Source organism: Candidatus Dojkabacteria bacterium, assembly GCA_030583845.1.
In the GTDB taxonomy this organism is placed as follows: Bacteria; Patescibacteriota; Dojkabacteria; order SC72; family JAHDCA01.
In genome coordinates this window covers 346,028-403,698 of sequence record CP129478.1, presented here as the reverse complement: position 1 = coordinate 403,698, position 57,671 = coordinate 346,028, and the positions used below count along the sequence as shown (strand labels likewise).

The window sequence follows — 57,671 nt, the reverse complement described above, 5'->3', positions numbered from 1 at the left end:
AGCAGTTTCCCGAGGCACAATTTACCGGCATGGATATTAATAGGGCGTTGATATTCTGGAGCAACTGCTCCTCCAAAATTAACCGTCTGCGCAACATTAAATTCATGAAAAAAGATGTACGTGAGGCCGACTTTTCACAATACAATAAAGTGTATCTCTACATGACCACAGGCTTTGTAGCGGACATGATGGAACGTCTGGTGAATGAATTGCCTTCGGGTGCAATAGTCGTATCGGTGGCATTTGGATTTGGCAAGAAATTTGAAGCGGAAAACTCCGTAGAGGTATATGAGGTAGGCACGAAGAGGAATGATAAGGTATCGGTGTGGCGCAAAAAATAATTTAAGCAGGGTTGTAAATTGGTGCTTCTGGATGGCAAGAAAACTTCAGAGAAGATATTGGCCGATATCGAGCTGAAACTGTCTCGTCACGAGAATATGCGCATGCCCCGCTTGGATATATTCTTGATTGGTGATGATTTCGGCAGCCGCAAATATGTCGAGATGAAGAAGAAGGTCGCCGAGCGCTTGGGCTACACAATGACACTTCACGAGTACGCCACCGACGCCAGCAAGGGCGAGGTACTGGTCGATCTTGAGACGGTTAACAGCAGTGACAGCGTCGATGGATGCATGATCCAGCTTCCATTGCCAGGTGGCTGGGATAGTGCGGAGCTAATTAATGAAATTAATGTGAAAAAAGATGTGGATGGCTTAACTGCAGCAAGTCTTGGTGGGCTGGCTGTCGGCAGTAGTGAAGTGTTCGCCCCAGCAACTCCTGCTGGAATTATGCTGCTGCTTGATGAATATGGTATTGAAGTTGAAGGGAAGAGTGTAGTGATAATCGGAAAATCTCAGGTAGTAGGGATCCCGCTCTCTTTAATGATGATGGCTCGCGATGCAACCGTGACAGTGTGCCATATTAAGACAGTTGGGCTGGAAGAGATATGTCGAACAGCAGATATTTTAATCTCTGCTACAGGACAGGCTGGTTTGGTTAATGAAAAATTCATTAAAGAAGAGGCTGTAGTAGTGGATGTGGGAATCTCAATGGGGGCGGATGGGAAATTGGCCGGCGATGTGGATTTTAAAGCTGTAGAGGATCTTGTATCGTATATTACTCCTGTGCCGGGTGGTGTTGGACCGATGACGATAGCGGCGTTGATGATGAATGTTTATTCTGGATGGAAGAATAGTCAGGCAGCGACGAATATGCAATTATCAAACTAGAATTTTGAGGAGTGTAAGCCTCTAGCGAGGTAGTATATCTCTCAGTAAATTCTGGAATAAGATATCATGCAAGATTTATAACGTGCCTGCGATTGTGTCATACAACCTTGTGGCTTCGAGAATCACGTCTCTTACACGTGGATCGTCTGTTGGCATATCTTGATACCCACCCTTTTGATCTGCCTTAATAAGGTCGTGAACGGTTTTTGCTTCAAGATATACTCCCTTCTCGCCGATGAAACTTGTAACTCCTTTCTCTTTAAAATCAAGTGGAATAGTAGATGCAATAGCTGCTACCGCTGCCTCTCTAAAGAACTCTTCACCTCTGTTGCGACTCTCTCTTCTCTTTATAAGCATACCTGCAACTACGAATAGAGCCTCAGAGATATTGATCCCAGAGTATACATTCGGTTGGTAATCTTGAAGAGCAGCAGTTATTCGTGGTAAATACTCAGTCCAGATCAGAGGCAGCTCCGCTCTACGTGCCTTTGCAAACGCACCCGGCAATTGGAACTCATTCAGTGGTGCCTGCTGGGAGATCATATCGATGGATAACAGCAATGCCCTTTTCGCAATGTCAGATCCATCATGCATGACTGATTCATACAAGATAGTCATAGCTCTCTTAGACTCAGGGTAACTCTCAAATCCAGTGAGGGCGAGGTCTATCTGCTGGTCCAATGTAAGTTGTGGCTGTTGTTCAGCTACAACTGTTGGCTGCTGAGTAGTGCTGTTTGTAGGTTCGGTGGTTCCTGCTGTTTGATTCGGATTCATAGATCTTGTTGGTTATAGGTTATCATTTAAATCTACCACCTGTGTATATCCCTGTCTATGCAGTGTTAATGGTTCTTGGAGTCATCAGGTGATTTGAATTCGTAATCTTCCTCTTCATATCGAGCGATATCTTGTCGCCCGCCGCATTGGAGCATCTGATAGAATTGAGCCTTTTGCCCCAGAATAGTGAAGATTTTGCGAGTAGTTGCTACCTCGGAGACGTTAGCATAGTGTAACAGTATCCATAATGTATAAGAATAGGGCGAGTCCGCCAAATCGTCCAGATCAATCATCTGCAGTAACGACTGTCCTGGTGTTACTGCTACTCTACGTTTGTTGCAATGGTCATTTCGACGAGTAACTCTTGCCGAAACGTCGATTAATGCTTGGACTACTGGAGCCTCTTCTGCCGGGTTTAAAAATACAGCTGTTAACTTCTGTAAAAGATATTGTGCCGCAGGCGTTTCATCAAACGTAGCTGCTTCCTCTGTGGTTAGGCATCCCAACAAATAGTCTGAGAAGGTTTCGGGTAGTGGTGCGCTCTCCGTTCTATACGGTTTCATGCAATGCTTGGTAAATCTTACATTGCCGCGGATTATACCCTTTATATACAACAAAATCCATGATATCATCGCAAAACATGAAGCAACTCCAACAAACCGACCCACAAATCGCCCAATACATCACCGACGAGCAGCAGCGTCTTAAAGAGCAGCTCGAGATGATCCCATCCGAAAACCTCGTCAGCCAGGCAGTTCAAGAGGCTGTTGGCTCAATTGTCATGAATAAATACTCCGAGGGGCAGGTAGGCAAGCGATATTATCAGGGAAATAAGCATATCGACTCAATCGAGGCGCTCGCAAAAGAGCGAGCACTGCAGCTATACAAGTTAGACCCAGAGAAGTGGAATGTATGCGTGCAGGCAGTAACCGGAAGTGTTGCAAATCTTGCTGTTTACAACGCACTGTTGCAGCCAGGAGCTAAGATGTTGGCGATGATGCTATATGATGGTGGTCACCTCTCGCACGGCTGGAAATTGCCAGATACAGGCAAGCCTATCAGCTTTACATCCAAGGTGTACGACTCATATTTCTACCATGTGGATGAGGAGTCAGGCTATTTCGACTATGAAAAAATCCGTGCTAAAGCCAAGGAAGTGATGCCACAGATAGTTATCTCGGGTGGTACTGCATATCCACGAGATATTGATTACAAGGCCCTTAGTGAGATTGCCAAAGAGGTTGGAGCTATCTATATGGCCGATGTCGCCCATGAGGCGGGGTTGATTGCTGCAGGTGTGCTAAGCTCACCATTTGAATATGCAGATGTTGTAACGATGACGACTAGAAAAACATTGAGAGGGCCAGTTGGGGCCATGATCTTCTCCAATCCTGAGCGCATGGCCGAAATCGAGAGGGCAGTAATGCCTGGATTGCAGGGTGGTCCGATGAACCATAGCATTGCAGGTATTGCAGTTGCACTACAAGAAGCGATGCAACCTGATTTCATTGATTATTCAAAGCAAGTTATCGCAAATGCGCAGGCGTTGGCGGAAGAATTAGTAAAGCAGGGATACAAAGTGCTCTCAGGTGGGACTGATAAGCATCTGGTTCTGCTAGACCTGAGCGCGAACGGTCTGGGCGGCCACGAGGTAGCGATCGCACTTGAGCAAGCAAATATTATTGTAAATAAGAATACTGTACCAGGCGAGAAATCTACACCTTGGAAGCCGTCCGGGATTCGCATAGGTACTCCAACACTCACAAGTCGTGGGATGAAAGAGGCCGATATGGTCAAGATTGCCGGCTGGATGCATCAAGTGATGGGCAATCTAGCGGATGAGACAGCGATAAGCAAGGTAGCCGAAGAGGTTAAGAGCTTCGCAAGCGGGTTTCCGGTGCGTGGGGTATAATCGGGGATGAATGAGAGTCTAAGAAAACAGTTTCCAATACTATCTCGGGATATAAATGGGCATCAGCTTGTCTATCTCGACAATGCAGCTACCACCCAGAAGCCGAAGAAGGTGCTCGAAGCCATGAATGATTTCTACAAAGAGCATAACGCCAACATTCATCGTGGCATTCATACTCTTGCAGCCGAGGCCACCAATCTGTGGCTAGACGCACATAAGAGAGCCGCTACGTTCATAAATGCGCAATCAGAGGAAGAGATAATCTTCACACGCAATGCGACTGAAGGAATCAACCTGATAGCCAATACCGTAGGGAAGCAGATCGTCGAAGAGGGAGGGGTGATAGCAATCTCCGAAATGGAGCACCATAGCAATATTGTCCCTTGGCAGCTAATTGGCGCACGCATTGAGTGGATCCCGATGCTTCCGGATTTTACCATCGATCTTGAATATCTCAACTTCTTGACCAAGAAATATAAAGAGCAGCTAAAGCTTATCTCCATAGTGCATATCTCAAATGTGCTGGGCTGCAAGAATGATGTAGCGAAAGTCACCGAGATGGCCAAGAAATATTGTACAGCAGTGCTTGTGGATGCGGCGCAGAGTGTTCAGCATGTCAAAGTAGATGTGCAGCAGATAGGGTGCGACTTCCTGGTGTTTTCTGGCCACAAACTGTACGGGCCAACCGGCACAGGCGTGCTCTATATGAAGAAAGAGTGGGGTGAGAAGCTTGAGCCGTGGATGGGAGGCGGCGAGATGATTAGCAGCGTGAAGAAGACTGGTGCCACATGGAATGATCTGCCTTGGAAATTCGAGGCGGGTACGCCGAATATCGCTGGCGGGGTAGGCCTAGATGCTGCAATAAGTTGGTTCTCCGACCAGTTCGAGTATGATTCGTTGCACAATCATGAGAGCAAGCTAGTCAAAACAGCAATGCTTGGGATGAAAGGGATAAAGAGCCTCAAGATTTTTGGCAGTGAAGATCCCGAGCAGCATTACGGTGTAGTTGCCTTTAGTATCGATGGCATACATCCACATGATATTGCAGGGGCGTTGGATGAGCGAGGTATCGCTATCCGTGCCGGCTACCATTGCGCCGAGCCGCTGCATGAGCGGTACGGATTTGGACCAACAGCTCGAATAAGTGTAGCCCCATACAACAGCTTGGATGAGATCCGCTATTTTATTGATAGCCTAAAAGAGGTAGTTGGACAGTTTTCATGAAAATTTAATGAAATCTCACAGTAGAAGCTGATGAAGAAAGAAACATTGTACAAGCAGCAGATAATCGACCATTACAAGTACCCACATAACCATGGGGTATTGGATGATTGCACTCATAAGGCTGAGGAAACCAACTCATCATGTGGAGATGAGGTGAAAGTCACATTAAAGGTGGAAAATGGGGTGGTGAATGATGTAAAATTCGAGGCTCGTGGGTGTGCAATAAGCATCGCTGCAGCATCTATGCTGTCAGACCAAATTAAAGGATTGAAAGTAGAAGAGCTACACGATCTAGAGAAGCTTTCGCTCAAGCTGATCAACATGGATGAGAGTAGTGGACGCATAAAATGCGGCACGCTAGCAGCTAAGGCAGTTGAGAAGGCTATAAGACCACGCGCTGTTTAACGATAATTTAATCAACCTCAAATATAATTAATCATATGATTTTTCTTGATATTGAAACACAAAATGACTGGACAAGCGGCGATGCCTTTCAGATCAAAGACATGAAGATCTCCTACACAGGGGTAATCGATTCTGCGACGGGCAAGAGTTACGACTTCTGGGAATCGGACATGGAAAAGCTGGGGGAGATGCTGAAAGGTGCAGATAAGATAGTCCACTACAACGGATTTACATTCGACATGCCGGTTATCGCCAACTACCTTGGCGAGGATGTCATGAATTTGCCGCAGATAGATCTGATGGTGGCAATTCAGAAGAAGATTGGCTTCCGGCCTAAATTAGACGACGTCGCCAATGCAACACTTGGCCACGGCAAGAACGGGAGTGGGGCTGATGCAGTGCGCTACTGGGTATCCGGCGACCTTGAGAGCCTCAAGAAATACTGCCTGCAAGATGTGAAAGTCACCATGGAGCTTTATGACTATGGCGTAGAGCATGGGGTAATCAAATATTATGATAGAAGCGGGTTCCTGAAAGAGGCCGAGATCGATTGGTCGCTCGGAGAAAAGCAGGGAGTTGTCGTAGATGATCAGAACCTTAGCCTGTTCTAGGCCTGCCACAATTACTACCACGCAGCCAAAGTGCTATATTAGAGGATGAAAAGGCTCCTGAAATACTCAAAATACTTCTTTGTGATGCTCGTAATGATGCTGGTACTCATTGGATATGTACCCTCGTCAGCACCAGTGAAGGCTCAAGGGGGGTATAAAACGTGGAATCTGTGGTGGGCTCCGCTTTCGTCCCCGTGGGTCTTCAAACCCGAGACACAGATGGGCGGCTATAAATTCATGAAGTATGATCACGCGACAGACTATGCTCAGCTACAGGGTGAATTCAATGCCATGCTCGCATACCACAAACCACATGTGCTTCAGATTCTCTTGGATACAAAGGATGTATATCCACCAAGATGGAGCCAAGATAATAGTTTGCCATCCAACCATCCTGGCGGCACCAACAAGATCAACGATTTCGTTGATTTTAACAATCCTGACTATGATTACTATGATGACCTGGTGGATCTAGCAAGGATAAATGGGATCGAAGTTTTTTTCTTAATTAATACCTCAGCTTATGGAGGTCAGGCGCCATACCCATACTCGTACTACTCGCTGATGGGGTGGTATTGGTGCAGGCCAGATTGGGGGCCAGGTATGACAATCGCACAGAAAATTGCACAAGGCTACTGCATGTCTGATCCCGCGACTGATGCTATGCGACATCCATCCAGCAACGTAAATGGATCCAACTATAACTGGATCGAGCATATCATGATCTACCAGGATAGCCACGCCCATCCAAATGGGAGACACCTACCACTCACAACAAATGGTGTGGAGATGGAGCATCTTGGCGCACCGATTCAGGTGTACGAGTCAGCTGATATGGTGTTCAATGGTCTAGATACAGATCTTGGTGTACACACACCTGTCCCAAGCTATTCATCTGATGCTTTTCTTAATTTCACTAAGAAGGTTGTCGGTGAAGGAGCAGAGCGATACAAGGATCATGTGAATGTGCGTGGATATCTGCTCTGGCAGGAGCCAAGCTACTCCCATATCCGTGAGAATATGGTGTTTACAACTGGTTACGCTGGCGATCGAGACTACGAGATCGGGGATCAGAACGATTACCAGGTCGATTATTCCACGGTTGAGTTGGCAAAATATAATGCGTGGCGTGCAACACGCAACGAGTCACCTGTTTCACAGGTGCCGTTTCCACAAAATGCTAACTACGAGCTTTTCAAGAAGTACAATATGGCTCGCTTCATGAATGAGATCGCCAATGAGATTCGGGCGAAAGATAGCAACGCGGAGACAATAGCAACCTACTACTATGATAATAATCTGCATATGCCCGAGGTCGATTTCTCAATTCTCAATAGTGTAGTGCAAGCATCAGGTCTGCATATCGAGCCACCTTCTCATTACCCAAGGCACTACAACAACCAGGTCGCTTGGCAAACTTTCGCAAATGGCGCGAAAGGGGGAAATCCTTCGCTAAACACCCACCTTTCTGGTTTCTTGGGGACCGAGAACTACCATCCTTTCCTGAGTACTATTTTAACCGATTACTACGCTGCTGGCTTCGTGATGGTTGATAATCTTAATGGTGCAAACTCAGTTGGAAACTATGCAATCTGGTCTGGATGTACACCGGATAGGGTAGAGTGCCAACATCTTCAGCCCTCAACAAATGTGCGAGCATGTATTCCTGATTGTGTCACACGGAGCTGTAGCGAGGGTGATGGTTGTGGAGGGACATGTACTCAATGCCAGGGTGGTGGGAACGTTACGCCACAGCAGGTGATTGATGCATATGGCGACGATGGTGGCCCTGCTGATACGAACTCCGATGGGAGAGTAAACGGTATCGATTTTGTGAATGCTTTGTAGGTAAGCGCAAGATTCCTCCGAGATTAAGAGCTCAGACCCGATCGGGTCTGAGCTCTTAATCTCGGAGCAGCTCGGATAGATTGAGCACCTCGGCTTGATCACGGATCTCCTCAGGTATCTCCTCAAGATGGATTGTTGTAATTATCAGCTGCGCACCTCGCGATATGGCATCCTGCAATATCTTTACAGTATTGCCCTGGTCTAGCTCGGATGAGATATCGTCGAGAAGTAGAGTGGGGGCAAAGCCAAGCTTCTCCTGGAGTAGAGTGTGACTAGTCAGTATCAGACGGCCTACAGCCATCCGTTTCTCTCCACGTGAGCCGAATTTCCGCACATCTTTGGCCTGGCTATGATCAACACCATTTTTCTCATTGCTGATGGCCATGATTTTCCAATCATCGCGATGTGCGCCAACCGTGGAGTGTCCCACTGCTATATCTCTTTTTGTGCTGGTCTGAAGCTGCTCTAGGTGCAATTCCACAAGCTCAGTATACTTAACCATGTCGCTCAATATATTTATGCTTACTGATGGTAGATAGATTAGCTTTTGCAGGTCGTTGCATAGAAGGTCGATTGTTTCTGCTCGCTTCTGCATCACTTGAGATGAGATATGTGCGAACTGCTTGGTCCAGTAGGCGAGCTGTTGGTCATTTTCTCGCACGATGCCACTTTCGTAAAAGATCTTTGAGAGCTTCTTTAATTGAGAATTGCGCTGCTTAAGTGTGCGGCGAAGGATTTTAAGATTGTCCTGGTAGTCTGGGTCAAGCCTGGCTATTACCTCGTCGATGAAATCACGGCGTCGGTCTGGTGAGAGCATGAGGATCTCAATCTGCTCGGGGCTGAAGATTACAGATGCGACATTCTCAGTGAGCTTTTTGCGTGTGGTCTTTGCACGATTTCTGAAGTACTGACGGCTCTTTCTATCCTGGAAATGGGCAAGCTGCTCCTCATCATCGTCAAGCTTATTGCGAACCTCGATCCTGAAGTGGGAGTCTGGCTCCTCCTGCCAGATATTGTAGATTTCGTTGTTGTCGGAGGAGAAGGGGGAGAACTGATTGGTAATGATGTGGATAGCTTCTAAAATTGTGCTCTTGCCAACCGCGTTGTCGGAGTAGATTATCGTGACCCTTTCATTAAAAATTAATGAAAGTTTTTCGAATTTTCTGAAGTTGGTGAGTTTTAATTCTTTTATCATGAAATCGTAATGAAATTGTGCGTCGGCCTGTAGTTCGTTAGCGAAAATTTACTGAATCAAGCGTCGATAATCGAGCCCTTTATGTCTTCAGTATAGCAAGAAAGGCCTCTTGCGGGATATTCACCTGGCCTATCTGCTTCAATCGCTTCTTACCCTTCTTCTGTTTCTCAAGTAGCTTCTTCTTACGCGAGTAGTCGCCACCATACAGTTTCCCGGTCACATCTTTGCGGAATGCACGAATATCCTCACGCGCTATGATCTTAGCGCCGATTGCGGCCTGGATTGGCACCTGGAACTGCTGGCGGGGGATCACCTCCTTCATTATCTCAAGCAGCTTCACTGCACGTCCACGAGCTCTATCACGGGTCTCTAGGAAGCTTAATGCCGGCACCTCCTCGTGGTGGACTAGCACGGCTACTTTTACAAGATCAACAGGGAAGAAATCGATCAATTCGTACTCCATCGACGCATATCCGCTTGAGAGATTCTTCATCTGGTCGAAGAAATTTGAAATCAATGAGGCAAGCGGGATATCAAATTCCAACGTGATGTACTGGTTATCAAGGCTTTTCATTGAACTGCTTTCGGTCAGATACTTGGTGTTGATGTAATTTCCGCGGTACCTAGAGCACAGTTCCATCAGTACGCCGATATATTTATAAGGTGTGAAGATCTTTAATTGCACCCACGGCTCGCGAATCTCTCGTATCTCCGATGGATCAGGCAATTCTTGTGGAGTCTGTATTACGATATCCTCGCCGCTGTTCTTAGTGATCTGGTACTCAACGGTAGGAGCTGTAATGATCAGATTCACATCGTACTCGCGCTCAAGCCGTTCCTGGACTATCTCCATATGTAGGAGACCCAGGAATCCGCACCTGAAGCCGGATCCAAGCAGATTTGAGCGCTGGTCGGCGAATGTGAGAGCTGCATCGTTTAGTGCCAACTTGTTCAGTGCTACTTTGAGTACCTCGTACTCATCAGACTCAACAGGGAAGAATGTGGCGAACACATTCGGCTTTGGTGTCTTGTAGCCCGGAAGCGCCTCAACATCAGAGGTTGTCGAGATCGTATCACCCACGGCAAAATATTTAATATCTTTCATACCCGTGGCTATATATCCAACCTCACCAGCTTCCAGCATGCTAATCTCCTCGAGATTTGGTGCGAACACACCGATCTCTGTTGGGATAAATGTTTCCTGCTTCTGTAAAATATGTAGCTTTGGTAAGGCATTTAGGCTTCCATAAGCCTCGCCCTCATGGCCAATCTTTCCATCTACCATACGGATAGCTACTACGACACCTTTATGCTCGTCGTAGAAAGAATCGAAGATCAAAGCCTTCATCGGTGCATCTGAATCGCCTTTTGGTGGGGGACATACCTCGATAATGTGGTCCAGTAGCTCTTCAACACCTTGTCCGGTTTTTCCTGATACCTTTAATATTTCATCTTCATTAAATCCCAAAAGTTCATGAAGCTCCTGCACTCGCGCCTCTATATCAGCCCCAGGGATGTCGATTTTGTTGATTACCGGGATGAGAGTTAACCCTAGATCAAGAGCCTTTCGAGTGTTTGAGATGGTCTGTGCCTGGATTCCTTGGCCAGCATCGACCAGAAGTAGTGCCCCCTCGCATGCTGCCAATGATCGAGAGACTTCATATGAGAAGTCGACATGGCCCGGTGTGTCGATTAGGTTTAGCTCGTGACCTTTCCAGGACATACGTGCGGCCTGTAATTTGATGGTGATGCCTTTCTCTTGCTCCAGATCGAGCGTATCTAAGACCCTTTCGACCTTCTTCTCTTTGATCTTCATGTGCAGTGTGTGCTCAAGGATTCGGTCGGCAAGCGTAGACTTACCATGGTCAATGTGGGCTATTATTGAGAAATTTCTTATCAGTTCCTGTTTCATAACGGAATGATTATATCATCAAAAGGTTTTACCGCTAAGGTATATTGATAGTGGCTGATTGTGTGTGGGATGAGCTTACTCTTCGGAAGAATCTGAAGCAAAATTTTGCGAGACATTCACCTCAAGCTTAACCCTCTCTGAGAAATTCGCCCTCGATTCATTTCTGACTCTGAGGTAGGCGACCTTCTCTTCGCCTGGTTTTAGGGTGAACTGCCTTGAAAATGTCTCTCCATCGGCTTCAGCGACGACGTAGCTTACATCGTCAAAGATAACTGCAAGCTCGGTGGACGAGCTGCTCTCTTTCATCGGAAGAAATTCAACTGTTTGCTCTACTAATGTAGGATTGCTGACTTTGAGAAATGGCTTTGAATAGCTTCCCTCATCGCGGACCGCGAGTCGGGCTGAATACTCATACCGATTTGCTAGTATCTGGTCAAATTCCTCGTTGGTTATGACTGTGTGCACCCCTGTAATGTTTGTTACTGCAACTGCGGTGTTATCTTGGCTTCCTAGGACCGATTTCCCCTCGGTAAGCGATTGGCGGATGCGTGGGGTTAGGTTGATGACTGCTAGGATAGGGATCGAGTAAAGGATTATGAGCAGAACGATTGCGAATGGGTCTAAAAGCGAACCATATTTCAATTGTAAGCGTTTGAGCTCGCGAGATTTCATAAAAATATTGTAACCTGAAATGTCGCTATACGCTACCATTTGAGTGCTCAGAAGGGAAGACCTTTCCGAATTCAGATTCGAAAGCCCTTACCAAGCCCCATCCAGTAAGTATGATGGTTACAAAAGCAGCTACACCGATCCATAGATATGTCATGCCTTTGAGTGTGCTAGAGATAACAATAGCGCAGGTAATAAAGAGGAAAAGTGCCCATACGAAAATCTTCAGGAAAACTGTGTCCTTCGAGGTTACCCACTTGGTCATATTGAGCTTGGTAAGCTTCACGATCGTCCTTGGGTCGTGCCTGCTGTTCTCATACAGGATGTAGCGGATCATTATGTATCCGAAAACTGTACCCATCGAGAGCAGCATTGCAAGGTTTGAGACAGACTCAACCAGTTGAGCCTGGGCGAAATTATCGATGTAAAGCTGAACTGAGAAGAGGCTCTCAATGTTGTCATCAATGTAGAGGGTAATATCAAAAATCCGAACAGAGAGATACATAGCAAGAGCCTTGCTTGTAATCATGAGCGCCGCCGGAAGTATTGATATTTTAAGAATTTGTAGCAGTAGCTTCGACATCAAGGGCAGACAATCGATTAAGTTTGACAGTTAGCCTTGATTTCTTCCTCGAGGCACTGTTTTTGTTCATAATATTCCTCTTTGCCGCTTTGTCTAGAAGCTTGTATACCTTTGGTAGATACTGCTGAGCAGCTTCAAAATCATTCTGCTCAAGAAGAGTATTATATTTCTTTATAGCCCTTCTGTATCGATTTTTCAACCTTGAGTTATAGACAGTTTCTGTCTTTGTTCTTCGGATTGATTTAAGGGAGGCCTTAATATTTGCCATTCACTTAATGATATTCGATGTAAAACGTCAGATTATATAGGTAAATTGTGGCTGTGTAAAGGATAATCCCCCCCGCTAACCTATAAGGCGTCGAAGATTAATCAGTAGGGCAGGGTAGCAGGGCTAGATTTAATATATCCACATAAAACCGCATATCTAGGCTGTTGTCGAACGTGCTATAGGTTAGCGGGGTGGTGCTAAACTGCCGATTCTGCTAACCTGTACAGGTATGAACGCTAAAAGAAGAAAGATAGCATTCCTAATCCTCTTCCCACTTGTCTCGATTATCGCGATAATGACCTCTCTACTGATAAACAAGCAGATCACAATAGTCGAGAAAAGCAGCTTGGTAGAGGAGAATGAGGAAGAAAAAGTGGCTGAAAGGGTTACTGGGATTCCGATGATCGTCACGGTAGCCCCACAAAATGCCTATGAAGATTTACCGTTTAGCTATATTGTGAAGGTGGCAGATTCTGACAGTCCGACTGAAGATATAAGCTTGAGGATTGTAGAAGGGCCAAGCTGGATGGATCTACGGAATGGATATGAGCTTTATGGTATACCTGTAATAACAGGCGACGAGACAGTGAAGGTAGTGGTCGAAGTGTCTGATGGAATTCATGAGACAACTCAAACATTTTATCTATTAATACACCGCGAAAATGAAGATGCGAACTAACAATATACTGCTCGTAGCGATAGGGGTGAACATCTTACTGCTTCTCGGATTTTCTGCGATTTTTATCCGTGAGGGTGCTGAAGCAAATGAAGAGGTGGAGCTACCTCGTTGTGTACCTTACGATGTGAAAACAATAGCGATCCGGGAAGAGAATGTCACTATTCAGTGGAAAACCAATGGCGACTGCGTAAGTTATCTTCAGTACAATGAGTTTGCCTCGGATACTTCAAAGATTAGCGGTGATAGTTGGGCTCCATCTGTAGACCATGAATCGTATGTAGATGGCTTAGAGAGAGGCAAAGTGTATCAATTCTATATCATCTCAGATGGGAAGCTGTACGATGATAGCGGGGAAGCTATAATTGTAGAAACGCCGTCATTCTAGACCTTCTAAGGTAGTCACGCACGCGGTCACACCTATGGGATTCTATTTCTTATCCTTCTTTCGGAATTTCTCCTCGAAATACTCTCGTGGGTTCGATTTCTTGAGGTGAACCATGCGTACTTTCTCAGCCTGGTCTCGGATAACCTTGTTTCCAGCCAGCTTCATTGAGACCATCTCGCCCGCAGATGTGATGTAGAATACCATTGCTATGATAAGGGCTACAATTCCGGCAATTATCTTGGTTGATGAATCACCAAAGATGGCTGTCTGAGGCGTAGAGCAGTTCTGTGCGACGGTTATAGAGAGCGATGCACGCAACGCGTCGCTGTTTACAGGGATATTTTCCGGTGTGACGACTACCTGGTTTAGGTTGCTGCCTGTGAGGGCATTCTGGTCTGCAATCGCTCGGAATTGGATGGTCAATGTGCCGTTTGCAGATACGCTCCAGCCGTTGCTTACTGTCCAGACTAGCTCTTCACTATCTCCGATGTTGTTAAGTGTGAGATATTGGTCGCCTGTATCTGCCGCTCCATTTATGACCGTGCTGCCACTGATATATGTAAATCCTAGTGGCAGGGCATTTGTGACTTCGGCTACATCATGGGTGGTCGAGCCTGCGTTACGGATTGTGATAAGGATAGTGATATCGTTATTTGGTGTAATTCTCTCTACGCACTGTGTGGCTGTTGTGACTGTGACTGTAAAGTTTGAATTGTCAGATGTTGGCTCTGTCGGATCGAAATCTCCGTCATCATCACCGCCACCTGCAGATGGCTCGCCTGGGTCGGTTGGTTCAAGAATACCATCTCCACAATCCTCAAAGCTGTTACAGATATTTTCCCCGCTTCCGCACACATTATCTCCTGGCTCGCCGCTGATACATCTGAAGCAGCTAGCATCCGCTTCGCTACAGCTATTGTTAGAGTCAGGAGTTTCGCAATTTACTTCGAAAAGGTTGTTACAGCAAACTTCACCTGCACCACCATCGCCTGTATTGCCGGCAGAGATGCAGGCGTCTGGCTCCTCAGTTGGCTCGCCAGGCTCGCCTGTACAATCCTGAGGGCTGTTACATTCATTTTCACCTGTCCCACATTCGTTGTCACCCAAGGCATTTACGCAGGTGAAGCACTCTGGGACTTCGAGGGTACACTGGTTATTAGAATCTGGCTCTGTACAGTTGTCAACCTGCTCGAGGCCGGTACAACACTGATCCTCGCTGATAGTTCCTGTGTCTCCAACTGCAACGCATGACCCACTTCCCTGGTTCCCTTCAATCTTTACCTCATATACTGCGGCACAGCTTGAGTTTGCTCCAAGCGAGTTATCAAGTGCGACATTCTCTTCTGCGTCGAAATCAGCAACTATAGAAAGTGTGCTGTCTCCACCAAAATCAGAGTAGGAGTATTGTGGTTTGAATATGTAGTAGTCTCCGCTTTCCTCAACGTCGACGGTTGTTACAACCTCTGGCTGATTAGCCGAGTTAACAGTAAATGCAAATCCGAAATCCTGTAGCTCGACATCCGCTCCGGTCTGCTGATCAGGAAGCACATCTTTATCAACTTGAAATTCTGCACCTATGAAGATAGGTTGGGCAGGGTCAAGTGTCGCATCATTATCAATAGCATTCTCGGAAGCATCAAGGACGAAAATCTGGTTACACTTGTTGGCTGATACATTATTATTGTTATCGTCTCCATCCTGGTCGTTAATTGTTGAGTTATACCAGAGAAGAGCGATAGCCCCAATTCCTAAGAGGGCGGCTATCACGAGGATAATAATTAGTACTGTTCTAGAACCACGGTTCATGACTTAGTTTTTGCAACATGTTGTTAGTTTTTCCAGTTTAGCAAAATGATTTTGAAATGTATACCGCCGCCTTTAGGGGGAGAGGCTGATTGACGGTATAAAGCCCGGCCACTTGCCCGACCCACTTGCTTCGCAAGTTGTCGGGTGGCCGGGCGGTGTAAAATTCGCTGGAAGTCTGGTAAAATCACTTCAGGCAGCCAATTCGAGCATGTCATGGATATTCTGGCTGATCTGGGGGTGTAGCTCAGTGGTTAGAGCGCTGTTCTTATAAAGCAGTGGCCGGTGGTTCAATTCCACCCACCCCTACCATTTCCCATTAATCATTAACCCTCGGGAGTGTTTTTGCTGACCATCTTATATATGGTAAAGACCTCTTGATCGATATTCGGCTCCAAGTATATTCGTGTGCCTTGCCTGAGGGCAGGGTTGAGTGGGATTGTGACGCTGCGTAGAGAGATCCCTTCCGCATTATGGTGTGGGTTATCTATCTTGTCAGTATAAGGGGTGTTGATGAAATCTGCTGGCTCAGAAATAATCGGGTTGGAGACTATTGAATAATGTTGGTTTAAGGCTGAATCTATAGGCATCGGAGAAAAAGATCCGTTTCGTCCGTATAGGAGAAAGTATACTGAAAGAATATCTAATGCAATCGCAGTAAGTGAATCATCAGGAGTAAAGCGAACCTCTTCTGTGAATCCTGCCACGCTCATATAGGCACGTACGCTTCTGAATGGAACCTCGGCAAGCTTTTGGAGTCCGAATTCCTGACTAATCATGAGTAACGGGGTTATTTCAGTAGGGTCTTCCTGGTGAGGTTGATTAGCTGCAGGATTAGGGATGGCCAAGGAATTAAAACGCGTAATTTAATTCACGATCCCTTTACAGTCTAAAGATCCTGAAGGCTCTTCTCCTGCTCCTCACCATTCTTCTTGATGAGATTCAGGTACTTCTCAGTTGTTGAGAGACGCTTATGACCAACAAGCTTTGAAACTGTGACCAAGCTTACACCATTTGATAGGTGGTGGGCAATAAAGGTGTTGCGAAGGTCATTAACCTTTGCGTTCTTGATGCCAGCCTTCTCAAATGCCTTATCAATCGTAGTACGAATGTTGCGGACGAGTAGGGGGCGACCATTCTTTGTGATGTAGAGCGTATCTTCATCTGATTCAGGTCGTACCTTCAGATATTCTTGGATTGCTTTGTTTGCCGACTTATTCAATGGGACCTTGCGTGCTGGGTGGCTGCCCTGTGGAGCGATATATAGATATTTGATGCCGCTGTTTGATTCTTTGACGTCGTGAATTGTGAGTGCTGCCAGCTCTCCGATGCGGATGCCGGTCTGCAAAAGCACCTCTACAATAGAGTAGAGTCGGAGGTCTACTCGGCTTACGTCGCGGAGTGCTCGATACTCCATCTCTGTAAGGATTCGTGGTGGCTTTACCTCAAATTTTGGGTGAGCAAGCTTCTCAGATGGATTGTCGCTGATCTGTCCGTTGTCTAAGAGGTACTTGTAGAATGTGCGGGTGCTGTTAATCTTTCTTGAAACACTCTTGGGTGTATAGTTATTATCCTCTAGGTCTCTTTTAAAGGCTTCGAGATCCTCGATGCTGGTATTGTTCAGCGATGAAATACCTCTTGTAGAAAAGAAATTTAAAAGCTGCTCAATATCCTTTGAGTAAGCGATAACTGTGGCGTCCGACCGACCCTTTCCTTTGAGGTCGTTTATGAAGCTGTCGTGGTGGGTTTTAAATTGAGGGTTCTTTATTGATCCCATGGGTACAACCTTTCACAATTTAACAATTTTCCTTGTGCAGTAAGCAAAACTATATCCCTATATAGTGCTGGAAAATTATAGCATAGGGTTAGATTATAGGTCAAACTATCGAATGCAAAATGACGGGTGTAGTATGTTAATATGGTGAATAGTTAATGCGATATCTTTAATTAATCTGGAGTGAAGGATGGCGGAAAATAGCGCCAGGCATAGTGCCAAAAGAAGGCAGCTAAAAGGAGAGCAGAGTGGGCTTATAAAGCTTCTAGTCCGGCTGGGTCTGGTCATGATGACCTTTTTTTTGCTATATCAAACCGGATTGACGATCTACCACACCCAAGAGAAATTAATGATTATTGAGAATGCAAAGCAGGAAGTTGATAATTTGCGGCTAGAGAATCTTGAGGTATACATAGAGAATCGGGAGGTGACCAGTGACGACCATGTGGAAACTGAGTCTAGAGACCGCCTTAATTACACCCAGGATGGTGAGGTCGTGTTTGTGATTCAAGAGTCGCTCTTAGAGAAACCAGAGCTTAAGCACTATATTGAGGCAGTGAAGAGTGGGGAAGAAGAGAATCTGGGTAGAGATAAGAAGGTGTATCAGTACTGGGTTGAGTTTTTTCAGGGTTACTACACAGGAATCTAATCTGGTGGAATTGGTTGCGGGGCTGGACTTACTGGATCTCATTTCGGTTACTTCTCGCTTTGCTCGAAGACCTCAATGAATCTAGCATGACGTCGCATCTGCCACTCATTACATTCGTGGGATGCGTCCTCACGAGCCTCTGGTTCTCGTCAACACCTTAATATATTGAAAATATCCTTCGGATATTTTCAATATATTGCGGGGGCTGGACTCGAACCAGCGACCTTCAGGTTATGAGCCTGACGAGCTGCCACTGCTCTACCCCGCGTCGATTTGAGGGCACTGGGATTATATACAAATATCCCGTTTTACACAAACATTTTGGGCATGTGGGTAGGTTGGCCGGCAAATAGCTTTGTGGTATATTCAGCTGCCTCCAATTTTTCACCCAAGTGGCGGAAGTAATGGTGGCTTCATTAAATTATCATGATTCGACACATGGCAATGACAGATAACCTCGTAAAAGGGATCTACCTAATGATCGATGGGAATATTCATCTCGTAGTTGAGCGAAAGTATAAGACGCAGGGTAGGCAGGGTGGACTCATTATATTGGAGATGAAAAACCTCTCAAACGGTCACAACGTAAGCAAGACCGTAAAAGCCGGTACCAAGTTTGAGACTGTCACCCCAGAGCATAAGGAGATGCAGTACCTCTATAAGGATGATGAGTCTTGCTACTTCATGGATACAGGCAGCTTTGAAACCATCGCTGTCGCAGCTGATTTTGTCGGCGATTACGCGCAATTCATGAAAGAGGGCGACAAATATGTGGTGCAGTTTTACGAAAACAAGCCGCTTTCGATCCGTACTAACCCGACTGTAGAGCTAAAGGTTACCGAGTCTGTTGATGCTGTCCGTGGCAATACAGCAAATGCGGCAACCAAGCTTGTCACTACTGAGACTGGGTATAGGGTCGCTGTGCCTTTGTTTGTTAACCAGGGGGATACTATATATATCAATACTGAGACTGGAGAGTATACAGGTAGGGTATAAGCATATACCTATGGGGGTATATATTGTACAAGGCGCTGGGTGGGTAATCTTTGCTTAATTGTGGCTTAAGGAAGCCATAGTACTATCAAGATAGCGCTAAAAATGTTAAGATCCTTTGACAATAAGGCTACGGGTGGCGTAGCTCAGTAGGTAAGAGCATGGGATTCATAAACCCAAGGTCACTGGTTCGATTCCAGTCGCCACCACCATATTGTTAAACTCAATGCAGTTTAAATATCCAGAGTAAATTTAAGGCGCTGTACGATACAACTTAGTCGGCTTTGGTATATAATTGTATGGCATACGAGATTGTAAGAAAGATGCACAGTATAAATTTTTTAGACAGTGATAGCAGTGGCAGATTCAAAGAGTAAAGAAAAGGGGAGTGGGGATATACGGAAGATTTCAAAGCGAAAGCCTTCAAATTATACAATTGTCTCAACAGTTGTTATTGCGCTACTAATCTTGGGTACATGGTTCTTCCTTGATGCATACGAGCCAACCGGCGAAGAGGTCTCATACAATAAGATTGTAAAAGAGACCGTAGAAGGTAATTACGAGAAGATTATCTGGCAGGAGAGTACATTGATCCTTGAGCGTGAGGCAGAGGATGAGCGAGTCGGTGCAACCAGGATCCATGCCGTGCTTCCACCAAATGAGAACTTCTACGACCGAATGGAGTCTGAAGGTGTGATGACTAGCGAGCTGAAGGATGCGACTTTTAAGCCTGATGTAGCGATCAATATCGCTGACATTATTACCCTTGTGCTGCTAGGTGTTGGAATCTTCTTGATCTACTCAATGATTAAGGGGATGCAGAGCTCTGGTGGTAGATTTATGGATTTTGGTCAGAGCAAGGCTCGTTTGATCTTCGGCAAGCGAACAGGTATTACATTTAATGATGTAGCAGGAATTGAAGAGGTCAAAGAAGAGCTGATTGAAATTGTTGAATTCCTCAAGCATCCAAAGAAATTTCTCGCGATCGGGGCAAGGATACCTAAGGGTGTTCTACTTGTAGGTCCTCCGGGAACTGGTAAGACTTTGCTCGCCAAGGCAGTGGCAGGTGAGGCAGGTGTGCCATTTTTCCATACCTCAGGCTCTGAGTTTGAAGAGATGCTTGTTGGAGCTGGTGCATCGAGAGTCCGCGACCTTTTCGCAAAAGCTAAGAAGGCTTCTCCATGTATCATATTTATCGACGAAATCGATGCCGTGGCTAAGAAACGGGGAACTGTAGTACATTCTGGGGCTAGCGAGCAAACATTGAACCAGATATTGGTTGAGATGGACGGACTTGAGAGTAGGGAGAATGTAATTGTGCTAGCCGCAACTAACCGTCCAGATGTGCTTGATCCAGCTATCTTGAGGCCTGGTCGATTTGATAGGAGTGTGACTGTGCATATGCCTGATTATGATGGAAGGCTCCAGATTTTGAAGGTCCACGCCAAGAATAAGAAATTTGCCGCAGATGCTGATCTCGAGAGGATCGCCAAGAAAACGATCGGCTATTCAGGGGCTGATCTTGAGAACCTACTAAATGAGGCTGCTATCGCAGCCGCAAAAGATGATCGCAAAGAGATTTCTCATAGTGATCTGACTGAGGCATACCTCAAGGTGAGGCTCGGCCGACAGCGAAAGAGTACCAGAAGCGAGGAAGACCATAAGCGAGTTGCATATCATGAGGCTGGGCACGCAGTTGTTGCCAAGCTCACTCCACATACCGACCCTGTCGACAAGATCTCTATCCTGTCGCGAGGCTCGTCTGGTGGTGTGACAGTGTATGTCCCTGAAGATGATCGAATGATGATCACAAAAGATAGAATGCTCTCGATGATCAAGTCGAGTGTTGCCGGCCGTGCAGCAGAAGAGGTGTTCTTGGGTAGTATCACAACCGGTGCATCAAGTGACATCAGTCAGGCTACTCAGGTAGCAAGGGCAATGGTTCAGCGATACGGTATGAGTGATAAGCTCGGTTTTGTACAGTATGGTGACCCTGAAGAATCAGCAATGATGGGCTACCAGTATGGTGGCTTGAAGGATCATAGTGACCATACTTCGCGATTGATTGATGAAGAGGTAAAGGGAATTATTGACGAGGCATTGAACTATGCCCGCAAGGTGCTTAAGGATAATCGTGAAGTCGTAGAGACATTGGTTAAGCTTTTGCTAGAGAAGGAAGAGATTGATAGGGACGAGTTCAATAGCTTGTTTAATTAATTGTATGGTTGTGCCGCTACCACGCTACTAAGCTGCGGTTCGGAGTTATAGGTTAGCGGCTGCGGATGATTAGGTTAAACCGCTTATGGCTAAAACTCCAACAGTATTGGCAATCGATGCAAATGCAATAGTCCACAGGGCTTTTCACGCCTTTCCTCCAAATCTGACTACTACTACCGGGTTGCAGGTGAATGCTGTATACGGATTTACCGCAATGCTCCTGAGCGTTCTTGAGCAGTTTGAGCCTGAATATATTTTTTGCGCATTCGATACCCCCAAGCCGACATTCCGTCATACAAAGTATGTTGAATATAAAGCTCAAAGGAAGCCTGTTGATAAATCGCTAACCGATCAGTTTCCAGTAGTAGAAGAGGTGTTAAATGCATTTAATATTCCGATAATTAAAAAGGATGGGTTTGAGGCGGATGATATATTGGGGACAGTCGCCAAGTGGGTGGATAGTGGAAAGTGGCAAGATTATGGCGTGGAGTTGGTAATTGTGTCGGGTGATAGGGATCTTTTGCAGCTTATTACGCCGAAGGTTCGTATTGCTCTGCCGGCGGGGAGCTTTAAAAATCTGCTTCTTTATGATGCCGAGACTACATATAAGAGGTATGGCTACTACCCTGAGCAGGTGATCGATTATAAGGCTATTGTAGGTGATGCTTCTGATAATATCCCAGGGATCAAGGGTATTGGCGATAAGAGCGCTCTTGAGATGCTTGGGTTGTATAAGTCGCTTGAGGGGATCTATGAAAATATCGATAAACTTAAGCCAAGGCAGCAGAAGCTGCTGGCTGAGGGGGTGGAGCAGGCGCAATTTAGTCGTGAGTTAGCCACAATTGACCAGGCGGTTGATCTGGATCTGACTCTGGAGGCTTCTACATTACGCGATTTTAATCGTGAAGAGGTAATCTCTCTCTTTGGGCGGTTGGAGTTTAGATCGCTGGTCAATAAAATTCCTCAGTCATCGCGAACGGATGAAGGTGGGGATCAGCTAGGTATATTTGGTGAGACTAAAAGTAGCGGCGAGTCTAAGGAAAGTAGTGAGGCCACGGAATCTTTGAGTGACGAGTTTAATGAAATTCATGAAGTTAATGAAGATGAATTGGTAAAGAAGGTGGATGAAGCTGCTCAAGTGTACCTTCTTGCTCTGTCTGGGAAGTGGGTGGTAGCAACTGTGGATAAATCGGGAGAACTTTCAGGGTTAATCTTGGAGGGGGAGGGTCGTGAAACCCTGTTAAGTGATCTCATGCGAAAATTGGTCGTGACGCCCTGTGAAACTATAATTCACAACAGCGAGGCACTTTTTGCAGTTCAGGGTGCTGACGTAGATTTCGACAGTGTAAGCTGCAGCTTTATTGACCTGAAATTGGCAGCCTTCCATATGTCATCTGGATTGCGTGACTACAGCCTTACTTCATTAATTTTTAATGAAGTGGGCAAGAATTTGCATGAAGAGGTCAATAATTTTCAGGATGCGGTCCGACTTGTCTACTATTCAAAAAAGCTTGCTCGGAGCTTACAACGAAAAGATGGGTAGCTATGCTCTAGGCGAGTATGCGGCTAGTCGCATCGGATCTGTGAAGAAGGTTTATAAGAATTGCGATACCGAGATTGAGGCGGTCATTAAAGGGCTCGAGCCTGAAGTGTCATACACGCTGGCTCGAATGGAGAGGCGAGGGATACGCGTAGATAAAGAGGAGTTAGCAAGCTTCAAGGTTGAACTGCAAGAGCAGGGTCGATCTGCTGCAGAAAACTGTATTTGAAGCTGTCGGTCATGAGTTTAACCTCAATTCTCCTAAGCAATTGGGAGAGGTGCTGTTTGATGAGCTACACCTCCCAGGTGGTGGCAGGGCGAAGAGCACACGCGAAGAGGTGCTGCTTACATTGAAAGAGATGCACCCAGCGATTGAGTCAATTCTTCAATATCGTGAAGCTGCAAAAGTGCTCGGCACCTATGTAAACCCGTTTGAGGAGATAATGAAAAGCGCCGAGGATGGACGAATCCATACTGACTTTGTGCAGACAGGGGCATCTTCAGGACGCTTCTCATCCTTAAATCCCAACCTGCAAAATATCCCAGCCAGAGGTGATCTCGCTGAGAAGGTGAGGAAATTCTTTATCCCTGGTGATGGATTTTGCCTAGCCTCATTTGACTATTCACAGATCGAGTATCGAATTGTCGCTGATGCATCAAATGACCCAGTACTGATCAAGTACTTCGATGAAGGGCTTGATATTCATAGAAATACGGCGTCGAAGCTGTTTAAGGTCTCGGCAGAAGAGGTGACTTCAAAGCAGCGAAATGTCGGCAAGACTGTAAACTTCGGTATCTTGTATGGTCAGTCAAAGTTTGGGCTCTCTCGAATGCTTGGTATCTCTCCCGAAGAGGCAGATCTATACATCAAGACCTACTATCAGACCTATGCAGGTGTGGCTGAATATATGAATCGTGCAGTTCAGGAGGCGCAATCGCGAGGCTATGTTGAGTCGATGTTTGGCAGGCGCAGATATATGAGTGGGCTAAACTCGGCAAATAGCCGCATCATGAATGCTGCCGTACGCGAGGCAATCAATATGCCGATGCAGGGAAGTGCAGCGGATATTATGAAGTTGGCGATGGTCGGAATCCAGCGTGAGATCGATAAGGAGTGGGGTGAGAAAGTATTCCTGCTACTGCAGATCCACGACGAGTTTGTGCTGGAGATTGAGAAGGGTGTCGTGGAAGAGGTCGCCAAGAAGATTGAGGAGATTATGGAAAATTGCGTGAAGATGAGCCTGCCGTTGAAAGTGGGGTGGGGGTATGGTGATAATTGGGCCGAGATAAAGGAGTAGTCCGACCACCCGACCACTTGCTTCGCAAGTGGGTCGAGCAAGTGGTCGGGTGGTCGGACTGAGTTAATATCGTTTAAGCAAATATGAAATTTCTTGAGCTCGCTGAGCTATTCGAAAAATTGGAGTCAACCTCAAGTCGCAATGAGATGACTGCACTGTTGGCCGGCTTTATTACCCGCAACAGGTCCGAGAGTGAGCAGCTTGCTATGGCTGCATATCTCTTCATGGGTAGGGTGGCACCACTATTTGTACCTGCGGAGTTTAACTACTCTGAGAAAAGCATGCTGAATGTAATGGTCGGAATCGCAACTCAGCTTGGAGGTGAGGTCGATATAACTAAGCTGCGCTCAGAGCTTGGCGATGCGGGGCTTGTAGCTTTTCAGCTCTCTGAGAAATTAGATGGCTCCGGCAAAGCGGAAGGCTATCAGGTAAGTGATCTGTATGAGCAGCTGTGGAAGATAATTAATACATCGGGCTCAGGCTCGATTGCAACCAAGAGCAATATCGCTGGCGAGATTCTGGTGCGGCTAACTCCAGTTGAGGCTAAGTTTTTCGCGAGAATCGTCTCGGGCAAGATGAGACTTGGTGTTAGCGTGAAGACATTTCTTGATGCAATCTCGGTAGCTCTCAAGGGCGACAAGGGCATGCGTGAGCGGCTCGACCGCTGCTACGGGGTGGATCCAGATATTGGTTGGCTACTGTATAGCATGCTAACTCATGGAGAGGGAGGTGTAGATGGAGAGCTCGTTGTTGGAATTCCGCTCCATTCGAGGCTGGTTGAGAGGGTGAAGGATTTTGATGAGGTATTTACTAGACTGGGCGAGGAGATAATCTTCCAGCCAAAATTTGATGGGTTGAGGTGCCAGGCGCATGTTGGTGTTAAATATGTCGAATCCACGATGGGTGAGCGTGTATGGATTGAGCCTATGAAAATGCACAGCTCTACTGCTGGCGAGGGTGGGGCACTTGGGCTGTTTGCAGCTGATCAGTCAGCAGGGGATAGCGGCGTTGAGCTTTTCTCTAGAAATCTTGAGCGGATGACCAGCATGTTCCCGGATGTAGTGGCTGAGCTTAGCAAGCATATAGATGAGGGAACCGTGCTTGATTGCGAGGTGATAGGGTGGGATGCAGATACTAGGTCGTTCCTGCCTTTTCAAGAGACGATGAGTCGGAAGCGTAAGCATGGTATCGATGCAGCGACGCTTGATATCCCTGTGAAGCTGTTTGTATTCGATATCTTGGCGTATAAGGGTAAATCGTTGCTGGATAAAGATACTGAGGAGAGGCTGGAGCTGCTGGATAAGTTGCTGTCGGAAGTGCCGGCTAGACTCGCTGATTGCGAAGACTGACACAAGAGTGATCAAGAGCCGCGAGGAGCTAGACTCATTCTTTGTCCAGAGTGTGGAAGAGGGGCTTGAGGGGTTAATTGCAAAATCAAAGAAGGGTGGGTATCAGCCTGGCGTGACGAAATTTCGAGTGGATAAAGCTGAAGAAGTCTATGGACAAGGAGCTTGTCGATACAATTGATGTGGTAATCATGGGCTACTACTTCGGCTCTGGAAAGAAAACGCAGTTCGGGATGGGTGCGCTGCTTGGGGGAATCTACAATCCTGAGAGCGGCAAGATCGAGTCTGTGACCAAGATAGGCACTGGCATTACCGATGGGCAGTGGCGAGAGATCGCTATGCGATTGAAGGAGATTGAGGTGAAGGATCGACCAAAACAGTACAGTGTGGCGCGCGAGCTTGAGCCCGATGTGTGGGTTGCGCCAGAGGTTGTAAGCACAGTTGAGGCGGATGAGATCACCAAGAGTAAGCTGCATGTAGCTGGTAAGGGTGAGCTTGGGTATGGGCTGGCGCTCAGGTTTCCAAGGCTAGTTGAATTTGATAGGGATAAGACGGTAGAACAGGCGACTACGAGCGACGAGTTTGTGAAATTGTGGGGGAAGTAGGTAAATTAATAGCGTAGAATTCATTTGATTGATGATATAAAAAGGCCAGAAGTAAAAGATGGGCCGCATACGTTTTTTCAGGATTGTGCGTTGGAGGTCTGTAAAATTGTATTTGAGAACTCTATTTTTGCAGAAGGGTTGGTTGAGCATGCCCTGCAAAGAGATGTTGTCGAGATGGCTTCTTCAGATGGCGGTTATTATACAGCTCTTGAACACATTCTATCTGCACTTAGGAAGCAAGGAGACAATCACTCCTACCTTAGTTCGGTAGGGCAGTTTGAGCAGCCAAACAGTGAGGCATCTCAACCCAAAGCAGAGTTTATAAGTAGCTGTGGCTATATAGAAGTGCCGGGCATATCAGGCTTTGATGAAAGTGAGTTTACTCTCTATATTGAAAGATTGCGTGGGTATATCAAAGAAATGGACGAGATGGGTGTCGAGGGGTGGATTATAGATCTTAGGTCAAATAATGGGGGTAACATGCAGCCCATGATTGCGGGGATTGGGGAACTTTTTGATTCAGAGGTCTTAGGATACTTTATCTCAAAGGGAGGGAAGCGTTATACTTGGGGGTTCCGTGGTGGGTACTATTTGTACAATAATGTCGTGGGGATAGGTGCGCGTGCTATGCATGGCATTGGGAGAAAGCCGATTGCGCTGCTTGTGGGAAGTGCTACAGCCAGTTCTGGTGAAATGGTATTGGTCTCATTTATGGGAAATAGTAATACGCGGACGTTTGGTAATCATAGTGCAGGTTATCTCACCGGAGTAACCCCATTTAAATTGCCCTGTGGGAGGATACTTGGGCTCGCGACAGCTCAAGTTGCAGATAGAAATGGCACGGTTCAGAGCGGGGTTATTAATCCGGATGTGGTGTGCGACGAAGATAATGCACTGGCACTGGCGATTAAATGGATAAGGACACAAGAGTAGATCAACTTTGAATTGGGCAGCTAGGTATGATCAAGAGGAAGTAGGTGCTGGGTCTGTAATTCGTCAGTATTTCTCCCTTGTGAGATGCCCAAATTTCTGATATAATCCCCCACATAAAGAAATACGGGATGGAACAGGTTTCCTCTTGGGCACTACCAGGCGGTAGGCGACCCTACGAAAACCTCAAGAAATGTTGACAGGATCGGCATGAAGTGATATAAGCGTAATTGTTCGTGCGTGTGACTGCTTCAGTATTTGGTAACCCGAATACTGATCAGAAATATGTTGATCTTTGAAAACTGAAAAGTGGTAGGAAGTCTTTCACAATACTGTGAAAGCACTTTCTAAAGAAGTTCCTTCGTGAACTTCATAGGAAGTCCAGTAATAGTCGTCTATGGATTAATTCATTAATTCCATGGACGCAATTTTTAAGTAATAGCCAACAATAGAGCATACTCGCTTGCGAGTGTGCCCTGGTTGTGTGAAAAACTTTTTCAATGAGAGTTTGATCATGGCTCAGGATGAACGTTGGCGGCGTGCCTAAGGTATGCAAGTCGAACGGTCACTTTGTTTCGGAGGCTTCGGCCAAAGAAACTCTTTGTGACAGTGGCAAACGGGTGAGTAACGCGTAGGTAACCTGCCCCGAAGTCGGAAATAGCTCTTCGAAAGGAGTGGTAATATCCGATAGTCCCAGTCCGCTAACTTATAGTGTCGTCGACACTATAAGTTAGCGGACTGGGTAAAGCTCCGGCGCTTCGGGAGGGGCCTGCGTCCTATCAGCTAGTTGGTGAGGTAATAGCTCACCAAGGCTAAGACGGGTAGCTGGCGTGAGAGCGCGAACAGCCACAATGGGACTGAGACACGGCCCATACTCCTACGGGAGGCAGCAATTAGGAATCTTGCGCAATGGGGGCAACCCTGACGCAGCGACGCCGCGTGGAGGACGACGGTCTTAGGATTGTAAACTCCTTTTATGTGGGACGAATAAATGACGGTACCACATGAATAAGCACCTGCTAACTACGTGCCAGAAGCATCGGTGATGCGTAGGGTGCGAACGTTATCCGGAATTACTGGGCGTATAGAGATGCGTAGGCGTCTTAGCAAGTCTTTTGTTAAAGACCGAAGCTTAACTTCGGAAGTGCATTGGAAACTGCTAGGATTGAGACAGAGAGGGGTGAATGGAATTCCCGGTGGAGTGGTGAAATACGTTGATATCGGGAGGAACACCAGAGGCGAAGGCGATTCACTGGCTCTGTTCTGACGCTAAGGCTCGAAAGCGTGGGTAGCAAAACGGATTAGATACCCGTGTAGTCCACGCTGTAAACTCTGGATGCTAGCTGTTTGGCATGACTGTTTATATTCTTCGGAACATAGACGGAAGTGCTGAGTGGCGCAGCTAACGCGATAAGCATCCCGCCTGTGGAGTACGGCCGCAAGGCTAAAACATAAATGAATTGGCGGGGACCCGCACAAGCGGAGGAGCGCGTGGTTTAATTCGATGGCAATCGAAGAACCTTACCAAGATTTGACATACTGATCGTATCCTATCGAAAGACTGGAGTCAGTTCGGCTGGATCAAGTACAGGTGCTGCATGGCCGTCGTCAGCTCGTGTCGTGAGATGTAGGGTTAAGTCCCGAAACGAGCGCAACCCCTATCCCATGTTACAAGTGTCTTGGGAAACTGCAGCGGTAAAACGTTGAGGAAGGTGGGGATGACGTCTGGTCCTTATGGCCTTTATATCTTGGGCGACACACGCGCTACAATGGCCGGTACAACGGGAAGCCAAACCGCAAGGTGGAGCTAATCCTAAAAAACCGGTCTCAGTTCGGATTGAGGTCTGCAACTCGACCTCATGAAGTTGGATTCGCTAGTAATCGTAGATCAGCCATGCTGCGGTGAATACGTTCTCGGGTCTTGCACACACCGCCCGTCATGCCATGGAAGCAGGTAATACCTGAAGGGGTCTCATATTTATATGGGGCTACGAGGGTAATGCTTGTGACTGGGGTAAAGTCGTAACAAGGTAGCCGTAGGGGAATCTGCGGCTGAATTACCTCCTTTCTAAGGAGAAAACCTAACCTAGAAGGTTGTCTAGGTCATTTATTGCATCGCTTAGGCGTTGCACGAGAGACTTTCCTACCACTTTTAAGTTTTCAAAGGTTGAGCTCATTACATTGGAATAAACTTGCAAGCAACCTTAATCTTGCCCGCAGAACTTGGAACTCTAGTGGGCGTATAGCTCAGTTGGCTAGAGCGCAGTCCTGATAAGACTGAGGTCCCAAGTTCGAGCCTTGGTACGCCCACTGGTGTGCTAAGGTAATGAATGGGAGATAGGGTTGAGATGAATATAGTCGCGGGCCTATAGTTCAGTTGGCTAGAACGCCTCATTTGCAATGAGGAGGTCAGTGGTTCGAATCCACTTAGGTCCAATTTTCAATATGATTTTCTCGAGGTGGCTCGAAGCCAATTCTCGAAAATCATATTAAAAATTGGAGTGGTAGGGTAGTTTGCAGTTCATTAAATATTCATTAAGTGTTTAACGAAAGTTGAGCACTTAACGGAGGGTAAAATCAGTAACAGGACACTTTTAGGTAGGCCAGTCGCTGTTAAAGTATTTTACTCACGGTGTTTGCACATTAACAATCGAATAGAATATTAGTCATTTTAAAAAGCGAATTAAGAGCGTACGGTGGATGCCTTGGCACAAAAAGCCGAAGAAGGACGTGACAGGCTGCGATAAGTCTCGGGGAGCTGCCTAGTGAGCTTTGATCCGAGAATGTCCGAATGGGGAAACCCTGCTGGAGTAATGTCCAGTAGTCCGTTGGTGAAATTTATTAGTCAACGTGACGGGAACGTGGTGAAGTGAAACCTCTCAGTAACCACAGGAAAATATACCGATTTAGTATTCCCTGAGTAGTGGCGAACGAAACGGGAAAAGCCTAAACCTATGTAGTGTAAGAGGAAAGTGAACTGTGATTCGCGTTGCGATGAGCGGGGATCTGAACTCGCAGGTTGTAGCTCGTGCTACATGGGTGTTGTAAGAGTCATCTGATCAATCTACAAGTTGATCGAGAAGTTTGAAAAAATATATTGCTAGCAGAATAGATCTGGAAAGGTCGGCCATAGAGCATGATAGCTGCGTATGTGAAGGCAATGTATCTTCTGATGAATTTCTTGAGTACCACGGAATAAGTGAAACTCTGTGGGAAGCGGCCGGAACCACCCGGCAAGGCTAAATACTTTTTGTGTCCGATAGTGAACCAGTATCGAGAGTGGAAGGTGAAAAGTACCGCTGTTAGCGGAGTGAAATAGTTCCTGAAACCGTATGCTTACAAACAGTCGGAGCCCGATTTATTCGGGTGACGGCGTGCCTATTGAAGAATGATCCAGTGAGTTAGTTGTGCACGGCAAGGTTAAGCCCTTCTGGGGTGGAGCCGAAGCGAAAGCGAGTTCGAATAGAGCGATATCAGTCGTGTGCACTATACCCGAAACCAAGTGATCTAGCCTTGCGCAGAGTGAAGCCCGTCGAAAGACGAGTGGAGGCTCGAACACGTTAGAGTTACAAATCTATGTGATGACGCATGGTTAGCGGTAATATGCCAAACGAACTTGGTGATAGCTGGTTCTCCTCGAAATAGCTTTAGGGCTAGCGTTGCAATTTAATCCTCGGGGGTAGAGCACTGATTGGGTTTGGGGCTCGAAAGGGTACCCGGTCCAGTCAAACTCCGAATACCGAGAGGTACATTGCAGCAGTTACTACCTGGGGGCTAAGCTCCAGCGTAGGAAAGGGAAACAGCCCAGACTGACAGATAAGGTCCCTAAATTCTACCTTAGTGGGAAAGGAAGTGGAGTTTCTCAGACAACTAGGAGGTTGGCTTAGAGGCAGCCATCCTTTAAAAAGTGCGTAATAGCTTACTAGTTAAGAGATTCTGCGCTCAAAATTCAACGGGGCTGAAGGTAGATACCGAAGCTGCAGATTTTCCATCGTCGTGCTTGCACACAATGGAGAGTGGTAGAGGAGCGTTCCATACATGCCTGATTAGCAGTCAGGATATAGCTGTGAAGGTGGCCCGTAAGGAGTCGCTGGAGCGTATGGAAGTGAGAATGCTGGAATGAGTAACGTAAAGCAGGTGAAAACCCTGCTCGTCGAATGTCTAAGGTTTCCATGGCTATGGCAGTCAACCATGGGTTAGTCGGTCCTAAGTTGAGGCTGAAAAGCGTAAGCGAAGGGCAACAGGTGAATATTCCTGTACTACCTAATTTTTGCGATGGAGTCAGAGAGTTGAGAAGGCAAGCCCCCTATTGGTTTGGGGGTGCAAGCAGTAAGTTAGTCGGGCTTGGTAAATCCGGTCCGGCGTTTCCCTTCGGGGATGAACATGAGCTGTGATGCAAAGGTGCACTTCGGGAATCCGATTTGTCAGATTACCTCTCCGGGAAAAACTTCTAGCTATCTTGTCACTTATGTGACTTGAAGAAATTTTAGGTAACCGTACCGCAATCCGACACTGGTGGACTGGTGTAAATGCACCAAGACGTACGAGTGATGCGTTGTTAAGGAACTCGGCAAATTGACCCCGTAACTTCGGAAGAAGGGGGTCCACATGTCATAAGTTTTAATTTGTGGCAATTGTGGAGGCACAGAATAGGGAGGAGCGACTAGTTACCAAAACTACAGGCGCCTGCAAACTCGTAAGAGGATGTATAGGTGCTGACGCTTGCCCAATGCCAGAAGGTTAAGGAAGGTGGTTATCATACTGTTGATTGCACTTGTGCTTTCAACGGTGGAGAAGCTGCCGACTGAAGCCCTGGTCAATGGCGGCTGTAACTATAACGGTCCTAAGGTAGCGTAATACCTCGTCACTTAATTAGTGACTTGCATGAAAAGCGTAACGACTCTTCTACTGTCTTGACAACGCGCTCGGTGAAATTGAAATGGCTGTGAAGATGCGGCCTACCTGTACCAGGACAAAAAGACCCCGTGGAGCTTTACTGCAGCTTCACATTGAATCAGAATTTTGGATGTAGAGAAGTAGGTGGGAGGCTTTGAACCAGACTCGTCAGGGTTTGGGGAGCCGTCAGTGTAATACCACTCTTTCACGGTTTTGCTTCTAACTCCAGGCTGTATAACCAGTCGGAGGACAGTGTGTGGTGGGCAGTTTGACTGGGGCGGTTGCTTGCTAAAGAGTACCGCAAGCGCACAAAGGTTGACTCAACCCGGATGGAAATCGGGTGAAGAGTGCATAGGCATAAGTCAGCTTTACTGTGAGGGGGACACCCCGAGCAGTTACGAAAGTAGGTCTAAGTGACCTTTTGGTTGCGCGTGGAAGCGCCATTATTTAACGGAGATAAGCTACCCCGGGGATAACAGGCTAGTCTCCCCCGATAGTTCATATTGACGGGGAGGTTCGGCACCTCGATGTCGGCTCGTCGCATCCTGGGTGTGGACAAGCACCCAAGGGTTGGACTGTACGTCCATTAAAGCGGCACGTGAGCTGGGTTCAGACCGTCGTGAGCCAGGTCGGTCTCTATCCGGTACAGGCGTTGTATATCTGAGAGATTTATTCCCTAGTACGCAAGGATCGGGAAACGTTAACCTCTAGTGTACCAGCTGTTCCACCAGGAGCATCGCTGGGTAGCTAAGTTGATTAGGGATAAGCACTGAAAGCATATAAGTGCGAAGCCCCGCTCAAGATTAGATATACTTTTCTCCCTTGAGGAGAATGAAGTCCCGTAGCTAGATTACTACGTTGATAGGCTCTAGGTGTAAGTACAGCAATGTATTTAGCCGAGGAGTACTAATCGGACGAATGCTTTTTGAATGATTTTATTCTATTCGGTTTTTAGTGTGTAACCCCGCAAGGGGATACGCACTAGTACGGAGGTCGGACTGCGCAAGCAGTCCAACCGAAGTACATAGCTCTTTCGAATTAAAAGTCCTGAGAGTCACTATTTATTTAGTGGCTGTCAGGCCAAATAGTGCAAGTGCTCGTATCGTGGAACTACGCCAAGCGTAGTGAAACATGCGACCTCGGAGAATTTGTGAAATGTATACAAATTTTTCTGTTGTACGTAAGGGGTTTTTATAATCCCGCGTGTAATAAACTTGTTCTATGTGGCCTGGCGATTGTAGCGGAGCGGCACTACCTGATTCCATCCCGAACTCAGAAGTAAAACGCTTTAGCGCCGAAAATACTTGGTCCGAAAGGTCCCGGGAAGATAGGTCGTTGCCAGGACTTTTTGACAACTAAAAACCCCGCTAACTTATAGTGAGCATCTCACTATAAGTTAGCGGGGTTTTGTTTTAATGAAACAATTGTGAAATTACTCCGTGGTTTACTCGTTAAAGAATAGTAGTAGCTCGTCCATGAGCTCGGTGTCTACACCCCAATGGTCTACCCCAGGAAGTAGCACCAGATCAATGTTATTTCCATGTGCATCTGCAGCAGTTTTGAAGTTACTACTGAGGAATGAGCCAACATTTACATCGGCTTCACCGTGCCAGATCTTCACAGGTTTATCGTTTAGGGACTGCATTTCTTCAGCTGTCCATACACTTGGGCGAGTAGTGGGGGCGAGCAATCCGATCTTGGCCACTGTGTCAGGATAAGCAAAGGCATACTCAAATGTTGGGAGTCCACCCATGCTATGCCCGGTAAGGTAAACTTTTGGTTCTGTCTCATATCTTGACTGTATCCACTCGACCATTGCCCGGATATCCTCTACTGACTGGGCACTTCCCCAGTTCTCGCCGTGCTCGTTAGACGCTGCGAAGATATAGTTTTGCTTAGTAAAGAAATCGCCATATGAGCGCATTTCTAGCATAAATTCATCGGAAAAATCGTTGGTAATTAAGGTAATCGAGCCGTGACTGTATACAATAATAGTGGGAGGATCTTCTGGATCGATCTCTATGGGGTGTGCGATATATGCTGCCTGACCACCTATAGTGGGAGTCTTCTCGAAGAAGTGACCATCAGGAGTAACTGGTACCTCGTTGTAGGTAATATTTTGCTTTATCGGTTCTATAGGCTGATCATTATCATCTTCTTGCTCAGCTTCTTTATCGCCCGAGCGATCCTTCGGGCTTAAGGAGGAGCGGAGTGAGTCATAGAAACGATCGCTGCTCTCGGGGTAGAAGGTGTTGTAGATAAACAGCGCATCTACCAGGATGAATATTATTGCGGCTATGATAACTAACGTAGCGTTTTTGCGCCGTCGGGATCTACTCTGAGTAGTCATATCGGTTACTCCTAAATTTTTGCTTGTAAGGTTAATACTTCTGTTCCCCATGTGATCCCTATTAATATATAATCATGTATGACCAAAAAAGAGCGGGCCAACATAATTCTCCAAGAAATCGAAGAGCTTTTCCCCGGTGCCAAGTCAGAGCTATCCAACTGGGACACACCCTTCCAATTCTTGATATGCATCATTCTATCAGCTCAAACCACAGATGCACAGGTGAACAGGGTCACTTCGGGCTTGTTTGCTAAATATCCTGACCCGCCAGCTTTGAAAAAAGCACGCCTGGCCACAGTACAGAAGCTAATCCACGGTGCAAATTATAAAAACAATAAGGCAAAGCATATAATAGAGACCGCTAGAATGATCGACGAGGATTTCTGTGGTGAAGTGCCAGATAAAGTCGAGGAGCTGGTGAAGCTGCCAGGTGTTGGAAACAAAACTGCAAATGTCTTCCTCAACGATCTGTACGAGAGCAACCAGGGGATAGGGGCGGATACTCATATTATGCGGGTCTCTCAGCGGCTTGGACTCACCAATAAGAAGAAGCCTGGAGACATTGCGTATGATCTGCAGCGGCTGTATGACCGCGCGGATTGGCATAGGGTGAATACGCTTTTCGTACTATATGGTAGATATTATTGTAAGGCTCGGGTGAAGCCGGAAGTGTCGAAGTGTATTTTTAAGGAGAGGGGATGGTGTAGTTGGTGTGCGGGTAAGTGAACTGTCTATTCGTTGGGTGCTTGTCTGGCGAAAGCAGCTCTAAATGTGTCTAGGATGTAGAGCATTTCAGGTAGATTAACGTGACGCAAAGAGTTGACTCCAGCAACTCTTGACTCTCTCCATGCATTTTCTGGATAATATCCATCTTGGTTTTCGTAGTAAGAGTTAGGTCTCGCAAGTCGCTCTTTCAGTGATCCCATTGTTGTGAATCCATGCAGATCTTCAACCGCATATAGAAGGAAGTTGGAAATAGAGGGGTCGTCTTTGTGGTATTGGTAATAGTGTAGACCGTTTGCGAGGTTAAGGAGCTTGGTCCATGCGTGAACCATATTTACCCATGGAGCGATCTCAATCTCCTCCTTAGGTTGTTCAACAATACTGCCATTCTCGTCGGTTCGTATAGGATGCTCTGCGGTTAGGAAGGCTGGAAATAGATGATCCCTTAGCGCTTCTATGGTGTAAAGATATCTTAGTTTTGTGTTAACAGTACTATTATCAACGCTTGTTACTCTCTCAATCGCAAATTTGTCAGGGATTTCAGTTTCGAGGAGAATTGGAATCAATCTGTTTCCAATCTCAGCTCTTGCTTGTTCTGGAGAGATTTTTTCCTCCGGAACGCCCTGAAGCACCTGGTCCCAGGTTAAAGCAGCCGGTTGTTGTTCTGATTCGTTAGGCACTTGTAGCATAATCTATTATAACACTTTTGCGATGTTATAGGCTGGGTTATTGAAGGTATCGAGTTAATGTGTGTCGAGCCTTATGTCATGATTAAGTTGTCGTAGAGGGGAATATAGGAGATTCTGTGTATAATTGAAGATTAGGGGTAACCCGAGATGCTGTCGAGGCAATCGAGTGGGTTACCCCTAATTTCATTTTGTCTGTTCTTGGTTGATTTATAAAGTGTTAACTTTTGCTAATTAATGGCAAGAAATTTCTGTGTCCAACGAAAATATCAACGCCCTGACCGCGTGTTATGCAGAGAACTTCGCCTTCAGCATCAAAGAGTATAACGCCAGTTTCGTTGAACATTGGTCCAGTTAGTCCGCCACGCATTTGGGTTGTACCCGTGATGGTTTCACCAGGCTCAAGGAAGTCGGCGCTGCCAACTATCCATACTGCCTGGCCAAAGCCCACCACAAACTGCAAGTGCTCCTGCGTTAATCCCGTTTCGTTGGTAAGAGTTGCTGTAAATGTCACCCATTCCAAAACTTCGGGATTGCTATCGCTAGCCTCAAGATTCATATTGAAGCCTGGTACGCAATCAGGATAGGGATCAGCTTGTTCAGATTGCTGAGCCTTTACAGCATTTTGCAGCCCGAAACCTAAACCCGATGCTGCCAGCAGTGCTACGAATATAACAACTAGTCTTTGCTTCATTTTTATCTCCTATTTTCTTTTTCAAAGAACAGACACTCATAAATACGCGCTTACTAACATCAGGTAACGCCGTTATATTACTAGCCCGATTGACCTGGGCTTTCACAGCTGATGCTATAATCGAAATAGAACCATGGAATACCACGAAATCAACCAAAGCCAATACTCAGAAATCGACACCAAACTTGCTAATGCCTTTGGTGAGGAGAGATCCTTCTATCAAAGAATGCCATCTCCAGAATCAACAACATTCCACAAAGCGTTCCGATGTACACAAGAACAGCAAGAAGTAGGAATATTAACGCTCTGGAGTAGGGCAGTTCACGATAAAGTTCTCTATTTCAATATGCTTCTTTTTGACAGTGGTAGCACTAACCAGCTTGAGCCTATACTTAACAAAGCCTTCGAGATATCGCATGAAAGGTCTTTACCGCTTCAGGCAGGGCATGACGTATCGCATGAGCAGTATCTTAATTTCTTAAGCGATAACGGCTTCAAGGTGGTGATGAAAACGTATGAAGGCACAGTAGGACTTCACTACAGCTTTGTAACGAAGGATGTGTCGCTTCCAGAGAGGGTTGTGGCGACTAAGCTCGAAGCTCTTGATAAAGCGGCGGCAGCGGAGCTTTCTGATCTAGCTTTGCAGAAATATGCTGATTGTCACCCTCACAACCCAGTAGTTGGGTCAATTTACAAAGAGTATTGGGATAGAGATATGTCCAGCGAAGCGATAAATAAGCAGCTTTCGCTCTGTTTCAAGTTGGAAGGTAAAATTATAGGATACATAATATTGGAAGAGAGCGATGGAGACGGGGAGCTGTTCCTACTCGACTTCTGGCTAGCGCCCGCTACAACGGAACAGTCTCAAACATATGTTGAGTACGCAATGAGTGCAATGATGAATGCCGGCTATGAAAAACTATCATTTGAAGCAGATAGCACAGATGAAAATTTAATGAGGCTACTCAATCTGGCAGGCTACCCACTTGATGAGAGTCAGGCTTTTCTGACATTGCAGAGTTAGGTAATGACTGACCTCAGCGCAGCCTTAACCACCTTCCCCAAAACCCAGCTCCCGTGCTATAATCGCCCCATAAATCCACAGGCAATTAACATATGGAATTACCGGTACTGTGGAGCCAGTAAATCCGAGGCTATGAATTACTATGGCAAAAACAAACGCGGACCAGTTGTATTCACAATTGGATCAATTCATTGCAGACGACTCAAACCAGCCAAAGCGCCTCACCTCAGGTGAGATTGTTGAGGGCACGGTGGTCGATATCAGGCCTGGAGCTATCATCGTAGATGTTGGCTACAAGTCAGAGGGAATTGTTGCTGGGCGAGAGCTGAAGTCGGATATGATCGACGTCAACAGCTTGAAGGAAGGCGACACACTTTTAGTTTATGTTGTACGTCCAGAGGACGAAGAGGGTCAGCTGATTCTCTCAGTGCGCAGGACACAGCAGGCAGGTGTCTGGCTAGAGCTTGAAGAGGCTAAGACAAATAACGATGTTGTTGAGGCTACAGTTGTAGAGTCAAACAACGGTGGTGTTATCGTGCAGCTTAAGGGCGATGTACGAGGCTTTATCCCTACATCACAGCTTGATGCGCAGCGAGTGTATGTAAATGGTGTTCGACAGGTTGGTAAGGATATCTCTGCTAAGGTACAGAAGAAGCTAACCAGTCTGGTTGGTGAGACTATCAAGACAAGAATTATTGAGCTCGACCGCGAGAAGAATAGGATTATCCTCTCAGAGAAGATGGTTACCCAGGAGAGAGACCTCGAGAGACGAGAGAAGACTCTTAAGTCTGTCAAAGAGGGTGATGTACTCAAGGGAGAAGTTAGCGGTATTACACCATTCGGTATCTTCGTTAATGCTCAGGGACTCGAGGGACTTGTACACCTCTCAGAGCTATCATGGGACAAGGTTGAGAATATCGAAAGCCTATATAAAGTGGGTGACACTGTTCAGGTTATGGTTATCGGCATCACAGATGGTGGTAAGCGAGTAGCCTACAGCGTCAAGAGATTGCTCACAGATCCATGGTCAGAGCTTATTGCTAAATATAAGGTTGGCGATGTTGTCGACGGTGAGGTACAGAAGGTTGTGGACTTCGGTGCATTCGTAAGAATTGACGAAGGCTTGAACGGACTTGTGCATATCTCAGAGATGTCAGACAAGCTTGTTCGAGATCCACGAGATATCGTATCCCAGGGAGACAAGGTAAAGGTGAAGATCCTTTCGATCTCATCAACCGAGCGACACTTGGGCTTGAGCCTGAAGTGGGACAGCGAGACTAAGAAGTCTAAGATCTCTTCAGATGATACAAGCTCAGAGACAGTAGACTCTGCAGAATTGGCAGAGAAAGTAGAAGAGGCTTTGAAAGAGGAGAACCCTTCAGACTAATAGAAGGTTCGATCAAAGCGAAAACCCCCGCTAACTTATAGTGAGGAACTCACTATAAGTTAGCGGGGGTTAATTTAGATTTAAAGAAAGTACCGCTATACTTTCTAGGCGAATTAAGGACTATCCATTGAGCTAGATTGAAAGTATAATCCTTGATACTGGGGTCATTGATCAATATATGAATAAAAGCAAGAAGCAAAACTATTTCAGCAAGCTGAGCGAGAACGCCCGGATATCAATCCGGTTCGCTTCTGATATCGCGACTACACTCTTCGACAAAGAGGTGACTCCTCTGCACCTATTCCTGGGCATACTGCTCAATAAGGAATCGATAGGCTCTAAAGCCCTCACAGCGATGGGGGTAGACACAACTCAGACATTGCAGAAGCTCGCTGGCACAACTCTATTGGCGTTTGACCGCGCGAAATTTGAGAAAAATACAAAAGATATCCTGCTATCGAAAGAATCAAAGGATGTAATCCGAGTCGCTTACTCAATAGCAAGCAGCTCTTCTCACGTGTATGTAGGTACCGAGCATATCCTTCTAGCCATTCTCCGCCAGACAGATCTTAAGATAACCCAAGAGCTAGAGGATGCAGGGCTGACCTACAAGTTCTTCAAGGAGAACCTCTCTAACTTCGCTACATACCCGATCGGCATACTGGCTAAGCCAGAGCTCCAGGACGACATGGACGGCGAAGAGAGCCAGCTAGGACTGCTTGGTCAGGATCTAGTCGAGCTCGCAAGAGATGGAGTGTTTGACCCGCTGGTAGGAAGAGAAGATGAGCTGGAGCAGATAATAAATGTATTGAGCCGTCGTCGTAAGAATAACCCTGTAATAATTGGAGACCCTGGAGTAGGCAAGACAGCAATAATCGAGGGGCTAGCCCAGCTGATCGCTGCTGGCACAGTGCCAAACTCATTAATGAACACACGACTGATCTCGCTTGATGTATCAGCGCTGCTGGCAGGCAGCAAACTGCGCGGTGATGTTGAGGAGAAGGTGTTGGCCATCATCAGCGAGGTAGCCGAATCGAAAGATGTCATTCTCTTTATCGACGAGATCCATAATATCCTGGGGACAAACTTCCCTGGCGGTGGGATGGATATAGCTGCTGTGCTGAAGCCGGCGCTGGTGAGAGATGATTTCAGGGTGATCGGTGCGACGACTACGGTAGAGTTCTCGAGATATTTTGAAGAGGATAATGCTCTGGTGAGGAGATTCCAGCCGATATTTATCGAGGAGCCTTCGATCGAGGAGAGCATTGAGATTATGCATAGGGTTGAGCCTATATTAGAGAAGCACCACAATGTGAATATTAGCGAAGAGGCGATCGAGGCCTCGGTGAGGCTATCAGATCGATATGTGAGTGACCGATTCCTGCCAGATAAGGCTATCGACCTTATGGACGAAGCGGCGGCGTCACGAAGATTGCAGTTGGAGGTGAAATATAAAGATCTAGCCGACCTGATGGGTGAGTACCAGGCAGCACTGCGTGGCAAAGAGAAGGCTGTATTTGAGGGTGATATGGAGACAGCCAAGAAGATGCAGCAAAGGGAGAGGGCGATCCAAGATCAGATGGACCAGGTAAAGAAGAAACGAACCCGCAGCAAATACACATCGAAATATAAGGTAGACGTCGACGCTATCCAGGAGACAATCTCGAAGTGGACAGGTATCCCTGTAACCACGATCAGCACAGAGGAGACCGATATCTTGAAGAAGCTTAACGAGCGATTGGGGACCAAAGTTGTAGGCCAGGAAGAGGCTGTTAACGCGGTTGCTTCTGCTATCAAGCGTGCCCGTACGGGCATTTCAGCATCCGATAGGCCGTGGGCATCATTGCTATTCCTGGGGCCGACAGGTGTGGGCAAGACAGAGCTGGCAAAAGTGCTTACCGAGCTGCTTTTTGGTGATGAGGATAGATTAATCCAGATCGATATGAGCGAGCTTATGGAGATGCACAGCATCTCTAAATTGATCGGCTCGCCACCAGGCTATGTCGGATATCGAGAGGGTGGTCAGCTCACCGAGAAGATTCGGAAGCGACCTCACTCGGTAATACTGTTCGATGAGATAGAGAAAGCTCATCCTGATGTGCTAAATATCCTCTTGCAGATCATGGAGTATGGCCACCTGACGGATGGTAAGGGGCATAAGGTTGATTTTAAGAATACGGTTGTAATTCTAACCTCTAATATTGGAGCTGAGGAGATCCGAAAGGATAAGGTGCTTGGCTTCGCCGCAAATCTAGAGAAGAATCAGCGTTCAGATTCAGAGATAGAGGCGGCTTTTGAGAGCATGCGCGATGATCTGGAGAAAGAGTTGAAAGATACACTCCGTCCAGAGTTGCTCAATAGGCTTGATGACATAGTGATCTTCAGATCACTGACCAGGAAAGATGCAAGGATGATTGTATCGCTGCTCGTTGATGAGCTAAATGGTCGTCTAAGGTCTAAGAAGATCTCGCTATCATTGGATAAAGACGTAGTAAATAAGATCGTAGAGGATGGGTTTAGCGAGGAGTATGGTGCGCGAAATTTGAGGCGTGTGCTCCAGGATAAGGTTGAGAGTGCACTAGCAGATTACCTGCTGGACAGTAGGAATGGCAAGTCAAAGAAAGTAAACGGAGAGAAGGCGAAAAGGCTTTCGGTCGTCCTGAAGAATGGTGAAATTGCGATAAGTTAGTGAACAGACTGTGACTCAATGAAGTATAAGTGTGTCAATTGTGACAATATCTCACTCAAATGGGAAGGGCGATGCTCGGCTTGTGGCGAGTGGGGAAGCTATGAAGAGTTCGAGGAAGTTACTGCTAAGAAAGCTGGACTGACCGGAGTCTCAAGAGGCGCTGCCGATGTTCAAAGCCTAAAAAGTATCTATGCCAACAAGGAGAAAGTTGAGCTCTCACAGAAGCGATTAAGCTCTGGATTTGATGAGTTTGACCGTGTACTTGGTGGAGGGTATGTCCCAGGTGAGGTGGTAATCTTAAGTGGTGAGCCTGGGATCGGCAAGTCAACGCTCCTGCTCCAGTCGGTTGTGAAAATAGCCAAGTCCAACACTGTGCTTTATGTCACTGCCGAGGAGTCGGTGAGTCAATTTATGTCGCGAGTCGAGCGCATCGGTGGCTCAAAATCTATCTCAGCCAACCTTCTTGTGAGTTCTGAGGTAAATCTTGAATCAATTGTCGCCGCAATCGAGAGCGAGAAGCCTGATTTTGTTGTTGTTGACTCAATTCAGGCGATTGTAAGTGAGCGATCTACCAGCTACCCAGGCAGCATTGCACAGGTAAGATTGTGCGGAGTTGGGCTAACAGAGGTGGCAAAGCGGCTCTCTATCCCTCTTGTCATAGTTGGGCAGATCAATAAAGAGGGTGGTGTAGCCGGCCCGAAGATCTTGGAGCATACAGTAGACTGCGTCTTATATATGGAGGGGCAGGGAGATGGCTACTATCGCATGCTCAAAGGACTCAAAAATAGGTATGGATCAACATTTGAAGTAGGTGTGTTTGAGATGGAGTCGGGTGGTCTAATGGAGGTCATGGACCCATCAAGTGTGTTTATCGAGGGCACCGATCTATCGCCTGGATCTTGTCTAAGTGCACTGGTAAATGGCTCCAGAGTAGTATTTGTTGAAATACAGGCGCTAGTGGTAGAGCGTGGTGCTACTGCTGGTCCGCTCAGGCGAGTGGCAACCGGCATTAGCAGGCAGCGTTTAGAGATGTTGTGCGCGGTGCTTACAAGGCATACGGGTGTATTCCTGGGGGATAAAGATGTGTTTGTAAATGTGGCTGGTGGTATTAAAGCAGAGTCGCCCTCGGTAGACCTTGCTGTATGTGCTGCGATCAAGTCATCTGCGATAAACTCTAAGTCCGATCCATACTCTCTCTATGTAGGTGAGGTTGGGCTGACTGGCAGGATCTCTGGATTCTTAGGTTTGGATGCTGTCATGAAAGAGGCTGGGAGGTTGGGGTATAAGAAAATTGTAACTCCTCAGTCTGGTAAGGCGAGCTCGAAGGTGAAAGTTACAGCTGTAAAAAGTATATCCAAGGTGGTGTAGAGGAGAGGGCTTTTTCAATGTCTGGATACATGCCTTGTTTAATTATCCACAATTCTTGTAATAATATCTATGCATTGTGTAAATCGTAACATCTGTAGACGACCTGCGTTAAATATGCTGTATGTATAGTGAATGTAAGGGTGTGTACAACCGACTAAATGATATAGGGTTGACACATGGTAATATTATAGGTATAATGTACAAGATCATTGAAATAGGTTCATATTCATATTTTTAGATAGGAATAGTGGACTTATGTGAAGCTTCTTACTCCCAGGGTTTGGTTGAAGAGTCCCTTCGTACTGAGCCCTCGGAGTAGGAAGTTCCCCTTTTAGATACATCTATGCAGCTCTCTGAGCTCCGAAATGATGTAACCTGATCACTCTGTATACAGAAGTGTACAAAGTTATTGGGGTCGGTCGGGGCAGTGCCGATCCCAAATTTCCTAGTTTGACTTGTGATTTTCAGATGTATATAATCCATTAATCAATCATCACTTTTTCACCTAAAAGCATTGTCACTTAGAGAGATTCCCCAAATTTTTATCGTAATATAATTTTTTCCAATTCCTTATCAATGAACATTAAAGAACTCGATCAGAAGCCGCTTTCCGAGCTTCGCAATATGGCTAAAAAGCTAAATATGCAGGAGTTTATGGAATTAAATAAGCGAGATCTGATAATTGAGATTCTTAAGGTGTCTACTGATAAGGAAGGGTTTATCGCCGTCGAGGGTATCCTCGAGGTGATGAAGGATGGAACACACGGTGTATTGCGCACAGATGGTGTGCTCCCGGGTGAGAACGATGTATATATTTCCGGCTCCCAGATCAAGAAATTCAACCTAAAAGAGGGTGATATTGTTGGCGGTCCGGCTAGACTACCAAAGGATAAGGAGAAGTATCTCAGCTTGTTGCGAGTTGATACAGTTGGTGGTCATCCAGCTGCAGAGGCTGTAAGTAGGCCTGCATTCAATAAGATGACTCCAGTATTTCCTCAACAGCAGATCAAGCTTGAGACAGATGCAACCGTGATCTCCACGAGGATTATTGACCTGCTCGCACCTATCGGTTTTGGACAGCGATCCATGATTGTTGCTCCTCCTAAGGCGGGTAAGACTACACTGTTGAAGGAAATTGCGCACGGAATTTCCGAGAACCACCCAGAAGCCAAGCTTATGGTTGTCCTCGTAGGTGAGAGACCTGAAGAGGTGACCGACATGGAGCGCAGTGTTAAGGGTGAAGTATACGCATCAAACTTCGACGAGCTGCCTGAGCATAACTGCAAAATCGCAGAGATGGCTCTTGATAAGGCAAAGCGAATGGTAGAGTGGGGCCACGATGTGATCATCTTGATGGACAGCATCACGCGTCTCGCTCGTGCTTACAACATCACTATGCCAACATCGGGTAGGACTCTTTCAGGTGGTTTCGACCCAGTAGCCCTATACCCTCCAAAGCGATTCTTCGGTGCAGCCCGAAACTTTGAAAATGGCGGGAGCCTCACGATCGTCGCAACCGCACTTGTTGATACAGGTAGCCGAATGGACGACCTGGTATATGAGGAGTTCAAGGGTACTGGAAACATGGAATTGCACCTAGACAGGCACTTGCAGCAGAAGAGAATCTACCCTGCGATTGATGTGACTGCTTCAGGTACACGAAATGAAGAGCTTCTTCTCGATAAAGAGGTGCTCAACCAGGCATGGAGAATTAGAAGGATGCTGGAGGTCCTAGAGAATAATGACGAGCCTACAGAGGTGCTTATCAACCGAATGAAGAAAACAAAGAACAACAAGGAGTTTCTTGCGACTCTTCACGAAGCTTAGTATCGAGGGTATAAATATTAGCCTATAGTAGGTAAAGAAAAGTTTGATATAAATTTTCTCTTTGCTATAATTACCTCTTGTAATGGAAACACCCGGGGAAACTAGCTCTAGCAAGCCCCCAAAAAACAACAAGTTCATCCAAGGATTGAACTTCAGACAAATAAGTGAGAGAGGAGGACTTAGCATCCACCGAGGTAAGCGGCAGGAGTGATGGTAACCTCTTTATTAAAGAAATCGGCTCTTATGCCGATGATACTCCGGAAATTGCGATTATTAGTAGCGAGAATGCTCTTTAAGCGATTTGCTCGCAAGATTGGGTACGACTTTTGGCCAGTACAATTCTTTGTAGACACGGCACAGTATCTTGGATCCCGAACGCGTCTTTTCTTTGTCCTTTCTACAGTATTTGTAGAGGTACTCACCAATCAATTTGAATCATCAAAGCGATTCTTGATTCGGAAAGATGTTCTGGGGTAGAGGAAACCTTTTCAAATTTACTATTCAGTTCCTGAGTGCTGTCTTTCATCGTGATGATACTTGTGTCCGGCGTCTATAAGCAGGGTGCATTGCCAAAAGAGTTCCAGGCACTTACACCTCAAGCAAATATTGCCCATGCGACTGACGTCTTGGTGCAGAACTCATCTACAAAGACATCTGTCTCCCAAGAAATCGCGAGAACCGACAATATTGAATATATTGTCAAGGGTGGAGACACCCTAAGCTCAATTGCTACAGATCACGGTATCAATGTGGATACAATAATGTGGGCGAATGAATTGACTTCTGCTAATGTGCTGAAGCCGGGGCAGAAGCTGGTCATTCCACGCCAAGACGGTGTATATGTGAAGGTTAAATCGGGTGATACAGTAGCATCGCTTGCCGAGAAGTATCAGACACAGCCTCAGCTGATCGTTGAATGGAACTGGCTCGACCCAGATGAAAATGGTAATTACAATATTGAGGCAGGAGAAGATCTATTCCTACCTGATGGTAAAGCACCACAGCCAGTAATTATCGCAACTAGGCGTCCAGCCACATACACTGGTGTCGTAGCATCTCCAACCGCAGCTCCGGGCTACTCAAACCCTAATCTAGGTGTTGGCCGATTCCTTGGATGGCCAGTAGCAAATGGAGCAGGCTACCTGTCCCAGTGTTACTCTGGATGGCATAGGGCGATCGATATCGCGAGCCGAAATGTAAACTTCAAGCCTGACATTGTTGCTTCTGCTGACGGTGTGGTTACTTTTGCAGGCTGCCAATCAGGCTACTGTCCAGCACCTGGAGTAGAGGTTGGTGGTACAGGTCTAGCCTGGACCGTAATGGTAGACCATGGTAACGGCCTCACATCAATCTATGGCCACTTGAATCAGATCTATGTAACCAATGGTCAGCGTGTTTCAACAGGCGAGGCTTTAGGCCAGATGGGTCGAAGCGGTACAGCCTATGGTGTTCACGTACACTTCGTCTTGGTAAAGACTGGTACATGGACTGCATATCACCCTGGCGCATATATGATTAATGGCCTTTGCGGATACTAATCTTGTGTGAGTTGCTTCACTGAGCTGTCCTACGGCAGCTCTTTAACGTTCAGCAACTCACACAATCTTAGTAGATGGGTAGTACAATCCTCTGCGTGGGCATTTTGATTCAATAGATTAATAGCATGACGTAGCAATTTCCCTTTGGGTGATGCTATTCAGCAGTTTTCCATGTGTATTTCGACGAACGTTAGAGCTCTGCGAAGCAGGGCAGTGAGTCGGAATACACATGGAAAACCTGGACCTGGTGAGACTTGAACTCACGACCTTTTCGATGCCATCGAAACGTTCTAGCCAACTGAACTACAGGCCCACATCTTAGGTGTTAAAATTTTACTCGCTAACACGTCCGAAAATTTTAACACCTAAGATGTGGGGGGAAGATACTTAATACTCTTCCAGCGCAAACTCTTTGTGACACTGCTTGCACGAAATTATACCAGAAAGGCTTATCTCAGCAAGACTTGTTTGTATAGTCGCATAGCACACTGGCCTATAGGATGATATAATTATGCTGTGGATAAGTTCTTGGAGATAATTGTATGACGGATATAGTTCAGGGTGGGCCTTTGGGAGGGTTCACAACGCTCCATGAGGTATGGAGTACGAGGTACCGTGATCCAGAAAAGGGCGAGCTGGTTAATGCAGTTTACCAACTTGCACAAGAAGCTGCTACCATTCGGTTTGGCGAAACATTTGAAAACGTTAATATAAGCCAACATCCTGTAGCTGCTGCACTAATAGCGATTCTGAATTATATTGATGACTTAGAAGTAGTTAGCTTGTCGCATACTGCCATTATGCTGACTGATTTGCAATGGAGCAGGTCATTAAGGTTTTGTTGGGACGGCAATAGAGAGTCACTCAATTTTTTTCTTACATCCTTTAACCAGCCAACATACCAACGGTACATCAACATTCGCAGACAGGAGGTGGCAGGGGAGCTTTGCTGGATTGCAGAGCAATACCAGCTACCTACAGGAGAGGCATGATTGAACCCAATTGCATTATCAAGTAAAATCCATAAATGGTGACTAAATATCGCACACAACTCCTCGCGATAGTATTCCTCCCTTCGGGGATGTAATTTTCTTTCCACAACCTATTACAGAATTGGCTGTTAGACGGTATAATTCACTCATATAGACCAATTCGATCTACACTAAATTATCAACCGATATAAATGACAAAATATGATTTCAAGAAAATAGAGGGGAACTGGAAGGAGAAATGGTTCGAAGACAATATCTATCGAGCAGAGGATTTCTCAGATAAGCCCAAAAAGTATGTGCTAGCCGAATTCCCTTACCCGTCGGGTAAGAGCATGCATGTTGGGCATATGATGCGCTACACGCTGCCTGAGATCTTCTCACGATACCTACGAATGCGTGGATATAATGTGATGTTCCCGATGGGCTGGGATGCATTTGGATTGCCGGCGGAGAACTATGCAATTAAGACAGGTAATCATCCATCGAAGCAGGTAGATGAGCTAAAGGTCTTCTACAAGAAATCGATGCAAGATATGGGCTATGCAATTGATTGGGATAGGGAGGTAAATAGCACCGATCCAGAGTATTTCAAGTGGACACAGTGGATCTTCCTGAAATTCTATGAGGCTGGATTGGCGGAATTACGTGAGGAACCGGTGTGGTGGAGTGAGAAGATGAAGACTGTGTTGGCAGAGGAAGAGGTGGTCAAGGATGCAGATGGTAATCTGGTAGCAGAGCGCGATGGCAGTTCGGTGGAACGCAAAATGGTAAGGCAGTGGGTGCTGAAGATCCCAGCATATGCAGACAAGCTGATCGATGGATTGAGAGGCGACATTAAAGATCTCGACGGCAAGAAGATCACTGAGATCGAGTTCCCAGAATCAATTATTGCTGCTCAGACAAACTGGATCGGCCGCAAAGAGGGTATCAATATTAACTATCCTGTAGTGGGTGTAGAGGGAGTAGATATTACATGCTTCACAACTCGCCCAGATACGAATTTTGGTGCTACATTCGTAGTACTAGCTCCTGAGCATCAGTTCGTACAAGATATCATCTCGAAGAAGATCGAGGTTGATGAGAAAACATATAAGGCAGTGGCAGCATATGTGAAGAAAGCCACAAACAAGACCGACCTTGAGCGTATGGCCGAGACCAAGAAGAAGACAGGTGTATTTACCGGATTCAAAGTGCTGAACCGAGTAAATGATACAGAGCTCCCGGTCTATGTATCAGACTTCGTGCTTGGGCATTTCGGTACCGGCGCAGTTGTAGGAGTGCCGGGTCACGATATGCGAGACTTCGAGTTTGCCAAAGCATTTGATATCCCGATCTTGAGGGTGGTGGTGGGTGTTGATGGAGACGAGTCTGAGATCACCAAGCCAGAGCAGGTGCAGGAAGAGGAAGGACATATGGTCAACTCAGGCTTCCTAGACGGATTGGAGATCATGGCTGCTAAGGAGAAGATCTCTGAGTATTATATCGAGAAGGGTTGGGCTGAGAAGAAGGTTACTTACAGCTTGCGAGACTGGTTATTCTCACGCCAAAGATATTGGGGAGAGCCAATACCTCTGATCCATAAAGAGAACGGTGGTATAGAAGCTATAGCAGACACGACAGATGCTAGCTCGGTGGACAAGAATCTTCCTCTGAACCTCCCTGAGGTGCCTGATTACACACCTTCTGATGATGGCACCTCACCATTGGCCCGCAATGAGGAGTGGGTGAATACGGTTGACTCTGAGGGGAAGCCCGCAAAGCGCGAGACAAATACGATGCCTAACTGGGCAGGCTCATGCTGGTACTACCTGCGTTATATTGATCCGCACAATGAGAAGGCAATTGCAGATATGGACAAGATGACCTACTGGCTCCCTGTTGATTACTACTTCGGTGGTAGCGAGCATACAACATTGCATCTGCTCTATTCGAGGTTCTGGCATAAATTCTTGTACGATAACGGAGTTGTGCCTACATCTGAGCCGTATGCCTGGAGGATGAATGGAGGGACACTGCTTGGACCAGACGGTTACAGGATGTCTAAGTCACGTGGCAATGTTATCGAACCGCAGGAAGTCCTCGAAAAGTATGGCACAGACGCGGTAAGAATGTATATTACTTTCATCGGACCGTACAACGGCACCTTCCCATATAACGAGAGCAGCCTACAGAGGTGCTACAAGCTGATTCAAGACATCTACAAGCTGCGAGAGAAGGTTCAGGAGGGTGCTGATGACCTGGGCCTGAGACGGGTCATTCACAAGGCAATTAAGCGCACCACAGAGATGGCAGAGGAGTTCAAGATGAACACAATGGTGAGCGAGTTCATGATCGCAGTGCGCGAAATGAAGAAGGCCGAAGCGATCCCAGTCGAAGTATGGAAAGATTTCTTGAAGATAGTTGCTCCATTTGCCGTGTTTACAGCAGAAGAGCTGTGGCAGGAGATCAATAGCTTCACTGAGTGGAAGGCTGAGAACAGCGTCCATCTGCAGGCGTGGCCGGGATATGATAAGGAGCTTATTAAGGAGCAGACTATTAGCATCCCAGTGCAGGTCAACGGTAAGACTCGCGGTACAGTAGAAGTAGACGCTGGTGCAAGCCAAGAAGAGGTGCAAGCAAAGATCCTTGCCGATGCAAGACTTTCTACATATGTTAGCAAAGAGAATGTAAAGAAGTTTATCTACGTGCCAGGCAAAATTGCCAACGTTATTCTGTCCTAGAGAATATTTGGTCGGGGGTTCTGGGAAATTTGATCAGAATTCTCTGGCCTTGGGTGGTGTTGATAAGTTTGCAATTGTATCAGCATGGTCGTGGCTTAATTGCAAAAATGTACTCATCTGTTTCTCGGGATCATTTCGGAGTTTCATGGGTAGGCGCGACTCATAGGGCGAAAGTGGGTTGGATTCCTGTAGACCTATAAACTGTCTCGTGTATAATAAAGGCATGAAAGTAGACGCAAAAGGAGTATTTAAAGATAACCAGAAGCTGTTCCTATCGATGGGGGCGGTTGTTATTCTCTCAATGCTTATCGCAAGTGCCACCAGCCAGAACGTGTTTAACTTTTGGGATTTGAACGGGTCTGCTACCGGACCGCTAAATCCTGTTGGAAATAATAACAATGGCGGAAATAATAGCGGCGATCTACCAGAGCCTGTCAGCAACGGCAAAAATAACGCATATAACAATCCTCCCCCTACAGTTATAAATCGTGGCTCAGATTATTCTGCACGAATCAGCACCAACATGGGCAGTATTGAGTTGGATCTTTATCAGGACGAGGCTCCAGAGGCGGTCAATAACTTTGTCTTCCTGGCGCAGGAAAATTTCTATGATGGCACTTCATTCCATAGGGTGATAGAAGGATTCATAATTCAGGGTGGCGATCCGAAAGGTGATGGTACAGGTGGTCCTGGATACGAGCTTAGCTTAGAGAGTGACCCTACATTGAAATTTGAGCCTTTTGTGATAGCGATGTCCGAAGGTAGCGGTGCTAATGATGCTCATGGCTCACAGTTCTTTATCACAAGCCGCGAGTTTGATAGCAATACTCTCGACGGCAAGTACACAATATTCGGCTTTGTGACAGGCGGTTTCACAATTGTTGATAAGATTGAATCTCAAACTGTATACCAAGGTAACAGCGAGTATCGCCCCCTCAACCCTATAATCATCAACGATATCGAGATTGTAGAGAACTAATTCTCTTTCTGATTAGGGAGATCTTCCACTTTTTAGCAAATTTTCATGTTCTCCGTTTATGATCTTGGTATGGATCATAAACACTTTTTTCTCACCGCCCATAAATTCATATTTAGCCAGAGGCAAGGAGTGCTAGTGGGGGTTGTTGTTGGCTTGCTGGTGGGCTTCGCATTAGGATTTTTCTCGCAGCCGCATATTATAAGTTATCGAGATATTCCATCGAGTGATCCTCCTAGCGAAGAGCAGCTAACTTTGACGGATTTATCGGAAAGTGCTGGCTCGACAATGGATGATACTGTCGAGGTATCGGATAGTGTGAAGGTATGTGTTGATGTAGCAGGTGCAGTAATGGCTCCGGGTGTCTACTGCCTTGATAAGGGCGAAATGGTAGTGAACGCAATACTTCGAGCTGGAGATATTAACTATGATGTTTACGCTTTCCAGTATGTGTCGAAATATATTAACTATGCACGCCAGCTCCGCGCGAATGAGAAGATCTACATACCATTCGCGGAAGAGTACAGCTGTACTGCCAAGAAATTCCAGTACGCAGAGGATGTTCCTATGGATGACGATCTAATATCGACTGCATATGAAGATGGCGATACGACTGATGTAAGCAGTCGTGGTGAAGATAATCCTGAAGAAGGCAACAGCAATCCAGGTCAGGGCGATTGCACCAATATCAATACTGCTTCAAATGAAGAGCTGCAAGAGCTGCCAGGCATCGGCGAGGCCACAGCAGCGAGGATAATTGACGCAAGGCCTTTCACAACTATCGAGCAGCTACTCGACGTGAACGGTATAGGTGACAGCAAGTATAACGCAATAAAAGATCTGGTCTGCATCTGATGACTGATGCAGTATCGAAAAGACTCTTGGCTCTAGCTCGGCTCATATGCGACACACCAATACTGCTTTTATGCATCGGGTATATAGTCGTAAATATACTCGCAGTAGAGAGCGAATTGCGCAATCCTACTTTTGCTATAGCTTGCCTGCTGTGCCTTTTAGTCGTGTGCTTGGCACTACTATTAATGAAGAGGCCTCGCTTTATACTCTTTCCTCTTCTTGGCTCACTTTTGGCAGCTTTTGTAGTAGTCAGGTGGTTTCACAATGAGGCTGCGGTACGAGCAGCTGTACGAGAGAGGTACATGGGCAAGGATGTAGAGATTGAAGGTTATATCAGCCGCGAGCCAGAGCTAGATCATGAAAGCGTGAGTTATGTAATGAGAGTTCTGAATATTACTGATCGTGAAACTGACGAAGCTAAAGATTTCAGATCTATCAAGCTTAATCTGCTGATCGAAGGTGAGAGGTATCCTGTTTACAGCCTAGGTCAGCGATGCCGATTTAGTGGCAAGCTGGTTGAGCCAGAAAGCTTTTCTGACTTTGATTATAGAAAGTATCTAAGATATAAGAAAATCTTCTATATAGCCCGCTCCAGCAGCGTGATCCAGTGCGAAAATATCGAGAATGTTAGGAGTGGTAGCAGGCTTAGGAATAGCCTGTACGATATCAAGCTGATGGTCGTAAACCGAGTAGAGAGGAAGATTCCTGAGCCTCAAGCGTCGCTTCTTATCGGCATACTTCTAGGTGAAGATCGTGTTTTCGACGAGGTTTTTGCCGAGAGGCTAAGGGTTACGGGAACAACGCATATTATCGCGGCTTCAGGCTATAATGTGGCCATACTTATCGCCTCGGTTCATAAACTTACTGCTAGCTGGCTACCAAAGAGAGCTCGGATTGCCCTCTCGCTACTGGCTGTATGGCTCTTTGTTATCTTGTCTGGAGGCTCGGCATCAATCGTGCGTGCGGCTATTATGAGCACGCTGGCCTTACTGGCTTTGTCGCAGGGAAGAAAAGGTGTAGTTCATCTGCTGCTGCCACTCAGCGCTCTTATTTTCTCGCTATTTGATCCAAAGATATTTTACAACCTTAGCTTTCAGCTATCTGTTGCTGCAACCGCTGGTCTGATCTATATAACTCCAATTTTGGAGGAGGGTGCTGGTAAGGTAAAGTTGATTGGCAAGCGGTTTCACGCAATGCTTGGGGCATATCTGTTTCCAACTTTGGCATGTACATTGAGTACGATTCCGATTACGGCATACTATTTCGGGCAGCTTTCAATTGCTGGAGTCGTAAGCAACTTTTTGATTTTGCCCGTGGTAGAAGGCTCGTTGCTTCTTGGGGTTGTTTCAATACTGGGCGATATGATTAGTCAGAACATTAGCGGTTTCACATTCCTGGCGCTCTATCTTGAGCTTAAGTACTTTCAACTGGTTGTGGATTGGATAGGGCAATATGAGCATGTGCTGGTATCACTGGATGGTTTTGGGCTATATCATGCAGCTGCAATATTCATCCTGGAGCTACTGCTGGTTGTGAGTCTGTATCCGAAGAGTGGGGTTGAGAAAAGTTATTATTACAAGCAGCATGGATACTCTTAGGAAGAACTTCATCACTGTTCTCTTCTTGATCGGTGCTCTCATCGTAGATCTGCTCCCAGATAGCAGCTATAACAGAGTGATCTTCCTGGATATAGGGCAGGGTGACGCCTCTTTGATCCAGTATGAAGGGCTGAATATATTGGTGGATGGTGGACCAGCCGATTATCTTACGTTTGCCTTGCCGCGATACATGTCTGTCGACGACAGTAAGATCGATATACTGATAGTCTCGCACCCACACGCAGACCACATCTCGGGAATTCTAGATATTGTTGATAGGTATGAGATCGGAGAAGTATGGATTAATCCGGTCTGTTTCAACTCTAGCTTGTACAGACTTCTGCTAGATCTCGATCTCAAGATAAAGCCAGTTAATAACCTTCACGAACTCAGGTATAAGGATATGGTGATACAGATCTTGCATCCATTTGCCGCTGAAGCGAGACCATCTGATTGTAAAGGATCTGTAGGTAGCCTGAATCCCACAGACAAAAATGTGAATAATGACTCAATAGTTTTCCTTCTCGAAGTGGCAGGAAAAAAGCTGCTGTTTGTTGGCGATGCTGAAGCGGAGCTCGAGAAAAAGCTGCTAGAGGAAGGTTCGTTAGAAGATATAGACTTACTGAAAGCTGGTCATCACTGCTCAAGAAGCTCAAGTACCGAGGCGTTTCTGACTGTAACTAAGCCCGAGACTGCCATCTGTAGCTTCGCAAGTGAGAACAGCTACGGGCATCCTAGTCCTGAGGCTCTAAGCAGGCTGGCAAATGTGGACGCTAAAGTACTCTCCACAGCTAATAAAAAGTCTATTGTAATAGGGCTCTGAGAGAGAGCATGCTAATTGAAAGCTTAGTCTAAATGTATTATACTCATGCGACTAATTAGCAATCCTGAATAGGTGATCTGCTAAGGTTATGTACCTGTAGCTCAAGGGATAGAGCAACTGCCTTCTAAGCAGTAGGTTGTAGGTTCGAATCCTGCCAGGTACGCCATCTAGGTCTGACATATCATCAGACATCCCCAACAAAATTTTTCTATGTGGAGGTGAGTAGCAGACTTAACACTGTCACACTCCATGTACTTCTGCTAGCCAATATAAATTTTCCCTTGGTATCAGTAATGTATGTTTCTATACAAGTTTGCACTATAAAGCATGTAGCAAACCAATACAGGGCGTGCCAATATTGCAAAATAAACCTTAAAGCACATTTTGCGACGCGCCACTATATGATTAGTAGGTATTGTGCATAGGTGTCACATTATGAGTGGGTCAGAATTGCGTACCCTGGATTGGGCATATGTTTCACAAATGTATCCATGAATGCTGTTGGGTAGCTAACTGTAGGCCTATAAAATATATTATGTAAAATCCGAGAAGATTTGCATAATTCTTGGTGGACTGAGCGGTTATGGCTAAAAATATATTTATAATCGTTAATGCCTTATGGGTAAGGGGGATTCCAAATATTATGGTTTGGGTTAACCGTGTGAAAAGCTTTTACATAAGACGTTAAGTTAGAAAAAGAAGGAAAACGTATATAAGTGCTTGAATTTGATTGTAAAGCTTGTAAGTAAAGTATCCGCCTACTTTTGGTAATATTTTCAAGGAGTAAATGTTGCAGTGCAATTTTGGCACTATTTAATTTGAAACTCTTTAGTATAAAGAGTAAATTAAATAATATAGCAGCAGCCGTATTGCTATGATAAATAGATGGACTTACATTATGAAAGTAATGTTACCACTATTTTGCACTTGTAGCTACGCCATTTCATCTAGATTGCGAACCTGTATTACTGCTTTATTCCGACTACAGGATTATTTACGTCTATTATTATTGGATAGAATGATATAATTGTGTCTTTACCTACAACTAATTATGCGCTAGTGTTGCAGGTATAGTAATTTTGCGAGCAACCTATTCTTTATCTTGTACGGAAGGACTTTCTTGCTATATTTGAGGGTTTTATTAAATAATAATGTCAGTGCATTCAAAGTTGTTGACTATAGGTGTAGCCTGTAGTTTGGTGTTACTTCCTCCTGGTGTATCCTGTAGTTCGACAGCAAGGAGGGTTGATACCAAATCTGCTTTTACGGAGCTATAATTTAATGGCGAATAAATTCGGATCCTTTTCTATAAAGAATCCGCTAGTATATTAGCAAGTGAAGACGTCTGTGCAAATTTTGCTTAAATTTGCAATTTTGAATGACTTACCCAACTTTGCCAGAATCTTTACCAACTATGAGGTATGGTCTAGGTATTCCTTCAAATAGTTGCCAGTGTGCGTACCTGCAGCAATAATGTCTGCCATACTGCCTTGAGCGGTGATCAACCCACCCTTGTCGCCACCATCTGGACCTAGGTCGATTATCCAGTCAGAGTAGCGGATGATGTCCATATTGTGCTCAATTACGAGCACGGTATTATTCTTATTTACAAGCTTTTTCAATACAATTAAGAGCTTGTCGACGTCAGCAAAATGTAAGCCTGTTGTTGGCTCATCGAGGATATACATTGTGTGTCCCCGCACCATTTTAGTGAGCTCACGAGCTAGCTTTATACGCTGCGATTCGCCACCTGAAAGGGTAGTGGCGTACTGACCGAGTTTGATATAGTCGAGCCCAACATCGCTTAGTAGATCAAGCTTCCTCTTTATATTGGATATAGCTGAGAAGAATTCGCGTGCCTCAGCTACTGACATATCTAGCACCTCGGAGATGTTTTTCCCTTTGTAATCGATCTGCAAAGCCTCTTTGTTATACCTTTTGCCACCGCACTCCTCGCAGGTGATATACATGTCGGCGAGGAATTGCATCTCTACCTTGATTTGACCGTTGCCCTGGCATTTCTCGCAACGCCCCCCCTTCACATTGAAGCTAAATCGGCCTGGTGTATAGCCTCGGGCGCGTGCCTCTGGTGTCATTGCGAAAAGGTCTCGGATATACTGGAAAGCGCCGATATAGGTGACAGGGTTGGAGCGAGGTGTGCGCCCGATAGGGCTCTGGTCGATTCCGATGACTTTCTGTACATGCTCAAGCCCTTCGATAGATTCATATTCTCCAACGCTTTGCTTGCCGTTCATCTTCTCGTTCATTAAGATCGGATAGAGTGTGTCATTTACAAGCGAGGATTTCCCAGAGCCTGAGACGCCCGTAACGCTCACAAACTTGCCAAGAGGTACCTCGAGGTCTACCGACTTCAAATTGTGCGTTTTAACCCCTTTCAGGACGAGCCTCTTCCCGTCAACAAAGTTCTGAGTCTCTTCATTCTCAATGTCCTGAAGGCTTTCTCCGACCTGCTTCTTGTTCAAGAGGTACTGGGCTGTTAGACTGCCTTGCTTCATGAAATCTTTATATACACCCTCGGCAACTACCTCGCCACCATTTACACCTGCACCAGGACCTATATCCACGATATGGTCGGCCCTAGAGATTGTGTCATAGTCGTGCTCAACGACCACTACAGAATTACCGATATCGCGAAGATTTTCTAAAGTCTTGATAAGCTTGTCTACGTCGCGAGAGTGGAGGCCGATTGATGGCTCATCTAAGACATAAAGGACACCTGTAAGCCCTGTGCCTATCTGTGAGGCTAGCCTAATTCGTTGCGACTCACCGCCTGATAAAGTGCTGGCTCGTCGATCTAAGGTGAGATAATCAAGCCCGACGTCGAGCAAGAATGTAAGCCTGGTTATCAGCTCGCGCGAAATTGGGTCTGCGATCTCTTTACGATTTCCCTTCAGATCAAGCGATTTGAAGAATTTAACCACATCATTGATTTGGAGATTGCTCAGCTCGTTTATGTTTTTATCTTTTAGCTTGACCGATAGCGGGTAGGGCTTGAGGCGAGCTCCATGGCATTCCGAGCACTCTCGCTCAACCATATATTTTTCGGTCTCAGCGCGGATATAGTTCGATGTGGTTTCAAGGTAGCGGCGCTCAATTTCTGGCACAACTCCTTCGAATCTTGCATCATAATCTCTTAACTCGCCTCGCTTATTTCTGTAGCTGATTCTGTAACGCTCCTTGGCTCCTGTGCCATAGAAGATAAGGTCGAGGATCTCTTTCGGGTACTCGCCAATAGGGGTCTTGAGGCTAAATTTGTGCTCTACGGCGACCTGTTGCAATATTTTGGCTGTCCATGAGTCGCTTGTGGTGCGATTTGACCATGGGAATATGCCTCCCTCAAGGATAGAAAGACGAGGATTGTAGATCTTCTCTACGTCGATCTCTTTGAGGCTGCCAATACCGGAGCAGCGTTGGCAGGCTCCATGTGGTGAGTTGAATGAGAAAGAGGCTGGCTTTAGCTTTGGGAACGATAGTTTGCAGCTGAAGCAGGTGTTGCTCTCGGAGTAGAAGTGAGCCTCTTCGTCGATCAAGATCTTGACCTCGCCGTCGGCCATGCTTGAGGAGAGCTCTATCGCATCATTAAGCCTCTTTTGGAAGCTCTTATATTCCTCACTTTCGCTATCTTCATGCAATGCTTTGTCGAATACCAGTCGGT

47 protein-coding genes, 7 tRNA genes and 3 rRNA genes (2 of these 57 running past the window's edge) are annotated in these 57,671 nt (G+C 46.2%); 41 read left to right on the top strand and 16 right to left on the bottom strand.

Annotation, left to right across the window (positions count from 1 at the left end):
- Both QY318_01835 and QY318_01830 read left to right on the top strand, forming a co-directional pair.
- Window positions 1–341, top strand: partial view of a methyltransferase domain-containing protein gene (locus QY318_01835; protein WKZ31482.1) — the 3' portion only. It extends 229 nt beyond the left edge of the window; only the last 341 of its 570 coding nucleotides appear in the window; its start codon lies beyond the left edge, outside the window; its stop codon occupies window positions 339–341.
- Between the two features lie 21 nt (window positions 342–362).
- Window positions 363–1,229: a bifunctional 5,10-methylenetetrahydrofolate dehydrogenase/5,10-methenyltetrahydrofolate cyclohydrolase gene (locus tag QY318_01830; GenBank protein ID WKZ31572.1), complete on the top strand. Its 867-nt coding sequence runs from the start codon at window positions 363–365 to the stop codon at window positions 1,227–1,229.
- Between the two features lie 75 nt (window positions 1,230–1,304).
- On the opposite strand, the gene QY318_01825 is transcribed toward QY318_01830, so the two are convergent.
- Together QY318_01825 and QY318_01820 are read right to left on the bottom strand one after the other, a co-directional pair.
- Window positions 1,305–2,003: a hypothetical protein gene (locus tag QY318_01825; GenBank protein ID WKZ31481.1), complete on the bottom strand. Its 699-nt coding sequence runs from the start codon at window positions 2,001–2,003 to the stop codon at window positions 1,305–1,307.
- Window positions 2,004–2,068: 65 nt separating this feature from the next.
- Complete coding sequence (locus QY318_01820; GenBank protein ID WKZ31480.1) at window positions 2,069–2,566, bottom strand: hypothetical protein; 498 nt, start codon at window positions 2,564–2,566, stop codon at window positions 2,069–2,071.
- A gap of 77 nt (window positions 2,567–2,643) precedes the next feature.
- On the opposite strand from QY318_01820, the gene glyA reads away from it, so the two are divergent.
- From glyA to QY318_01795, 5 genes are read left to right on the top strand one after another with little or no spacing between them, the layout of a single operon-like run.
- Window positions 2,644–3,915: a serine hydroxymethyltransferase gene (gene glyA, locus QY318_01815; GenBank protein ID WKZ31479.1), complete on the top strand. Its 1,272-nt coding sequence runs from the start codon at window positions 2,644–2,646 to the stop codon at window positions 3,913–3,915.
- A 6-nt stretch (window positions 3,916–3,921) separates the two neighbouring features.
- On the top strand, window positions 3,922–5,139 hold the full coding sequence (locus tag QY318_01810) for a SufS family cysteine desulfurase (protein ID WKZ31478.1): 1,218 nt from the start codon (window positions 3,922–3,924) through the stop codon (window positions 5,137–5,139).
- A 30-nt stretch (window positions 5,140–5,169) separates the two neighbouring features.
- The gene (locus QY318_01805) at window positions 5,170–5,544 is read left to right on the top strand and encodes an SUF system NifU family Fe-S cluster assembly protein (protein ID WKZ31477.1); all 375 of its coding nucleotides are present in this window, start codon (window positions 5,170–5,172) and stop codon (window positions 5,542–5,544) included.
- A 35-nt stretch (window positions 5,545–5,579) separates the two neighbouring features.
- Entirely contained in the window at window positions 5,580–6,155 is a 576-nt protein-coding gene (locus QY318_01800) for a ribonuclease H-like domain-containing protein (GenBank protein ID WKZ31476.1), read from the top strand.
- A gap of 45 nt (window positions 6,156–6,200) precedes the next feature.
- A complete protein-coding gene (locus QY318_01795) occupies window positions 6,201–8,003 on the top strand; it encodes a hypothetical protein (protein ID WKZ31475.1) in 1,803 nt (600 codons plus the stop codon).
- A gap of 55 nt (window positions 8,004–8,058) precedes the next feature.
- Here the strand turns inward: QY318_01795 and recF are convergent, their stop codons facing one another.
- From recF to rpsT, 5 genes are all read right to left on the bottom strand, one after another.
- On the bottom strand, window positions 8,059–9,198 hold the full coding sequence (gene recF / locus QY318_01790; protein ID WKZ31474.1) for a DNA replication and repair protein RecF: 1,140 nt from the start codon (window positions 9,196–9,198) through the stop codon (window positions 8,059–8,061).
- 79 nt (window positions 9,199–9,277) lie between these two features.
- The gene (gene lepA, locus QY318_01785; GenBank protein WKZ31473.1) at window positions 9,278–11,110 is read right to left on the bottom strand and encodes a translation elongation factor 4; all 1,833 of its coding nucleotides are present in this window, start codon (window positions 11,108–11,110) and stop codon (window positions 9,278–9,280) included.
- Between the two features lie 75 nt (window positions 11,111–11,185).
- The gene (locus QY318_01780; protein WKZ31472.1) at window positions 11,186–11,782 is read right to left on the bottom strand and encodes a hypothetical protein; all 597 of its coding nucleotides are present in this window, start codon (window positions 11,780–11,782) and stop codon (window positions 11,186–11,188) included.
- 25 nt (window positions 11,783–11,807) lie between these two features.
- On the bottom strand, window positions 11,808–12,308 hold the full coding sequence (locus QY318_01775) for a hypothetical protein (GenBank protein WKZ31471.1): 501 nt from the start codon (window positions 12,306–12,308) through the stop codon (window positions 11,808–11,810).
- Window positions 12,309–12,333: 25 nt separating this feature from the next.
- On the bottom strand, window positions 12,334–12,630 hold the full coding sequence (rpsT, locus tag QY318_01770; protein ID WKZ31470.1) for a 30S ribosomal protein S20: 297 nt from the start codon (window positions 12,628–12,630) through the stop codon (window positions 12,334–12,336).
- A 229-nt stretch (window positions 12,631–12,859) separates the two neighbouring features.
- On the opposite strand from rpsT, the gene QY318_01765 reads away from it, so the two are divergent.
- Together QY318_01765 and QY318_01760 are read left to right on the top strand one after the other, a co-directional pair.
- On the top strand, window positions 12,860–13,309 hold the full coding sequence (locus QY318_01765; GenBank protein ID WKZ31469.1) for a hypothetical protein: 450 nt from the start codon (window positions 12,860–12,862) through the stop codon (window positions 13,307–13,309).
- Window positions 13,293–13,694, top strand: a complete 402-nt coding sequence (locus QY318_01760; protein WKZ31468.1) for a hypothetical protein — start codon at window positions 13,293–13,295, stop codon at window positions 13,692–13,694. Before QY318_01765 ends, QY318_01760 begins: the two co-directional genes overlap by 17 nt.
- Before the next feature lie 42 nt (window positions 13,695–13,736).
- On the opposite strand, the gene QY318_01755 is transcribed toward QY318_01760, so the two are convergent.
- On the bottom strand, window positions 13,737–15,500 hold the full coding sequence (locus QY318_01755; GenBank protein WKZ31467.1) for a hypothetical protein: 1,764 nt from the start codon (window positions 15,498–15,500) through the stop codon (window positions 13,737–13,739).
- Window positions 15,501–15,733: 233 nt separating this feature from the next.
- Here QY318_01755 and QY318_01750 point away from each other — a divergent pair.
- Window positions 15,734–15,809, top strand: a tRNA-Ile gene (locus tag QY318_01750).
- 14 nt (window positions 15,810–15,823) lie between these two features.
- Here QY318_01750 and QY318_01745 read toward each other — a convergent pair.
- Together QY318_01745 and QY318_01740 are read right to left on the bottom strand one after the other, a co-directional pair.
- Window positions 15,824–16,276 (bottom strand): hypothetical protein, encoded by a 453-nt coding sequence (locus QY318_01745; GenBank protein WKZ31466.1) that lies wholly within the window; start codon window positions 16,274–16,276, stop codon window positions 15,824–15,826.
- Between the two features lie 110 nt (window positions 16,277–16,386).
- Window positions 16,387–17,274 (bottom strand): tyrosine-type recombinase/integrase, encoded by an 888-nt coding sequence (locus QY318_01740; GenBank protein ID WKZ31465.1) that lies wholly within the window; start codon window positions 17,272–17,274, stop codon window positions 16,387–16,389.
- Window positions 17,275–17,461: 187 nt separating this feature from the next.
- Here QY318_01740 and QY318_01735 point away from each other — a divergent pair, with 187 nt between their 5' ends.
- Entirely contained in the window at window positions 17,462–17,920 is a 459-nt protein-coding gene (locus tag QY318_01735; GenBank protein WKZ31464.1) for a hypothetical protein, read from the top strand.
- A gap of 196 nt (window positions 17,921–18,116) precedes the next feature.
- Here the strand turns inward: QY318_01735 and QY318_01730 are convergent.
- Window positions 18,117–18,188, bottom strand: a tRNA-Met gene (locus QY318_01730).
- 170 nt (window positions 18,189–18,358) lie between these two features.
- Here QY318_01730 and efp point away from each other — a divergent pair.
- From efp to rrf, 15 genes are all read left to right on the top strand, one after another.
- The gene (efp, locus tag QY318_01725; GenBank protein WKZ31463.1) at window positions 18,359–18,916 is read left to right on the top strand and encodes an elongation factor P; all 558 of its coding nucleotides are present in this window, start codon (window positions 18,359–18,361) and stop codon (window positions 18,914–18,916) included.
- A 132-nt stretch (window positions 18,917–19,048) separates the two neighbouring features.
- Window positions 19,049–19,125, top strand: a tRNA-Met gene (locus tag QY318_01720).
- 145 nt (window positions 19,126–19,270) lie between these two features.
- Entirely contained in the window at window positions 19,271–21,130 is a 1,860-nt protein-coding gene (ftsH, locus tag QY318_01715; GenBank protein ID WKZ31462.1) for an ATP-dependent zinc metalloprotease FtsH, read from the top strand.
- Window positions 21,131–21,215: 85 nt separating this feature from the next.
- The gene (locus QY318_01710; protein WKZ31461.1) at window positions 21,216–22,673 is read left to right on the top strand and encodes a 5'-3' exonuclease H3TH domain-containing protein; all 1,458 of its coding nucleotides are present in this window, start codon (window positions 21,216–21,218) and stop codon (window positions 22,671–22,673) included.
- Complete coding sequence (locus QY318_01705) at window positions 22,666–22,899, top strand: hypothetical protein (protein ID WKZ31460.1); 234 nt, start codon at window positions 22,666–22,668, stop codon at window positions 22,897–22,899. The genes QY318_01710 and QY318_01705 overlap by 8 nt, the downstream gene beginning before the upstream one ends.
- Window positions 22,853–23,968, top strand: coding sequence for a DNA polymerase (locus QY318_01700; protein ID WKZ31459.1), 1,116 nt, complete (start codon window positions 22,853–22,855; stop codon window positions 23,966–23,968). The genes QY318_01705 and QY318_01700 overlap by 47 nt, the downstream gene beginning before the upstream one ends.
- A gap of 83 nt (window positions 23,969–24,051) precedes the next feature.
- Window positions 24,052–25,317, top strand: a complete 1,266-nt coding sequence (locus tag QY318_01695; protein ID WKZ31458.1) for a hypothetical protein — start codon at window positions 24,052–24,054, stop codon at window positions 25,315–25,317.
- Window positions 25,318–25,324: 7 nt separating this feature from the next.
- Window positions 25,325–25,495 carry a hypothetical protein gene (locus QY318_01690; protein ID WKZ31457.1) on the top strand — a complete coding sequence of 57 codons (171 nt, stop codon included), beginning with the start codon at window positions 25,325–25,327 and terminating at the stop codon, window positions 25,493–25,495.
- Window positions 25,467–25,919 (top strand): hypothetical protein, encoded by a 453-nt coding sequence (locus QY318_01685; protein ID WKZ31456.1) that lies wholly within the window; start codon window positions 25,467–25,469, stop codon window positions 25,917–25,919. The genes QY318_01690 and QY318_01685 overlap by 29 nt, the downstream gene beginning before the upstream one ends.
- A 90-nt stretch (window positions 25,920–26,009) precedes the next feature.
- Window positions 26,010–26,852, top strand: a complete 843-nt coding sequence (locus QY318_01680) for a S41 family peptidase (GenBank protein WKZ31455.1) — start codon at window positions 26,010–26,012, stop codon at window positions 26,850–26,852.
- Window positions 26,853–27,345: 493 nt separating this feature from the next.
- A 16S ribosomal RNA gene (locus QY318_01675) occupies window positions 27,346–28,917 on the top strand.
- A gap of 168 nt (window positions 28,918–29,085) precedes the next feature.
- A tRNA-Ile gene (locus QY318_01670) sits at window positions 29,086–29,159 on the top strand.
- A gap of 52 nt (window positions 29,160–29,211) precedes the next feature.
- Window positions 29,212–29,285, top strand: a tRNA-Ala gene (locus tag QY318_01665).
- Window positions 29,286–29,521: 236 nt separating this feature from the next.
- Window positions 29,522–32,675, top strand: a 23S ribosomal RNA gene (locus tag QY318_01660).
- 297 nt (window positions 32,676–32,972) lie between these two features.
- Window positions 32,973–33,089 (top strand): 5S ribosomal RNA (gene rrf, locus QY318_01655).
- Together the 16S, 23S and 5S rRNA genes with 2 tRNA genes alongside form the textbook arrangement of a ribosomal RNA operon.
- A gap of 100 nt (window positions 33,090–33,189) precedes the next feature.
- Here rrf and QY318_01650 read toward each other — a convergent pair.
- Complete coding sequence (locus QY318_01650; protein WKZ31454.1) at window positions 33,190–34,146, bottom strand: alpha/beta fold hydrolase; 957 nt, start codon at window positions 34,144–34,146, stop codon at window positions 33,190–33,192.
- Window positions 34,147–34,173: 27 nt separating this feature from the next.
- On the opposite strand from QY318_01650, the gene nth reads away from it, so the two are divergent.
- Complete coding sequence (gene nth, locus QY318_01645; protein WKZ31453.1) at window positions 34,174–34,821, top strand: endonuclease III; 648 nt, start codon at window positions 34,174–34,176, stop codon at window positions 34,819–34,821.
- A 5-nt stretch (window positions 34,822–34,826) separates the two neighbouring features.
- Here the strand turns inward: nth and QY318_01640 are convergent, their stop codons facing one another.
- Window positions 34,827–35,498, bottom strand: a complete 672-nt coding sequence (locus tag QY318_01640; GenBank protein ID WKZ31452.1) for a hypothetical protein — start codon at window positions 35,496–35,498, stop codon at window positions 34,827–34,829.
- A 226-nt stretch (window positions 35,499–35,724) separates the two neighbouring features.
- Entirely contained in the window at window positions 35,725–36,198 is a 474-nt protein-coding gene (locus QY318_01635) for a hypothetical protein (protein ID WKZ31451.1), read from the bottom strand.
- A 133-nt stretch (window positions 36,199–36,331) separates the two neighbouring features.
- On the opposite strand from QY318_01635, the gene QY318_01630 reads away from it, so the two are divergent.
- The 7 genes from QY318_01630 (at window position 36,332) to QY318_01600 (ending at window position 46,031) form a co-directional block, all read left to right on the top strand.
- On the top strand, window positions 36,332–37,222 hold the full coding sequence (locus tag QY318_01630; protein WKZ31450.1) for a hypothetical protein: 891 nt from the start codon (window positions 36,332–36,334) through the stop codon (window positions 37,220–37,222).
- Between the two features lie 142 nt (window positions 37,223–37,364).
- The gene (locus tag QY318_01625; protein WKZ31449.1) at window positions 37,365–38,609 is read left to right on the top strand and encodes a S1 RNA-binding domain-containing protein; all 1,245 of its coding nucleotides are present in this window, start codon (window positions 37,365–37,367) and stop codon (window positions 38,607–38,609) included.
- A gap of 178 nt (window positions 38,610–38,787) precedes the next feature.
- A complete protein-coding gene (locus QY318_01620; GenBank protein ID WKZ31448.1) occupies window positions 38,788–41,298 on the top strand; it encodes an ATP-dependent Clp protease ATP-binding subunit in 2,511 nt (836 codons plus the stop codon).
- Between the two features lie 18 nt (window positions 41,299–41,316).
- The gene (gene radA, locus QY318_01615) at window positions 41,317–42,666 is read left to right on the top strand and encodes a DNA repair protein RadA (protein WKZ31447.1); all 1,350 of its coding nucleotides are present in this window, start codon (window positions 41,317–41,319) and stop codon (window positions 42,664–42,666) included.
- 576 nt (window positions 42,667–43,242) lie between these two features.
- A complete protein-coding gene (rho, locus tag QY318_01610; GenBank protein WKZ31446.1) occupies window positions 43,243–44,493 on the top strand; it encodes a transcription termination factor Rho in 1,251 nt (416 codons plus the stop codon).
- A 164-nt stretch (window positions 44,494–44,657) separates the two neighbouring features.
- Complete coding sequence (locus QY318_01605; GenBank protein ID WKZ31445.1) at window positions 44,658–44,789, top strand: hypothetical protein; 132 nt, start codon at window positions 44,658–44,660, stop codon at window positions 44,787–44,789.
- A gap of 234 nt (window positions 44,790–45,023) precedes the next feature.
- Entirely contained in the window at window positions 45,024–46,031 is a 1,008-nt protein-coding gene (locus QY318_01600; GenBank protein WKZ31444.1) for a M23 family metallopeptidase, read from the top strand.
- A gap of 239 nt (window positions 46,032–46,270) precedes the next feature.
- Here QY318_01600 and QY318_01595 read toward each other — a convergent pair.
- A tRNA-Ala gene (locus tag QY318_01595) sits at window positions 46,271–46,344 on the bottom strand.
- A gap of 229 nt (window positions 46,345–46,573) precedes the next feature.
- Here QY318_01595 and QY318_01590 point away from each other — a divergent pair.
- The 7 genes from QY318_01590 (at window position 46,574) to QY318_01560 (ending at window position 54,161) form a co-directional block, all read left to right on the top strand.
- Window positions 46,574–47,023: a hypothetical protein gene (locus QY318_01590; protein ID WKZ31443.1), complete on the top strand. Its 450-nt coding sequence runs from the start codon at window positions 46,574–46,576 to the stop codon at window positions 47,021–47,023.
- Window positions 47,024–47,214: 191 nt separating this feature from the next.
- On the top strand, window positions 47,215–49,743 hold the full coding sequence (gene leuS, locus QY318_01585; GenBank protein ID WKZ31442.1) for a leucine--tRNA ligase: 2,529 nt from the start codon (window positions 47,215–47,217) through the stop codon (window positions 49,741–49,743).
- A 223-nt stretch (window positions 49,744–49,966) separates the two neighbouring features.
- Window positions 49,967–50,722, top strand: a complete 756-nt coding sequence (locus tag QY318_01580) for a peptidylprolyl isomerase (GenBank protein ID WKZ31441.1) — start codon at window positions 49,967–49,969, stop codon at window positions 50,720–50,722.
- A gap of 45 nt (window positions 50,723–50,767) precedes the next feature.
- On the top strand, window positions 50,768–51,574 hold the full coding sequence (locus QY318_01575; GenBank protein WKZ31440.1) for a ComEA family DNA-binding protein: 807 nt from the start codon (window positions 50,768–50,770) through the stop codon (window positions 51,572–51,574).
- Window positions 51,574–53,172: a ComEC/Rec2 family competence protein gene (locus QY318_01570; protein ID WKZ31439.1), complete on the top strand. Its 1,599-nt coding sequence runs from the start codon at window positions 51,574–51,576 to the stop codon at window positions 53,170–53,172. Before QY318_01575 ends, QY318_01570 begins: the two co-directional genes overlap by 1 nt.
- Complete coding sequence (locus QY318_01565; GenBank protein WKZ31438.1) at window positions 53,159–53,995, top strand: MBL fold metallo-hydrolase; 837 nt, start codon at window positions 53,159–53,161, stop codon at window positions 53,993–53,995. Before QY318_01570 ends, QY318_01565 begins: the two co-directional genes overlap by 14 nt.
- 90 nt (window positions 53,996–54,085) lie before the next feature.
- Window positions 54,086–54,161 (top strand) — tRNA-Arg (locus tag QY318_01560).
- Between the two features lie 1,246 nt (window positions 54,162–55,407).
- Here the strand turns inward: QY318_01560 and uvrA are convergent.
- A protein-coding gene (gene uvrA, locus QY318_01555; protein WKZ31437.1) for an excinuclease ABC subunit UvrA crosses the window boundary here: on the bottom strand, window positions 55,408–57,671 show its 3' portion. The gene runs 637 nt beyond the window's last position; 2,264 of the gene's 2,901 nt are visible here — the last part of the coding sequence; its start codon lies off the right edge, out of view; the stop codon is at window positions 55,408–55,410.

Bases quoted from the DNA above. Each gene is read 5' to 3' on its own strand.
- QY318_01625 (WKZ31449.1), top strand. From the start codon at position 37,365: ATGGCAAAAACAAACGCGGACCAGTTGTATTCACAATTGGATCAATTC.
- QY318_01810 (WKZ31478.1), top strand. From the start codon at position 3,922: ATGAATGAGAGTCTAAGAAAACAGTTTCCAATACTATCTCGGGATATA.
- leuS (WKZ31442.1), top strand. From the start codon at position 47,215: ATGACAAAATATGATTTCAAGAAAATAGAGGGGAACTGGAAGGAGAAA.
- QY318_01685 (WKZ31456.1), top strand. From the start codon at position 25,467: ATGGACAAGGAGCTTGTCGATACAATTGATGTGGTAATCATGGGCTAC.
- QY318_01705 (WKZ31460.1), top strand. From the start codon at position 22,666: ATGGGTAGCTATGCTCTAGGCGAGTATGCGGCTAGTCGCATCGGATCT.
- glyA (WKZ31479.1), top strand. From the start codon at position 2,644: ATGAAGCAACTCCAACAAACCGACCCACAAATCGCCCAATACATCACC.
- QY318_01570 (WKZ31439.1), top strand. From the start codon at position 51,574: ATGACTGATGCAGTATCGAAAAGACTCTTGGCTCTAGCTCGGCTCATA.
- QY318_01755 (WKZ31467.1), bottom strand. From the start codon at position 15,500: ATGAACCGTGGTTCTAGAACAGTACTAATTATTATCCTCGTGATAGCC.
- QY318_01575 (WKZ31440.1), top strand. From the start codon at position 50,768: ATGTTCTCCGTTTATGATCTTGGTATGGATCATAAACACTTTTTTCTC.
- QY318_01580 (WKZ31441.1), top strand. From the start codon at position 49,967: ATGAAAGTAGACGCAAAAGGAGTATTTAAAGATAACCAGAAGCTGTTC.
- QY318_01775 (WKZ31471.1), bottom strand. From the start codon at position 12,308: ATGATTACAAGCAAGGCTCTTGCTATGTATCTCTCTGTTCGGATTTTT.
- rpsT (WKZ31470.1), bottom strand. From the start codon at position 12,630: ATGGCAAATATTAAGGCCTCCCTTAAATCAATCCGAAGAACAAAGACA.
- QY318_01795 (WKZ31475.1), top strand. From the start codon at position 6,201: ATGAAAAGGCTCCTGAAATACTCAAAATACTTCTTTGTGATGCTCGTA.
- QY318_01800 (WKZ31476.1), top strand. From the start codon at position 5,580: ATGATTTTTCTTGATATTGAAACACAAAATGACTGGACAAGCGGCGAT.
- QY318_01780 (WKZ31472.1), bottom strand. From the start codon at position 11,782: ATGAAATCTCGCGAGCTCAAACGCTTACAATTGAAATATGGTTCGCTT.
- QY318_01635 (WKZ31451.1), bottom strand. From the start codon at position 36,198: ATGAAGCAAAGACTAGTTGTTATATTCGTAGCACTGCTGGCAGCATCG.
- nth (WKZ31453.1), top strand. From the start codon at position 34,174: ATGACCAAAAAAGAGCGGGCCAACATAATTCTCCAAGAAATCGAAGAG.
- QY318_01745 (WKZ31466.1), bottom strand. From the start codon at position 16,276: ATGATTAGTCAGGAATTCGGACTCCAAAAGCTTGCCGAGGTTCCATTC.
- QY318_01710 (WKZ31461.1), top strand. From the start codon at position 21,216: ATGGCTAAAACTCCAACAGTATTGGCAATCGATGCAAATGCAATAGTC.
- QY318_01760 (WKZ31468.1), top strand. From the start codon at position 13,293: ATGAAGATGCGAACTAACAATATACTGCTCGTAGCGATAGGGGTGAAC.
- radA (WKZ31447.1), top strand. From the start codon at position 41,317: ATGAAGTATAAGTGTGTCAATTGTGACAATATCTCACTCAAATGGGAA.
- QY318_01650 (WKZ31454.1), bottom strand. From the start codon at position 34,146: ATGGGGAACAGAAGTATTAACCTTACAAGCAAAAATTTAGGAGTAACC.
- QY318_01620 (WKZ31448.1), top strand. From the start codon at position 38,788: ATGAATAAAAGCAAGAAGCAAAACTATTTCAGCAAGCTGAGCGAGAAC.
- QY318_01825 (WKZ31481.1), bottom strand. From the start codon at position 2,003: ATGAATCCGAATCAAACAGCAGGAACCACCGAACCTACAAACAGCACT.
- recF (WKZ31474.1), bottom strand. From the start codon at position 9,198: ATGATAAAAGAATTAAAACTCACCAACTTCAGAAAATTCGAAAAACTT.
- QY318_01695 (WKZ31458.1), top strand. From the start codon at position 24,052: ATGAAATTTCTTGAGCTCGCTGAGCTATTCGAAAAATTGGAGTCAACC.
- QY318_01590 (WKZ31443.1), top strand. From the start codon at position 46,574: ATGACGGATATAGTTCAGGGTGGGCCTTTGGGAGGGTTCACAACGCTC.
- QY318_01805 (WKZ31477.1), top strand. From the start codon at position 5,170: ATGAAGAAAGAAACATTGTACAAGCAGCAGATAATCGACCATTACAAG.
- rho (WKZ31446.1), top strand. From the start codon at position 43,243: ATGAACATTAAAGAACTCGATCAGAAGCCGCTTTCCGAGCTTCGCAAT.
- lepA (WKZ31473.1), bottom strand. From the start codon at position 11,110: ATGAAACAGGAACTGATAAGAAATTTCTCAATAATAGCCCACATTGAC.
- QY318_01765 (WKZ31469.1), top strand. From the start codon at position 12,860: ATGAACGCTAAAAGAAGAAAGATAGCATTCCTAATCCTCTTCCCACTT.
- QY318_01820 (WKZ31480.1), bottom strand. From the start codon at position 2,566: ATGAAACCGTATAGAACGGAGAGCGCACCACTACCCGAAACCTTCTCA.
- QY318_01740 (WKZ31465.1), bottom strand. From the start codon at position 17,274: ATGGGATCAATAAAGAACCCTCAATTTAAAACCCACCACGACAGCTTC.
- efp (WKZ31463.1), top strand. From the start codon at position 18,359: ATGGCAATGACAGATAACCTCGTAAAAGGGATCTACCTAATGATCGAT.
- QY318_01735 (WKZ31464.1), top strand. From the start codon at position 17,462: ATGGCGGAAAATAGCGCCAGGCATAGTGCCAAAAGAAGGCAGCTAAAA.
- QY318_01565 (WKZ31438.1), top strand. From the start codon at position 53,159: ATGGATACTCTTAGGAAGAACTTCATCACTGTTCTCTTCTTGATCGGT.
- QY318_01630 (WKZ31450.1), top strand. From the start codon at position 36,332: ATGGAATACCACGAAATCAACCAAAGCCAATACTCAGAAATCGACACC.
- QY318_01600 (WKZ31444.1), top strand. From the start codon at position 45,024: ATGATACTTGTGTCCGGCGTCTATAAGCAGGGTGCATTGCCAAAAGAG.